Here is a 55,470-nt window from a genome sequence, read left to right on the forward strand (position 1 = left end):
GCCGGCCGGTTCGCGACCGGGGCTGCTTTCTTTTTGGTTACTTTGATCAGCCATTCGGCTGCTGAGAAGCGCTTCTTCGCAGAAGCAAAGAAAAAGTGACTCGCCCAAGCCGCGAAGCGGCTGGCGAAAGCTTTTGCTCCTGGGCCTTCGCAGGAGGCTTGCTCTGGCTTTGGTCGCCCAGCCGGCCCAATCCCCCGGGTGCGCTCCGCTTACCCGGGCTACGAACTACGAATGCGCACCCTCAGTGCGTCGCCCCCGTCATCCTGAACACCCACACCAGCGCCCCACCCAGCAGGAAGATCCCCAGGATGATCGCGCCCATGATCCGCAGCGGGCGGCGCGCGTTGCGGTTGGTCACTTGCGTTCTCCGGCCGGCGGATCCGGATCCTCCGGCCCGGTGGTGGTGCCGCTGCGCGCGCAGGGTTCGCCCTCCGTCTCGCCGGGGATCAGTCCCGCCGAGGCGAGCATACAGTTGAGGCGGCCGTTGGCGTAGGCCTCGTGCTCGGCCGGGAGGTTGCGGGTGAGGCTCTCGGCCTCGGCCGAGAACGCGCGCAGCACGTCTTCGCCCTCCGGGTGCCGGGCGATCAGTTCGGGCAGGCGCTTTTCCAGGCGCGCCAGTTCGGCATCGATGTCGGCTCGGCTGTTCATGCCTCGATGGTCCACCGGTGGCCGTCATGGCGACGTGTGCGACGAGGCCGTATTCATACGCCGGCGCATTGCGACTTTCGTCGGCAGGCGCCGCCACTTGATCCCGATCAATGCCCGCCGCCGGCCGCCCCGGAACAATCGTCTCCACCCCGCAGGCGGAGCACTGACATGTACAAGCATCTGCTGGTTCCCACCGACGGTTCGAAGCTGTCCGACCACGCCATCGACCAGGCGCTCGAGTTCGCCAGGGCCACCGGCGCACGCGTGACCCTGTTCACCGTGGTTGAGCCCTTCCATGTCATCGCCTACGCCCCCGAACAGGTGGCCGAAACCCGCGACGCGTACGACAGGCACGCGCGCGAGGAAGCGGCACGCCGCCTCGCCGCCGCCGGCGCGAAGGCCGAAGCGGCCGGCGTGGCCTACGACACCGCGTCCACCGTGGCCGAGGATCCGCACGAGGCGATCATCAGCGCCGCCAGGCAGGCCGGCTGCGACCTGATCGCGATGGCCTCGCACGGCCGCCGCGGCGTCAAGGCGCTGGTGCTCGGCAGCGTGACCGCCAAGGTGCTGACCCACTCCGACATCCCCGTGCTGGTCTACCGGCACTTCGAGGACTGACTCTCCAGGGGCACGGCGGCGCGTCGTCCGGCACCTCCCCTTCGGTGGGGACGACGCGTCGCCATGCACTTGCAACGGCTGTATCGTCGCCGGCAGGCATGATCCGTTCCCTCTACCTGGCCGGTCCGGACGTGTTCCGCCCCGATGCGCGCGAGCGCGGCGCGGAACTGAAGGCGCTGTGCGCGCGCCACGGCTTCGAAGGCCTGTTCCCGCTGGACCAGGACGTGCCGGGGCACGTCACCGATCCGGTCGAGCAGGCGAAGTGGATCTACCGCGCCAACATCGGCCTGATCGAACGCGCCGACGCGGTCCTGGCCAACCTCGACTTCTTCCGCGGACCCGAGCCTGACAGCGGCACCTGCTTCGAGGTCGGCTACGCGGTGGCGCGCGGCAAGCCGGTGTTCGGCTACATCCCCGACGGCGGCACCTTCGCCGCGCGCATCCGCCGGCGCCATCCGCACGCGATCGGTCCCGACGGCGTGCTCGACGTGCACGGCTGGAGCATCGAGGAGTTCGGCCTGCCGCTGAACCTGATGCTGGCCGTGCCGGCGCCGCTGGTGGTCGGCGACGCCGGCATGGCGCTGGCCCAGCTGGAGCGCTACCGCGAGCGCATGGCGGCTTCGCCGGGCTGAAAAAAAACCGCCCCCGGAGGGGCGGTATCGAAGGTTGCCCGGACGTGGGGCCGGCGCGCTTCAGTGGATCCGGAACATGGGCGCCGGCGCCGGCACGTAGCTGGACTCGCGGACGCGGCGGCGGTGCGCATTCAGGGCGGCCTCGGCCTTGCGGGCCGCTTCCCACGCGGCGCGGTCGAACGGCAGCTCGGCCGGGTCGCAGCCGCGCAGGTTCGCCTCCAGCGTGCGCAGGCGCAGGAAATCGCGGTAGCAGGTCACCTCCTGGCGCAGGGTCGGCCAGGCGGTGTCGACCACGATGGCGTCGTCCAGGCGGCCGAGCTGCGGGATCCAGTCCGGGATCAGGTCGTGGTCGTCGCGGGCGTAGCCGGCGACCAGGCGGGCGCACTCGGTGACCCCGGCGGCGACCGTCCAGGCCTGGTCGGCGACCATGCCGGCGACCGTTTCCATCCAGGAAATCCGTTCAGCGATGCATCCGGGAGCGGGCTCGTCCGTACCGGAGGACAGCTGGCGGGCGGCCGTGGCCAGCTGGTCGAAGACCAGCGGGCGGCTCCGGCCCAGGCGGGCCAACAGCTGGTTGAAGCGTTCCAGGTCGGCGCTGGCCGGGCGGAAGTGGCCGATGGCCTTGCGGCGGTGCGGCAGGGCGAAGGCCGGGGGGGCGTCCAGGACGGAAGGCAGCGGCTGGACCAGGTGGCGGGTAGTCATCACAGCGTTCATCGATCGTCTCCAGAGGGGGTGTGGCGCGGCAGTTGCCGGCGCAGGGCCAGCTTCCCCGGGCCGCAGAAACGGGTCATGAGGGCGCTGCGAGCCTTCCATGCGTATTCGCCGAAGCCGTGAGGCAACCATGAGGAAGTGGTGATGAAGCCCGAAGACCGGCCCCCGGGCGCCGGTACGGCGGCCACGCGCTACCGCTTCGACGGCATCGTGGTCGACGTCGCCGCGCACACGGTGCTGCGCGACGGCCAGGCCGTGGCGCTGGAGCCGAAGGCCTTCGCCGTGCTGGTGGCGCTGCTGCGCCGCCCGGGCGAACTGCTGGGCCGGGACGAGCTGCTGGACCAGGTCTGGGGCCACCGCCACGTCACCCCCGGGGTGCTGACCCGCGCCATCGCCCAGCTGCGCGCCGCCCTCGGTGACGACCCGCAGCAGCCGCGCTACATCCTGACCCGGCACGCGCTGGGCTACTGCTTCATCGGCGTGCTGGAGCCGGAGGCGGCGCCCGCGGCGGCTGAATACGTGGAAGCGGACCTGGAGCCCGAACCGCCATCTCCCGCAGCCCCGGCTATGGTCACCGACGCGGGTGCGCAGGACGGGACGGCGGCGCCCCCAACCCCGCCTTCGCCGCCGGCCCCGGCGCCCGCACAGGCACAGGCCCAGGCCCAGGATCCGGTCGTCATCGTCGCCGCTCCCCCCGTCGCATCCGCAGACGCGCCCCGGCTGCCGGACCGTTCCCGCCCCGGCTGGGTCTGGGGCCTGCTCGTCGCCCTCGTGTTCGGCGCGGTCGCCTGGTTCTGGCGCAGCCAGGACCGGCCGCCGGCCGTGCACGAGGCCTCGATCGCGGTGCTGCCGTTCACCACGCTCAGCGACGACCGCGACGACCGCTATTTCGCCGAAGGCCTGTCGGTGGAACTGCTCAACGCGCTGTCCGGCGTGCACGGCCTGACCGTGGCGGCGTGGCGGCCACCGGAGGCGATCGACCGCAGCCAGGACGTGCGCGGCCTGGGCCAGCTGCTGGGCGTGGCCACCGTGCTTGACGCCAGCGTGCGCCGCGACGGCCAGCGCCTGCGCATCAGCGCCCGCCTGTCCGACACGCGCAGCGGCTACACGCTGTGGTCGCGCAACTACGACGGCGACGCCGACACCATCTTCGATACCCAGACCGACATCGCCAACGCGGTGGTCGACGCCCTGCTGGACGTGCTGCCGGAGGAACGCGAGAGCCTGCGGCGGCGGCTGGCCCCGACCCGCGACGCGGCCGCCTTCGGCGCCTACCTGGTCGGCCTCAAGCAGCTGGTGAACCCGCGCGGCGAGGACGCCCGCGGCCAGGCCGAAGCGCAGTTCCGCAAGGCGCTGGAAGCCGATGCCGGCTTCGCCCTCGCGCAGGCCAAGCTGTGCCGGATGGAGACCTGGAACTTCGAGTCCAACCACAATCCCGATGCCTTCGAATCGGCGCGCCTGGCCTGCCTGCGGGCGATGAACATGGACGGCTCGCTGGGCGAGGTGAAGCTGGCGCTGGGCGACCTGGCGCGCGCGCAGGGCGAGGCGGAGAAGGCGTTGAAGTACTACGACGCGCTGCTCGACGACCCGGCGCTGCGCTGGCAGGCGCTGGTCGGCCGCGCCCAGGTCCACGTCGACCTGGGCCGCGAGGACGAGGCCATGCACGACTTCCGCCAGGCGCTGCTGGCCAGCCCCGGCAACGCCCAGGTGCACGCCGAGCTGGGCTACCAGCAGTACCGCCTCGGCCACTATCCGCAGGCGATCGCCTCCTACCGCACCGCGGTATCGCTGCGCCCGGACGACGCCTGGTACTGGAGCATCTACGGCGGCCTGCTGCTGAGCGCCGGCGACGACAATGCCGCCGAAACGGCGCTGCGCCGTTCGCTGGAGCTGGAGCCGAACGAGCCGGCGCTGAGCAACCTCGGCACGCTGCGCTTCCAGAAGGGCGACTACGCCGGCGCCGCGGAACTGTACCGGCGCGCCAGCGAGCTCAATCCCGGCGATTTCTTCTACGTCGGCTTCATCGGCGACGCGCTGGACGCCGATCCGGCGACCGCGGCGCAGGCCCGCGGGCTGTACGCGCAGGCCGCCGCCCTGGCGCAGCGCTACGTCGACGCCAGGGCCGATGACGCCAAGGCGCTGGCCGTGCTGGGCTGGTACCGCGCGCAGCTGGGCGAACGCGAAGCCGCGCTGCGCCTGGGCCAGCAGGCCCGCGCGCTGGGCCACGAGCCGGGCGAGGTCGCCATCTACAACGCGCTGTCGCTGACCGTGCTCGGCCTGCATGAGGACGCCTTGCGCGCGCTGCAGGACGCGCGCAGGGCCGGCATTCCCGAATCGCGCATCGCCACCCAGCCCGTGTTCCGGCGGACGGGCCTGGTGGCGCCGCGTGACCCCGCCGCGCACCCGCCGGCGGCCCTACCCGCAGCCGCGGGACCACCACCAGGAGAACCATCATGACCATCACCACCACCGGGGAACAGCGCATTTCCATCGCCCTGGGCGAGGGCGTCTACCTCGACGTCGACGTGGACATCAACGGCTTCGCGCTGAGCGGCCCGGTCGTGCCCAAGCCCAAGCCGAAGACGACGGCCAGGCTGATCGTGGACATCAACGACGCCTGCGACGAGTGCGCCACGCCGATGCCGGTCGAGATCAAGGTCGCCGTCGCCCATCGAAGGTGAGCGCGGCCTTCCAGCGCGGCGGCGCGGAGGGCCCATGGCATCCGCCAGCACGAGGGGGCGGCCGGTGCGAGGCAGTGTCGCCCGGCGTGCCCGCGCGCGCGCCTTGTAGAGCGGGGCTTGCCCCGCTGCTCTGCCTCCAGAACCACGAGGCCAACCGCGCAAGCAGCGGGGCAAGCCCCGCTCTACAGGACGCGGAAGGGTGGCGGGATGGAGCGGGGTATCAGCGGCGCGTGGCCAGCACCCCGTCCAGCGCCAGTTCCGCCTTGAAGCCGGCTTTCTCCAGGCGGCGCGCGACCTCGCGCGGCACATCGCGGCCGCTGGTCAGGCGGTTGGGCGCGCCGGTGTAGTGGAACAGGCGGCCGCCACGGCGCAGCACGCGCGCCAGCTGGTCGTAGAACGCCTGCGAGTACAGCTCGCCGGCGATGCCGAAGCGCGGCGGATCGTGCAGCAGCGCGTCATACGCGGCATCGGGCAGGGTGGCGATCGCCTGCGACACATCGCCGTGGCGCAGCTGCAGGCGGCCGCCACTGGCCTCGGGATCCGGCGACCACGGGTTGATGTCGCGCAGCCACAGCACGCTTTCGTTCTTCTCGAACGAATCGATCCGGGCCACGCCGGCGTCGAGGCAGCAGGCGGCGAAATAACCGAGGCCGCCGCAGGTATCGAGCACCACCTTGCCACGCGGCTGCACCAGCGCGACCTTGCGCCGCGCGTCGTCCAGCGGCGATTCCTTCGAGGTCGGCAGCATCTTGATGCCGTCGATCTCGAAGGTCGGCACGTTCCATTCGCTCGGCACCAGCTTGATCAGCGAGCCGGCGTAGCGCGAGACCGGCGCCCAGTCGTCGCCGTCGAACCAGTAGATGGTGCGGTCCCTGGGCGTTTCCGGATACGGCCAGTCGGCGCCGTTCCACTGCCAGCGCTCCGCGCCGAGCCGTGCCTCGCCCTCGCGGCGGCCCAGGTCCAGCGAACCGCGCCACGCCGTATCGCCGCGCTGGCGGGCTTGCAGCAGGGCGGTGGCGGTGTCGCGGGTAAGCAGGGGGCCGGTGTAGCGGGGCACGAGGTCGATGATGCGCGGCGAAGGGCGGGCATCGTACCCGAGCCACGGCGTCGGCGTGGCCCGGTGCATCGCGTGCCCGTCAGATACCGGTGCTCCGGTAGAGCCCGTAACGCTCGACGCGGCCCACGCGGCTGGCGGCTTCCAGCACTTCGGGCAGCGTCAGCAGCGCATCCCAGCGTGCCTCGACCTCGACCGCGCCGGGCAGCGGCGCGACCTTGCGGTACTGCTGGAGCAGTTCCAGCGCCTTGTCGCGGCGGTCGTCGGAGGCCAGCATTTCCAGCAGGCCGTCGCGCGCTTCGTCCATGCGGTCCTCGCGGACCAGTGCCCGCACCCACATCTCCGGGCCGTCGTTGCGGTGTTCCCGGAGGTAGTCCAGGGCCACGCGGGCGCCGTCGCGGTCGCCCTGCAGCCAGGCGGCGCAATGCTGGATGCCGGCCTGGACCATGCGCCCGTAGTCGCTCATGTGGTCGGCCGCGGCGATGGCATCGATGGCTGCGGCGGCGTTGCCCAGCCCGCAGTGGAAGTCGCCCAGGTTCAGTGCGTGGCTGATGTCGGGCGGGTCCACGCCCTGGTAGCCGGCCGCCCGGACGAACTGTGCCAGCGCCTCGTCGATCCGCCCCAGCCGGCGCAGGGCGATGCCGCGCAGGTTGATGATCCACGGCAGTTCGTCCATGTAATCGAACGGCTCCGGGCCGGGCATGGCCCGCGGCGCGAGGACCGCGTCGGCCAGGCGCAGCATCTCAGCGTTCTCGCCCCCGGCCAGCAGCGCGTAGCCCAGCGCCACCCGCAGCCCGAGGTCGCGTGGCCGCGCATCCGCCAGCCCGCGCAGCGTCGCGATCCGCGCAGCGTTGGCGCGGGCGACGTCGAAGCGGGGATCGTCGCGGTCGACCAGCGCATCGAAGCGCGCATCGCTGCGCAGCGCGACCAGTACGTCCGGCGAGCGCATCCGCTGCAGCGTGGCGCGCGTGGCCGCTTCGTCCCCGCGGCGCAGGTGCAGCAGCGCAAGCTCGCGCCACAGTTCATCGGCGCCGCGGCCGTTCCAGTCCCAGCCGGAATCGAACAGGGCCTGCAGCAGCTCGAGCCGGACGGGTGCGTCCTTGTCCAGTCCATAGACCAGCTGCCCGAAGAGCGGCGCGTCCAATTCCCCGAAGTCCGCCTCCGTGCCGTCCAGCAGCGCCGGCCAGCGCCGGGCGAAGGAGGCCAGGTGGCCGGCGGCTTCTTCCAGCATGCCCATGTCGGCCTCCAGCAGGAGCAGCCAGTACCAGTCCTCCGCGTGTCCGGGGGCCGCGTCCACCGCCTGCAGGTAGTACCCGCGCGCGGTCGCCATGTCTTCCAGGGTGATCGCCAGCGCGCCGGCCAGGGAAAGCGCTGCGCGGCGTTCGTCCGGCGCGGCGGAGGCGAACTGCGGCTGGGCCATCGCCTCCGCAAGCAGGCGCGAGGCCTCGGCGTACTCGGCCTGTTCGACGAGGATCCATACGCTGCGCATCTGCAGCGCGAACTGCGAAGGCCCGTGGTGCTGGCTCTCCTGCGTGGCCGGCGCATCGCCAGCGGCGGAAGCCGGCCCCGGCGCGATACCCGCCAGGGCCAGCCCCATGACCCATCCCCATCCTGCCCGCATGCCGCATCCTCCCCGGGTGCAGCGGCCATTAGAGCCCCGCGCCAATGCCCTTGCAACGCGACCGCTTTCCTTGCGTGGCTGCGTTCGCATTCCACGGAACCGATGCGGTGCCGGCCCGCGACTTTCGTCGCACGGCCGCCGGTCCCGGGCCTCCATCGGGCGGCGCATGGCACGGATGACAGCCAAAACAGGCTCCGGGGCAGGTAGGATTACCGGGCCGCCGCCGCTGCAGCGAGGCTGCAGGGCGACGACAAGGGGGGCGCCGCCGCCACTGCAGGCCGCGCCATCGGGCAGGCAGGATCGAGGAAGTCCATGCCAGTGCCACACAACAAGCGGTCGATGCCCGGCGCGCGTGCCAGCGATGGCCCGCGCTCGCTGTTGGCCTCGCGCTCGTGGGCGCTGGTGCTGCTGGTGATCGGCCTGCTGGTCACCGCCGAGCTGGCCCGCCGCGAGTGGCGCCAGGCGCGCACCGCCGCCGATTCGCTGCACCGCTCGCTGGCAGATGCCGCGCCGGCCCGGGCGATCGAGCCGCTGCAGTCGACCGCGCACATCCTGCGCGCGATGCAGACCGTGTTCCTGTCCAACGACCGCCTGGACCAGGACCTGTTCCTGCAGTACCAGGAGAACCTGCGCGCGGACGAGCAGGTGCCCGGCTTCGTCACCATCGCCTACGCCGACCGCCAGGCCGACGCGGCCGCGCGCGGCCGCGCGGTGTACCGCTACGCCTACGTGGCGCCGCTGGCCGGCAACGAGAGGCTGCGCGGCATCGACATCGGCACCCAGCCGCTGAACCTGGCCGCGTTGTACCGCGCCCGCGACACCGACGCGCCGGCGATGTCGGCGCCGTTCCCGCTGCTGCAGTTCGAGGACGCGTCGGAGGCGCAGGCCATGGGCGTCACCCTGCGCCTGCCGGTGTACTCGCGCGGGCCGCGTCCGGACAGCGTGGACGCGCGCCGCGCCCGCGAGCTCGGCGCGCTGGCGGTGAGCGTGCGCCTGGAGCCGCTGCTGCAGCACGCGCTCCGCGGCCGCATCCTCGACTACATGCACCTGCATATCCGCGACGTCGACGCGGCACCGGGGCAGTCGACCGTGTTCGCCACCGGCGAGCCGCCGGCGGATGCGCCGGTGGAGCTGCGCGAAGTGTCCTTCGGCGGCCGCACCTGGGAAATGCGCCTGTGGCCACGCAGCTCGGCCATGTCCAGCGGGCGCACCGTGCTGGTGGCCGTGGCCGGCACCGTGATCAGCGTGCTGCTGGCATTGCTGGCGCTGTCGGTGTCGAACACGCAGCGGCGCGCGCTGGAGCTGGGCAGGCGCATGTCGGCGCGCTTCAGCGAGAGCGAGGCGCGCTTCCGCGTGCTCAACGAACTGCTGCCGGCGCTGGTGCTGCTGGCCGACGGCGAGGGCCGCATCGTCTACGCCAACCAGGCCGCGCGCGAGCACCTGGGGGCGATCGTCGACGCGCCGCTGGTATCCCTGTTCGCCGACCCGCTGCTGGTCGGGCAGGCGATGGCCGAGGCCGGCAGCGGCGGCAGCTGGGCCAGCCAGGAGGCGCTGGTGGTACGCGCCGACGGCGGGATGTTCTGGGCCAGCGCGTCGCTGGCGCGGGTCGAGGTCGACGGCAAGGCGCACCTGCTGATGGTCGCCACCGACACCAGCGAGCAGCGCCGGCTGACCGAGCGCCTGCGCTACCAGGCCGCGCACGACGGCCTCACCGACCTGTGCAACCGCCGCGAGTTCGAGCGGCGCCTGCAGCTGGCCCTGGACTCGCGCGTCGGGCACATGGCGACGATGCCGTTCGTCCTGCTGTACATCGACCTGGACCAGTTCAAGGTCATCAACGACGTCTCCGGGCACATGGCCGGCGACCAGCTGCTGGTGCAGCTGGCCCACGCGATGCGCCGGCAGCTGCGGCCGGGCGACCTGCTGGCGCGGCTGGGCGGCGACGAGTTCGGCCTGATCGCCTTCGACGTCGACGCCAGCGAGGCGCAGGCCCTGGCCGAGGAGCTGCGCCGCTGCGTGGAGGGCGTGACCTTCGTCTGGCAGGGCCGCACCTACACGGTCAGCGCCAGCATCGGCATGGTCATGATCGACCGCGAGGGCTGCACGCTGAAGGACCTGCTGGCCTGGGCCGACGCGGCCTGCTACCTGGCCAAGGAGGCCGGCCGCAACCGCGTGTGCTGGTACCGCGAGGACGAGGACACCAGCCGCCGCCACAGCGAGATGGAATGGGTCAACCGCCTGCGCTGGGCGCTGGAGCAGGACCGCCTGCTGCTGGACTACCAGGAGGTGCTGCCGCTGTCGCCGGACGGCACCGCGCCGGTGCACCTGGAAGTGCTGCTGCGCCTGCGCGAGGAGGACGGCGGCGTGGTCATGCCCGGCGCCTTCCTGCCGGCGGCCGAGCGTTACGGGCTGATGCCGGCGGTGGACCGCTGGGTGATCCGCACCGCGCTGGCCAACTTCAAGCGCCTGCATCCGAGCGGCGGCGACCTGAGCACCTGCGCGATCAACCTGTCCGGCGCCAGCATCGAGGACGAGGGCCTGGCCGATTTCATCCTCGACACCATCGCCGAGCACGGCGTGCCTGCCGAATGCCTGTGCTTCGAGATCACCGAGACGGTGGCGGTGCGCAACCTGCAGAAGGTGGTGCCGGTGATCGAGCGGCTGCGCGCGGTCGGCTGCCGCATCGCCCTGGACGACTTCGGCGCCGGCATGTCCTCGTTCTGCTACCTGAAGAACCTGCCGGTGGACGTGATCAAGATCGACGGCAGCTTCGTCCGCGACCTGGGCAGCGACCCGATGAGCCGCGCGATCGTCAACGCGGTGGCGCAGATCGGCCACCAGCGCGGCCTGGTGGTCGTGGCCGAGTGGGTGGACGGCGAGCACACCCTGTCGGTGCTGCGCGACCTCGGCGTGGATTACGGCCAGGGCTTCTTCCTGCACCGCCCGCAGCGGGTGGTGTTCCAGCGCCCAGAGGACGCGGACCGCCGGGTGGCCTGAGCGCGCGCGCCAGGCGTCGCGTCAGCGGCTGCCGGGTGCGCAAGGAGGCGGTGCCGGCCGGGCACCGCCTCGAGCGGCTCAGTCCTTCGCCGCCGCGCCCTGCGCCTGCAGCAGGTCCTGCGCCGCATGCACCAGGAACAGGTAGCGCGCGGCCAGGTCGATCACGTACTCGTTCTCGCCCCACAGGAACGGCCAGTCTTCCTTGTTCTCCGGGAAGTCGGGCTTGAGCACCAGCACGCCCGGGACCACGCCGCCGGCGATGAAGCTGAAGTCGGCGCGGTTGTTGCCGTAGGCGACCTGCTTGGACTGCGCGCCCACCGCCGAGACGAACGACAGGTTGGTGTCCGGGTGGGTGCCGTAGAGGTAGTTCAGCGCCTGCAGCGTCTGCTCCATGTCGAACAGGTCGGGATAGGTCTTGTGCAGCCAGTAGTTGCTGGTGGCCATGCCGACCACGGCGCTGTTGCCGGCCCAGCCGCCGCGGGTGATCGGCACGCCGTACGGGTTCTCGGCCAGCATCGGCGCCACTTCCTGCTTCAGCCGGACCGCACGCTCGCGGAACTTCGCCCGGAACGCCTCGTCCATCCGTGGCAGCACGCGCACGACCGACGCGGCGTTGAAGCCGAAGCGCGCGTCGATCGCCGGCCACAGCGCGGCGATGGCCTCGGCGTACTTCGCATCGCCGGTGGCCAGCAGCAGCTGCACCGCCGCGCGCAGCTGCTCGTCCTGCGGGTCGCCGCCGGTGGTGTTGCCGACGCGGAACAGGTTGGGCTCGCGGCCCTGCTCGAACTCCCAGACCTTCTTCGCGGTCGCCAGGCTTTCCCCGGCCAGCGCGTCGTTGTAGCCGCGCAGGGCGCGGCTGGCCGCGGCCAGGCCGGCGGCCGAGCCGTAGTTGAGCGCGGTGGTGGCGGTGGTGAAGGCGAGGCGGTCGTCGCGCGGCGAATCCGGATCGTTGGGGTCGTCGACCTTGCCGTCGGTCTTGGTTACCGCGTCGCCCAGGTGGGTGTACTGGCCCAGGTCCGGTTCGACGATGCCGGGGATGGCGTGGCCGAACACGCGGTGCTGGGCGATCAGCATCAGCGTGCCGTGCTCGATCTGCTGCAGCAGGTCCGGCACGCCGTCGGGCTGGTGGATTTCCACGTGGCCGCGCTTCTGGTCGACCGTGGTCTCGTCGCGCAGCGGCTTCGCCAGCTCCCAGGTGTCGACCAGGGCCATCACCGTCGAGTAGTGGGTCTGGGTGCGCAGGTCGAAGTCGCCGGCGTCGAACCAGCCGCCGATCGCCAGGCCGGGGATGTGCTCGCCGGGCTGGAACGGCGAATCCAGCTCCGGACCCTGGCCGTACAGGTCGAAGTGCTCCTTGCCCGGTTCGACCTGGCGCGCATCGTCCATGTGCGAACGGCCATGCCAGACGCGGTAGGCCTCGTTCACCGAGACGTGGTCCATCTGCACCGGGAAGAACACGTCCAGGGTCGGGTGCCAGGCGGTGGCGTAGGCGTCCTCGGCGATGCGGAAGGTGGCGGTGCGCTGGCCATCGGCCTCGATCCGGTACAGGCCCGGTGCGCGCACGCCGGAGAAGTCGAAGGTCCAGTAGTCGTAGCGCAGGTACTGGCCCCAGCGCTCCGGCGTGGCAGCGGCGACCTCGCGGCTGCTGCCGTCCGCATCCACGCGCAGCAGGCGCGCGCGGGTCGGCGCCGGCGCGTTGCGGTCGCGTTCGAGCACGGCGACCTTGCGCTGCGCCGGGTGGTAGCCGACCTGCGAGTGGCCGATCACCGTCGGCCGGGTCCAGCCCGGGACGGTGCTGGCCGACAGCGTCCACTCCAGCACCGGGCCGGACCTGCCTGCCGGCAGCAGCGAGCGCACCACGTACCAGCCGTTCTGCGCCTGGTTGCGGCCGTCGTACAGGCCCAGCTCGGCACCGGGCGATTCGATGCGCACCCGGCGCTGCGGGTCTTCCGGGGCCAGGGTCAGCGCGTGGCCGCGGGCCAGCGGCAGGCGCAGGGTCGAGCCGTCGGCGGCGCGGCCGCTGGGCCCGGCCGGATACAGCGGCAACTGGCCGCTGGCGCCGTCCAGCAGCCAGGCCTTGCCGAAGTAGGCCGAGGGCAGGAACTCCAAGTTGAAGCCGGCCTTGCCTTCCAGCGCGGCCGGCAGCGGCCGGTCGAGCAGCACCTGCACGCGCAGGCCTTCGCCCTGCGGGACCAGGCGCACCGTGTACTCGAAGTCGTGCATGTCGTAGCGCATGCGCGCGCTGACCGTGCCGCTGGCCGCGTCGACGCTGCGCTCGACCAGGGTCGCCACCGGATCCCACTGCTCGGGCGTGGGCGACAGGCGCACGTCGCCATTGGTGGCGGTGCGCACGCCGTGGTGGATGAACTCCACGCCGGCGATCTTCGAATCGCTGAAGTTGCCGTCGTAGGTGTTGTTGAACGCCAGCACGTCCAGGCCGCGGGTACTGAAGTAGCCGGCTTCGTTGAGGCGCGGGCCGGTGGCGGTGGCCATGCCGGCCAGCGGCAGCAGCGCGAACAGGAGGGCGGAAGCGGCGCGACGGGAAGGACGGAGCGGGCGGTTCATCGAGGGTCCCCTGGGGCGGAGTGTTAACGCTAACATCGCCCGCCGCCGCGGCCCCGTTGCGGCGCAGCAGTACGGCCCCGCAGGGATGCCGCACTGGGCTGCCGTTGCTGCTTTTCCTCAGTCGCGATCCGGTGCGCCCAGCGGGAAATACCCCCGGAACGGTCGCGCCTCGTCGACCGCGCGCGCGAAGGACGGCCGCGCCAGCAGCCGCGCGCGGTACGCGTGCAGGCGCTCGTGCTCCGGCGGGATCGGGTGGGTCCAGTCGGCGTAGAACAGGAACGGCGCCGCGCCGCAGTCGGCCAGGCTGAAGTCCTCGCCGGCGGCCCAGGTGCGGCCGTCGCCCAGGTGCCGCTCCAGCCAGGCGTAGCTGGTCTCCAGCATGCGCCGCGCCTCGGCCACGCCGTACGCGTCGTGGTCGCCTTCGCCGCGCAGCGCGTCGAACACCACCTTCTGCTGCGGCGTGGACACGTAGTTGTCGAAGAAGCGGTCGAGCATGCGTACTTCCACCGCCCGCAGCGGATCGGCCGGCAGCAGCGCCACCGGACCGGGATGGCGCAGCTGCAGGTACTCGATGATGGTGCTGGCCTCCAGCACGGTGCGCTCGCCATCGACCAGCACCGGGAAGCGCTTCATCGGCCACAGCGCCTCCAGCTGGCGGCCGTGCTCGCCGTCCTCGAGGTTGCGGAACTCGAACGGCGTGCCGTTCTCGTACAGGGCGACGAGCACCTTCTGGCAGTAGGAGGAGAACGGGTGGGCGTAGAGCGCGAGGGCCATCGGGTTCACTCGGACGGGGACTCTGCACGTCGACGGCCGGTAGGCGCCGGATTCGACATCGGCGCAGCCTGCTCCAGGTCCGGGTAGAGCGCCAGCAGCTGCAGCACCACGCCATTGGTCCAGCCGAAGCCGTCCTGCAGCGGGTACTCGCCGCCGCCACCGCCCTGCAGCGCGCCGTCGGCGTCGTACTTCTCCACCAGCTTGTGTTCGCGCGCGAACAGCGCCTGCACGTTGCCAAGGAAGGCGGCGGCGATGTCGCGCGCCAGCGCATCCTCGCCGTAGCGGCGCAGGCCGTCCACCGCGATCCACTGCAGCGGCGCCCACACGTTGGGCGCATCCCACTGCTGGCCGCTGTCGACGGAGGTGGTGACCAGGCCGCCGGGCTGCAGCAGCTGCGCGCGCACCGAAGCGGCGGTGCGGCGCGCCCGCTCCGGCGCGGCGATGCCGGCGTGCAGCGGGAACAGCGCGGCGGCGGTGAGCTGCGCGCGCGGCTTGCCCGTGCGCAGGTCGAGGTCGGCGTAGAAGCCGTCCGCATGCCAGAGATGGCGTTCGATCGCCTGCGCACGGGCCTGCGCACGCGCTTCGAACTCGCGCGCGCAGTCGGCATCGCCGGCCTGCGTGCAGGCGGCGGCGATCGTCGCTTCCAGGTGATGCAGCAGGCTGTTGAGGTCGACCGGCACCGTGCCGGTGACGCGCAGCGTTTCCAGCCGCATCGGATCGTCCAGCCAGCGGCTGGAATAGTCCCAGCCGCTTTCCGCGCCGGCGCGCAGCTCGCGGTAGACCTCCTGCGCCGGCCGCGAGGCCTTGGCCGCGGTCGCGCGGTCCTGGGCGAAGGATTCCGGGCGCGGGCCAGGATGGTCGTCCCAGTAGCGGTTGAGCAGGCTGCCATCGGCCAGGCGCGCCACGCGGCGGTGCGCGTCGCCGGGCGCCAGACCGTCCTCGCCGTCCATCCAGAACGCATGCTCGCGGCGCAGCTGCGCCAGGTAGCGCGCCGGCACGGTCGGATCGGCGCGCGCCTCCAGCTCGACCATGTGCGAGAAGAACGGCGGCTGCGAGCGGCCCAGGTAGTAGCTGCGGTTGCCGTTGGGGATATGGCCCCAGCGCTCGATGAGGTGGGCGAAGTTGTCCAGCATCTGCCGCGACAGCCGGTCCTGCCCGCTGCGCGCCAGGCCGAGCATGGTGAAGTACGAATCCCAGTAGTAGACCTCGCGGAAGCGTCCGCCCGGGACCACGTAGGCGTGCGGCAGCGGCAGCAGGCTGTCGTGCGGCGCCGGCTCCGGGCTGCGCCGGGTCAGCAGCGGCCACAGCGCCTCGATGTGCGCGCGCAGCGGCAGGTCCTGTCGTACCGGCGTGGGCGCCAGTTCCGACGGCAGCAGGAAGTTGCGCTCGACGAAACGGCGCAGGTCGAAGCCCGGTTGCGTGCGTGCGGCGAGGAAGGCCGCTTCCAGTTGCGCCGGGTCGCTGCGCGGCACTGCGTCGGCGAAGAACTTCTGGTCCTCGAACAGCCAGGCCTCCTGCACGGCGGCGAACAGCCGTGGCCATTCCTGTCCGGGCTCCGGCGGCTCGGCCGGCTGCCGCGCGGCAGCGGCGAGCGGCACGGCGTTCGCCGGTGGCGTGGCGTGGGCGGACGGAACCAGGCAGGCGAGGGCGAGCAGCAGGCCGGTCAGCCAGCGGTGCGGGCGCGGATGCATGGAGGCCTCCGTGACGATGGATCGCGCCGATCCTCGCAAGGGGCGCGCGATGGTTGCGGCAACGCCACCGCCCGCCCGCGGCAACCGGGCGGGCGGCTTTCAGCCGCCCTGCAGCAATGCCCGCGCCCGCACCGTGTAGCCCCGCAGTTGCGGGAAGAACGCGTCGAAGCCTTCGGCGATCGCCGCCTCGTGCGTGCGCAGGTCGTCCAGGCAGGCGACCAGGCGGTCGCCATTGCGCGACAGGCGCGTGGCGATGCGGGTCACCGCCAGGTCGACGCTGGCGCGATCGCGGTACGAGCCCAGCCAGTCGTGCGAAGCGATGCGCGGGGCGATCGCCCGCAGCCGCGGCGGCAGGTCGTCGAGCCGCGCCAGCAGGTAGCGGTAGAAGCGCGAGGTGAACGCGTCCAGCGGCTCGTCGCTGTAGCGCGCCCAGTCGCGCGCCAGGCAGTGGTCGTAGAACACGTCCAGGGCGATGCCGGCGTAGCGGCGCAGGCCTTCGGTGAACAGGCCGCGCGCGGCGACCACGCGCGGATGCGAGTCGGTATAACGGTCGACCTGGCGGTGGACGAGGATCTCGCGCCGCTCCACCGCGCTGTACTCCGCCAGCGCCGCGCGCCCGAACACGAAGTCGCCCATCAGCGCGCCGAGCATGGCTTCAGGATCGGGACCGGCGAGGAGGAGGTGGGCGAGGTAGTTCATCGGGGCGTCAACGGCCGGCGCGCTGCCGGCGGGGTGGAAGTGTGGCACGCCGTCGCGGACGCGCGCGTCGCCACAGGCGGGCCGCAGTGTTTGACGGGGCCGTCACCGCGGCGCTGCCGATACTGCCGGCGTGCCCGAAGGTCCCTCCATCGTCATCCTCAAGGAAGAAGCCGACGGCTTCGTGGGACGCAAGGTCGTGGCCGTGCGCGGCAACAGCCGCGAGCCGATCCAGCGCATCGAAGGCCAGCGCCTGCGCGCGCTGCGCAGCTGGGGCAAGCACTTCCTGGTGGAGTTCGACGGCTTCAGCGTGCGCATCCACTTCATGCTGTTCGGCCGTTACCGCATCGACGAGCGCAAGCCTGCGCCGGAACGGCTGGGCCTGGATTTCACCGGCGGCGGCGAGCTGAACTTCTACGCCTGCTCGGTGCGCTTCATCGAGGAACCGCTGGACGAGGTCTACGACTGGACCGCCGACGTGATGAACGACGCCTGGGACCCGGCCGCCGCGCGCCGCAAGCTGCGCGCCCGGCCCGATACGCTGGCCGCCGACGCGCTGCTGGACCAGGACGTGTTCGCCGGCGTCGGCAACATCATCAAGAACGAGGTGCTGCACCGGATCCGCCTGCACCCGGAGAGCCGGATCGGCGCGCTGTCGCCGCGCAAGCTCGGCGAGCTGGTGACCCAGGCGCGCGAGTACAGCTTCGATTTCTGCGCTGGAAGAAGGCCTACGTGCTGCGCAAGCACTACCAGGTGCATACCCGCACGATCTGCCCGCGCGACGGCCACCGCCTGAGCTACCGCAAGCACCTGGGCCAGGCGAAGCGGCGCGCGTTCTACTGCGAGCACTGCCAGCGGCTGTACGAGTAGCCGCCGTCAGCGTCAGATCGCCAGCTTGCCCAGCACCGCCTCCAGCGCCACGCCGGCGCACAGGGCGATGAACAGGATCGCGATCCAGCCGCGTTCTATGCCTTCGCCGCGGTGCCCGACCAGCTTGCCCGCGCCGACCAGGCTGGCCGGCAGCACGAACAGCAGGGCGGCATGGCCCAGGCTCATGGCAGAGATGTCCATGGCACGTCTCCATGACGGCGGTCGTACCGCCATGGGCTGATCTTCGCCCCGCCAACAGCGCGCTTCGTTGATCCGGATCAAGCGGAAGGGCGCGTCGTGCGGGGGGCTGCATCGGGCTGCCGGCGGTGCAGGGCAGGGCGGCGCGTTCAGGCGCGCGTGGCGTACTCCAGCACCACCAGGCCACCCTCGAACTGCCGGGCACTGCGCAACGCCAGCGGCCGTTCGCCCAGCTCCGGCGGGGCGAAGGAGCGGCCGCGGCCGATCAGCACCGGCACGATGCGCAGGCGCAGCACGTCGACCTCGCCGGCCTGCAGCAGGGCATCGGCCAGGGTCAGGCTGCCCCACACGATCAGGTCGCCGTCGACCTGGCCGCGCAGCGCCCGCACCGCGGCCACGCCGTCGCCGCGCAGCAGCGTGGCGGACTGGTCCGGTCCCCAGGCCGCCTCGGCCAGGGTCGAGGACACCACGTACTTGGGCAGGCGCGCGATCGGCCCGGCGACCGGCTCCCGTGCCGGGTCGGCGCCCGGCCAGTAGTCGGCGAACATCCGGTAGGTGCGTGCGCCCAGCACGATCGCGCCGACCGTCCCGAGCATGTGCAGCTGCTCCTGGTCGGCGGCGTTGACCGCGCTGGCGTCGATGAAAAAGCCGATGCCGCCCTCGGCGTCGGCGGCATAGCCGTCCACGCTGGTGATCTGCTCGACGATCAGCCTGCCCATGCCCGCCTCCGTGTCCGCGCTGCCTGTCCTGGCGACGGCCCAGCGGGCCGGGAATCGACCGGTCCTGGCCGACGTTGCATGAACGGGACGCCGGCATCCCGGCGTTCGGACTGTACCCGGATGTTGCGACGCAGCATAATTCCCGGCATGCCTGCCACGCCCCCGCCCGCCGACCCGGCGGCCGTCGCCGTTCCCACGATCGGCCGCGGCCGTTACGCCCTGATCCTGACCGCGCTGACCCTCGGCGGCTTCGGCATCGGCACCAGCGAGTTCGCCGGCATGGGGCTGATGCCGAACATGGTCGCCGAGCTGGGCGTGAGCGAGCCCCAGGTCGGCCACCTGATCAGCGCCTACGCGCTGGGCGTGGTGGTCGGCGCGCCGCTGCTGGCGATCCTCGGCAACGGCCTGTCGCGCAAGGCCCTGCTGCTGGGGCTGATGGGCTTCTACGCCCTCGGCAACCTGGCCAGCGCGCTGGGCCCGGACTACCACAGCCTGATGCTGTTCCGCTTCATCGCCGGGCTGCCGCATGGCGCCTACTTCGGCGTGTCGGCGCTGACCGCGGTGGCGATCAGCCCGCCGGAAGCGCGCGGCCGCGCGGTCAGCCTGACCATGCTCGGCCTGACCCTGGCGATCCTGCTCGGCACGCCGCTGGCGACATGGGTCGGGCAGCTGGCCAGCTGGCGCTGGGCCTACGCGGCGGTGGCGGTGATCTCGCTGCTGACCGTGGCCCTGATCGCGCTGGCGCTGCCGTCGCGGCTGGCGCCGCCGGCGCCGGGCGGCAGCCCGCGGGTCGAACTGCGTGCCTTCAACCGCCTGCCGGTGTGGCAGGCGCTGCTGATCGGCGCGATCGGCTTCTCCGGCATGTTCTGCGTGTTCAGTTACCTGGCCCCGACCATGGTCGAGGTCACCGGCGTGGCCCCGGCGTGGATCCCGCTGGGCCTGGCCGGCTTCGGCCTGGGCGGGGTGATCGGCAACATGCTCGGCGGCTGGCTGTTCGACCGCCTGCAGTTCCGCGCCGCACTGGTGGTGCTGGGCTGGGCGGCGCTGATGCTGGTGCTGTTCCCGCTGGCCGCGCGGCAGCCGTGGAGCCTGCTGCTGGCCACGGTGTGCGTCGGCATGATGGGCGGGCTGGGCACGATCCTGCAGTCGCACCTGATGGACGTGGCCGGCGAGGCGCAGACCCTGGCCGCCGCCTCGCACCACGCCGCCTTCAACGCGGCCAACGCGCTGGGCCCGTGGCTGGGCGGCCTGGCGATCACCGCCGGCTGGGGCTGGACCTCGACCGGCCCGGTGGGCGCGGCCACCGCGCTGGCCGGCATCGGCCTGTGGCTGTGGGCCTCGCGCACCCTCGCGCGTCGCCAGGCCTGCGCCGCCGCGGCCTGACGCCGCGCGGATACCGCGCCGGCGGGTCGCGCCCGCCACCACGCTGACCATACGCCCCGGGAGGGTCGCTTTGCGGCCGCAGCACTTAGACTGTGCCGCTCCGCGTGCGCCCCCGCGCCCGCGCCTCCATCCGCTTCCGAGAGAGTCACGCGTGGTCATCCATCCGAAAGTCCGAGGCTTCATCTGCACCACCGCCCACCCCGTGGGCTGCGCGAAGAACGTGCAGGACCAGATCCGCTACGTGCAGGCGCAGGGCGCCCGCGGCGAGGGTCCCAAGCGCGTGCTGGTGATCGGCGCCTCGACCGGCTACGGCCTGGCCGCGCGCATCACCGCCGCCTTCGGCTACGGCGCCGCCACCCTGGGCGTGTTCTTCGAGAAGCCGGGCACCGGGAAGAAGACCGGCAACGCCGGCTGGTACAACTCCGCCGCCTTCGACCGCTACGCCAAGGAAGCGGGGCTGTGGAGCCGCTCGATCAACGGCGACGCCTTCTCCGACGAGGTCCGCGCCAAGGCCATCGAGCTGATCGGCGAGATGGGCGGCCCGATCGACCTGGTCGTGTATTCGCTGGCCTCGCCGGTGCGCCGCCTGCCGGATACCGGCGAGTTGAAGCGCTCGGCGCTCAAGCCGATCGGCCAGGCCTACAGGTCTACCGCGGTGGACACCAACCGCGACCAGGTCATCGAGGCCACGGTCGAGCCGGCCACCGAGCAGGAAATCGCCGACACCATCCGGGTGATGGGTGGCGAGGACTGGGAGCTGTGGATGGACGCGCTGTCGAAGGCCGGGGTGCTGGCGCCCGACGCGAAGACGGTGGCCTTCAGCTACATCGGCACCGAGATCACCTGGCCGATCTACTGGCACGGCGCGCTGGGCAAGGCCAAGGAAGACCTGGACCGCGCCGCCCACGCCATCGATGCGAAGCTCAAGCCCACCGGCGGTTCGGCGAACGTCGCCGTGCTCAAGTCGGTGGTGACCCAGGCCAGCGCCGCGATCCCGGTGATGCCGCTGTACATCGCCATCGTCTACCGGATCATGAAGGAGAAGGGCCTGCACGAAGGCCCGATCGAGCAGCTGGAGCGCACCTTCCGCGAGCACCTCTACAGCGCCGAGCCGCCGCCGCTGGACGAGTCCAACCGCCTGCGCCTGGACGACCGCGAACTGCGTGACGATGTGCAGCAGGCCTGCCGCGAGCTGTGGCCGACGGTGACCACCGAAAACCTGTTCGAGGTCACCGACTACGCCAGCTACAAGCACGATTTCCTGAAGCTGTTCGGCTTCGAGCGCACCGACGTGGACTACGACGCCGACGTCGATCCGGTCACCCCGTTCGACGTGGTCGACCTGACCGCCGAGTAAGGCCGGCACTGCCTGGTCGCCCGTGGGGTGGCCAAGCGCTCCGCTGTCGCCGTCGTTGCGCCCCGACAGGCACGGCGCTCTGCTTCCTCGGGCGGGCCCGACTCTACAAGGGCGACGCCCTGCTTCCTGTAGAGCGGGGCAAGCCCCGCTCTACAGGGAGGGCGCTTAGAGTGCGGGGTGGGCGGTGGCGGAGTTGACGCAGTCGCGCAGGTCCTTCAGCCGGAACGGCTTGCCGAGCAGGAGCAGGCCCGGGTCCAGTTCCATGTTGCTGTAGCCGGAGACCACGATCACCGCGGCCTGCGGGAAGCGCACGCGGACTTCGCGCGCCAGTTCCGAGCCGGACATGCCGGGCATCAGGTGGTCGGTGATCAGCAGGTCGGGGACCAGCCCGCCATCGAGCGCGCGCAGCGCCTCCTCGGCCGAGCCGGCTTCGACGACCTCGAATCCCATGTCCACCAGCACGTCGGCGGTGCACATGCGCACGCCGGGTTCGTCGTCCACGACCAGGGCGACGGAAGGGTTCGGTTTTTGGATGGAGCCCATGACGCCTCCGCCTTCGTTCCCGGTCATTGTGCCTGCGTCGGGGTCCGGTCCGCAGCCGGCAGCCACAGCTCCATGGTGGTGCCGGCTCCCGGGGCGCTGTCGATCCGCAGGCGACCCCCCAGCTGGGAGGCCAGGCCATGGGCCATCGACAGGCCCAGGCCGGTACCCTTGCCGATGCCCTTGGTGGTGAAGAACGGCTCGATGGAGCGTTCGCGGGTCGCGGCGTCCATGCCCACGCCGGTGTCCTTCACCACGACGACGACGTAGCGGCCAGGGGACAGGGCCGGATCCTGGCCGGAGCCTACGTCCTCACGGCGTGCCGACAGCGTGAGGATGCCGCCCTCGGGCATCGCGTCGCGCGCGTTCACGCCGAGGTTGAGCAGGGCCATCTCCAGCTGGTTGCCGTCGGCATGGGCGCGTGGCAGGTCCGGCTCGACCTCGATGATGGTGCGGATGCGCGGGTCGAAGCTGCTGCGCAGCAACTGGCCCAGTCCGTCGAGCAGGATCGCCACGTCCACCTCCACCGCCTGCAGCGGCTGGCGGCGGGCGAAGGCGAGCAGGCGCTGGACCAGGGTCGCGGCGCGATCGGCCGACTGCCGCGCCACCGCCAGGGTGCGGCCGCGCCGTTCCGGCGAGGCGGACGGATCCTCGGCCAGTTCCAGCGCGGCCATGATCGGGGTCAGCAGGTTGTTGAAGTCGTGGGCCACGCCGCCGGTGAGCTGGCCCATCGCCTCCAGCTTCTGCGACTGGCGCAGCGCTTCCTCGGTGGCCAGGCGGCCGGTGATGTCCAGCGCCTCGGGGATCACCGCGCTGATCGCGCCGGAGGCGTCGTACAGCGGGCGCAGCGACAGGTCGAACGAGCGCCGCCCCACCGGCAGGTTGACCGTGATCTCCTCGCGCACCGCCTCGCCGGCCAGCGCGCGCATGAAGGCCTCGCGCACCCATTCGGACATGCCCGGGGTGGCGGTGAACCACGGCGTGTTCCAGATCGGCAGGCCGATCACGTCCTGCAGGCGCACGCCGATCGCGTCCAGCGCTGTGCGGTTGGTGTCCTGCAGGGTGCCGTCCAGCGCGCAGCGGCCCTGCAGCTGGTAGCTGCTCTCGAACAGGCTGCGCAGCTGCGCCTGCGAATCGGCCAGCGCGCGCACCGCGGCGTTGATGTCGGTCACGTCGCGCGCGCTGCAGTAGTACTTGCCGCCTTCCGGCGTGGCCACCCACGACAGCGTGCGGTAGTCGCCGTCGCGCGTGCGCATGCGGCATTCGAAGCCCAGCAGCGGGAAGCCTTCGGCAAGGCGGCGGCCGGCCTCGGACACGGCGGCGATGTCGTCGGGATGGACCAGGTCGCGCACCGGGCGCGACTCCAGCTCCAGCGACGACCAGCCCAGCACGCGCTGCCAGGCCGGGTTGCTCTTCACCAGCAGGCCGTCGCCGCCCAGCACCGCCAGCAGGTCGGGGGTGACCTGCCAGGTGAGCGAGCGCTCCTGCGCCTGCTCGGCCACCTGCCGCTCCAGGTCCTGGTTGAGCCGGCGCAGCGCCTGCTCGCTGCGCGTGCGCGCGGTGGAATCCAGGCCGGTGACGAAGATGCCTTCGACCCGGCCTTCCGGGTCGAGCATCGGCTGGAACACGAAGTCCAGGTGCCGCTCGTGCACCGGGCCGTCCGGCGTGGCCTGCTCCATGAACACCGCGCCATTGGCCAGGAATGGCACGCCGCTGGCGTAGACGCGGTCGAGGATCTCCAGGTAGCCCTGCGCCACCGCGTCCGGCAGTGCCTCGGCGACGGTGCGGCCGACCACGTCGCGGCCGCCGACCACGGTGCGGTAGCTGCTGTTGGCGAACTCGAAGCGGTGGTCCGGCCCGCGCAGCAGGGCCATGAAGGTCGGCGACTGCTCGAACATCCGCGCCAGGCGCCCGTACTCGCCGGCGCGGCGGCGCTCGGTGAGCACGCGGCGGGTGGTCTCGTGGCAGACGTTGAGCATCGCCACCACCTGCCCGTCCGGTTCGCGCACGGGGCTGTAGGCGAAGGTCCACCAGGTGTCCTCGGGGAACCCGTTGCGCTCCATGCGCAGGTACATGTCTTCCACCCAGGTGGCGGTGCCGGACATCACCGATTCGCACAGCGGGCGGATGTCCTCCCACAGCTCCGACCACACCCGCGGGATCGGCTCGCCGAGCGCCTCCGGCTCCTTGGCGCCGAGCACCTGCATGTAGCGGTCGTTGTAGAACAGCAGCAGGTCCGCGCCCCAGCCCAGGCACATCGGGAAGCGCGAGCCGAGCATGATCGACAGCGTGGTCTTCAGCTCGTCAGGCCACTGCTCCGGCTCGCCGAGCGGATGCCGCGACCAGTCGTGGTTCGCGATCCGGGCCGCCATCACCCCGCCGCCACGCAGGAACTGGATGCCGGCGGTCGAGGAAGCGTCGCTCATGGGGCAATGGCCGGGGAGATCGGACGATGCTGGCACAGCCCCGCGTGAACGAAGTGAGGACGACGTGGCCGCCCGGGGGAACTCGTCCACGCCGGCGTGGTCAGCATGGCTTCCCCGGACACCAACCTCGACCCTTGCCCGATCCCACCCAGGCTACATGGCGCGACGAACTGCTGCCCCGCGTGGTCGCGGCCGGCGGCAGCCTGCTGCTGCTCGTGCTGGGGTGGAAGCTGGCCAGCGGCCTGGTCCCGATCGGCATGCCGCGGGTCGAGGAGACGCCGCGGCTGCGGGTGGTGTTCACCCCGCGCGACGCGGAGCCGGCGCTGCCCGCACCGCCCCAGGCCGGGCTGCCTGCCGCGCCGGTGCAGGATGCGCGCGCGCCCGCTTCGCCGCCGTCATCGTTGCCACAGTCCCGGCCCGAGGTGCCGCAACCCGCGCCGCCGGCCGCCGCACCGCGCGAGACCGCGCCCACGCTGTTCGGCGAGGACGGCCGGCCGCGCCTGCCGGCGCAGGTTGCCGACCAGTGGGACACAGCGAAGCCCGCGCCCGGCAGCACACCCGTCGAACCCAAACGCAACCCGCTCGAACGCCGCAATCCGGTGGACGCGCGCCGCACCCGATTCGCCGACGACTGGGTCAGCGACGGCGATGCGGCCGAGGTCATCAACCAGCAGATCGCCCGCGCCCAGAGCAAGATCGCCGAGTTCCTGCTCGGCAAGGACATCCAGCACGCCAGGGCGCGGCCGTCGCCGGAAGTGCGTTTCAACCCGGTGCGCCACGAGCGCGTGGCCGACCTCGGCAGCGAGGCCACCGGCGACGCGTACAAGGCCGCGCGGATCCCCTACGAACCGGCGCCCGGCCTGGATGGCGAGGCCAGCCGCCGCATCCGCGAACAGGTCGCGGCGCTGGAAACGGCGTATTCGCGCTGCGACCGCGCCCGCCTGCGCCGGCTGATGCAGCCACTGCTGGCGCACCTGGACGAACTGCAGAAGGCCGAAACCGCGTTCGCGCGTGGGGCCGACCCGGTGCGCGCCGAGCACATGCTGCCGAACGTGGCCAATACCGCCTACGACATGGCGCGCCGCGCGCTGTGGTACGCCGACGCGCGCATGGCCGGCTGTACTGCCGGCGCGGGGTGAGGCACGGTTCGCGGCGCGCCGCCAATGCGGGCGCGTCGCGCGCTGCCGGTCAGGCCGGCTGGATGAAGTAGGGCTCGACCGTGCCCTTGATCTTGAGCGTCATCGGGTTGCCGCGGCGGTCGCGCGAACGGCCGACCTGCACCCGGATCCAGCCTTCGCTGACCGAATACTCCTCGACGTTGTCGCGTTCCTCGCCGTTGAAGCGGATGCCCACGCCGCGCTCGATGATGGCGGCGTCGTAGTAGGGGCTGCGCGGATCCAGGGCCAGTCGGTCGGGGGGCGTATCGCTCATCGGAATGCGTTTGTCTGCGGCCGGCGGCGCCAGCGGAGCGCAAAGGATAGCAATGCGCACGCAGCGCATGGCCTGTCCGCGCCGCGACAGGCGTTGAGCTGGTCGAGGACGCCACCGGGGAAGGGGCGGCGGCTCTTCGCTGGCGCTTCACGGCCACCGCTGCAGCATCGCGCCGGCGGAAAGGGACCTCCGCGGCAGAAGCCGTGTGGCGCGCGGGGAAGCGTCGGGAATGGAACAGCACGAGGTGTCCATCATGAAGAACATGGCCGGTCTTGCCTCCACCGTCGCGGGCTTCGGTCCGCTTGCCTTCCTGTCCATCCAGCACACGCCACCCGGGACGGTCCCGGAAGCCTTCACCAACGAGGAGCGCGCGCGGGCCTTCCGCAACGCGCTGCCGGTGGTGACGGCGAATACCTACCACTGGCAGTTCCGGGATCTGGCGCCGGGGATTGTCGAGGGTTGAGCGCAGCGACGGTTGCGTAGCCCCGGGCGGTCGCGCATTGCGCGCGGCACGGTGACGTGCGTGGGACAGCGGGCGTTCCGGTGGGCTGAGGACGCAGATCCGGGAGACGTAAGCCGGGAAGCCGACCCTCTTCCCGGCCCCGCTTCGCGCCCGCGTCCTGGGGACGAGGGGTTGACGGCATGCGCGCCGGTGGCGCGCAGACATGCCGCCTCACCGGGGGAGAGGGGAACGGGTGGGCGACTGCGCGTATCATGCGCAGCTTCCCGCGCCGCGCTGCCGTCCAGGCCGCGGCCTCCGTCCCCAGGAATCCCCATGGCGTTGAAGGCCACCGTGGTCCGTGCCGAGCTGCAGGTCAGCGACATGGACCGCCATTACTACGCGACCCATCCGCTGACCCTCGCCCGGCATCCTTCCGAGACCGAGGAGCGGCTGATGGTGCGGCTGCTGGCCTTCGCCATGCATGCCGACGAGCGCCTGGAGTTCGGCCGCGGCCTCAGCACCGACGAGGATCCGGACCTGTGGCAGCGCGACTACACCGGCGACATCGAGCGCTGGATCGAGGTCGGCCAGCCGGACGAGGCGCGCCTGCGCAAGGCCTGCGCCCGCGCCCGCGAGGTGGTGGTGCTCAACTACGGCGGCCGCGCCGCCGAGCTGTGGTGGGAGAAGGTCGCACCGGCGCTGGCCCGCCACGACAACCTCGTCGTGTGGGACCTGCCGCAGGACCAGGTGCAGGCCCTCACCGCGCTGTACGGCCGCGGCCTGCGCCTGACCGTGATGATCCAGGACGGCGAGGTGTGCCTGCTCGAGGCCGACGGCAGCGAGGTGGCGATCCGGCCGGTCGCGCGCATGGGCGCGCAGGCGGCCTGAGGCGCAAGCGGTGTCGCAGCGTTACGACGCCATCGTCATCGGCGCCGGCGCCGCCGGGCTGATGTGCGCGCTGACCGCCGGCGGCCGCGGCCTGCGCGTGCTGGTGGTCGAGCACGCCAACAAGGTCGGCAAGAAGATCCTGATGTCCGGCGGCGGGCGCTGCAATTTCACCAACACCGGCACCACCCCGGCCAACTACCTGTCGGCCAACCCGCACTTCTGCAAGTCGGCCCTGGCCCGCTACACGCCCTGGCACTTCATCGACCTGGTCGAGAAGCACCGCATCGCCTACCACGAGAAAGCGCCCGGCCAGCTGTTCTGCGACGTGTCCTCCAAGCTGATCGTGAAGATGCTGGTGGATGAGTGCGCCGCGGCCGGCGTGGAGATCCGCACCCACTGCACGATCGAGCGCGTCGAGCACGGCGACGACGGCGGCTTCCGCGTGCGCACCGCGCAGGGCAGCTTCGCCGCGCCGGCGCTGGTGGTGGCCAGCGGCGGGCTGTCGATCCCCAGCCTCGGCGCCAGCGGCTTCGGCTACGAGCTGGCCCGCCAGTTCGGCCACGCGGTGCTGCCGACCCGCGCCGGGCTGGTGCCGCTGACCCTGTCCGGCAAGCACCAGGAGCGCCTGGCCGACCTGTCCGGCGTGGCCCTGGAAGTGGAGGCGCGCTGCAACGGCCGCAGCTTCCGCGAGGCGATGCTGTTCACCCACCGCGGCGTCAGCGGCCCGGCGATCCTGCAGATCTCCTCATACTGGCAGCCCGGCGACGAGCTGCGCCTGGACCTGCTGCCCGGCCGCGACGCGCACGAGTGGCTGCGCGCGCAGCAGAAGGCGCGCCCGGATGCGGAGCTGAAAACGGTACTGGCCGAGGCCATGCCGAAGCGCTTCGCCCAGCGCCTGTGTGAGGTCTGGCTGCCGAACCGGCCGATGCGCCAGTACGACCCGCCGCAGCTGCGCCAGGCTGCCGCGCTGCTCGCCGACTGGCCGCTGGTGGCCAGCGGTACCGAGGGCTACCGCACCGCCGAGGTCACCCTGGGCGGCGTCGATACCGACGGCGTGTCCTCCAGCACCCTGCAGTCGCGCCTGGTGCCGGGCCTGTATTTCGTCGGCGAAGTGCTCGACGTCACCGGCTGGCTGGGCGGTTACAACTTCCAGTGGGCCTGGGCGTCGGGCCATGCCGCGGGCAACGCGCTCGCCGCCTGAGAAGAATCTGACGCACCCGGACGGGGCATCGCTCGATTGCATCGTGATGCGCGACAGGCATGAGCTCATGCGCTGAACGCTTCATCGCACCACGCAATCTTTCACTGCACTCCGACGCGCGCGTTGCAATCCTCGTGCTCTGTGGTGGGTGCCGGCGGGGCGCCACCCGCGGACGGTGGGCACGAGCAATGGACGACGCAAGAGCGTCTGCACGACAGGCGGTGATGATCGACATCGACCGGGAACGCGAGCACTGGCGCCAGCGCTACCACGGTCTTCCGCGCGCACGCGCGATGCGCAGCTTCGCCCGGTACTGGCCGGTGCTGTGCGCGGTTTACGACGTGTACCTCAACCATCCGCGCGCCGGGCGCGGCGAGGCCATGCGCCTGTACCTGGGGCGCGAGGACGTGGCCTCCAGCCTGCTGACCGAGGACGAGGCGGCGACCGTGTTCGAACGCGCCTGGCAGCGGATCGAGGGGGTGCCGGCGAACGACCCGGCCGGCGTCCCCTAGGCGACCGGCGCCGGCCACCGGCACCCCATCCCGGTCGTCCGGCCGGGCGGGGCGGGTTCGCGCATCGGGGCGCCACGTCGGCCGGGCCGGCGCGCGTCCGGTCCCGTTCCGGCGCGTTCCGTCGCTGCATCCGGGCTTCCGTCGCAGCCGGGCTTCCCATGGCAGCAGCGGCCGCTATGCTCCGCGGCAACGTAAAAGCCCCCGGTGCCGCGTGTCCACCAGCCTGTTCCTGATCCTGCGCATCCTGTTCGCCTGGGCCGTCGCCATCTTCGTGGCCGGGCTGGTCTGGAGCGCCATCTTCAACGGCGTCGGCGGGATCTTCTGGCTGCTGACCCTGGGCCTGGTGGCCATGGCCACCCTCGGCGCGATCACCCACCTGCGCCGGGTCAAGCTGATCGCCGGGCGGATCGACGCGGCCACGATCAGCGCCCACCAGCAGCGCCGCATCGAACTGCCGCTGGACGTGGACGCCGCCTTCGCCCTGGTCGCCGCCGCGGTGCGCGAGCTGCCGCGGGCGGAGGACATCGAGGAGTCGCGCGGCAGCCTGCAGGTGCGGGCGCGGGTGCGCCGCAACGACCCGTTCGGCGGCGCCCAGCCCTCGCGCTGGAACCTGCTGGCGCGCTTCGCCATCACCCACGACCGGGTGCTGGCCACGGTGCAGCCGGGCGACGGGATCAGCAGCGCGACCCTGCTGTGCGAGCCGGATGCGCCGCACTGGGTCGACCTGTTCGCCCTGGACGAAGGCAGCAACTTCGAGAACGCCGAGGCCCTGCAGCGCTCGGTCAGCCGCCGCGTGGCCGAGCAGCGCCGCGACGAGCAGGCCGCCGCCGAGCGCAGCGCCACCGACAACGCGCTGACCGTGGCCCGCCTGAACCTGCTGATGGCCCAGGTCGAGCCGCACTTCCTCTACAACACCCTGGCCAACGCCCAGGTGCTGGCGCGCACCGATCCGGCGCGCTGCGAGCAGATGATCGGCCACCTGATCCAGTACCTGCGCCGCTCCCTGCCGCGCGAGCACGACGCCCTGTCCACCCTGGGCGAGGAGCTGGAGCGCACCCGCGCCTACCTGGAGATCCTGCGGATCCGCATGGGCGCGCGCCTGGAGCTGCACATCGAGGTCGCCGACGAGCTCAAGCAGGTGCAGCTGCCGTCGATGATGCTGCAGACCCTGGTCGAGAACGCGATCAAGCATGGGCTCGAACCCAAGCCCGGCGGCGGCAACATCTGGATCCTGGCGCGCCGCCTCGACGACCACGCCACGGTCACCGTCGCCGACGACGGCCAGGGCTTCGGCGGCGCCACCTCCGGCACCGGCATCGGCCTGAAGAACCTGCGCGAGCGCCTGCGCCTGACCTACGGCGAGCGCGCGTCCTTCTCGATCGTTTCCAATTTCCCCAGCGGCGTGGCCGCGACCCTGTCGCTGCCGCTGCCGGAGACCAGCACCGTTCCGCCGCCGCTGCCGGGCGTGGCGCGCATGGAAGGAGAGGCCCGCCATGGTTGATTGCGTCATCGCCGAGGACGAGGAGCTGCTGCGCACCTCGCTGCTGCTGCAGCTGGGCGAGGTCTGGCCGGCGCTGCGCATCGTCGCCGAGTGCGAGGACGGCGCCTGCGCCCTGGAAGCCATCGCCGAGCACCAGCCGGACGTGGCCTTCCTCGACATCCGCATGCCCGGCCTGACCGGCATCGAGGTCGCCGCGGCGCTGTCCGAGGTCAGTCCGCGCACCCAGGTGGTGTTCGTCACCGCCTACGACCAGTACGCGATCGACGCCTTCGAACAGGGCGCGGTCGACTACCTGCTCAAGCCGGTGGCGCGCGACCGCCTGCAGGCCACCGTGCAGCGGGTGCAGTCGCGGATGGCCGCCGGCCGCCCCGACCAGGCCACGCTGGACGCGCTGCTGCGCCACCTGCAGCAGCGTCCGGCCGAGCCGAGCGCGCCGCCGCCGCTGGCCTGGATCACCGCCAACGCCGGCCGCGAGACGCGCCTGATCATGCTCGACGAGGTGCTCTATTTCCGCGCCGACAGCAAGTACACCGTGGTGGTGACCGAGGCCGGCGAGGCGCTGCTGCGCACGCCGCTGAAGGAGCTGCTGGCCGCGCTGGATCCGCACCAGTTCCGGCAGATCCACCGCTCGACCATCGTCAACCTGCGCGCCGTGGCCTCGGTGGTCCGCGACGACAGCGGCAAGGGCACGTTGCGCCTGAAGGGCCGCAGCGAAACCCTGCCGGTGAGCGTGCCGTACATGGCCCTGTTCCGCGGGATGTGAGCGCAGGAGAACGCGAACGCCACGGCACTGCGACGGTTCGCCGCCGCCGTGCATCCACAGGGAGTTGCCGCATGAAGTCCCAGGTTTCCCCGAGTTCCCTGGCGCCGCGCACGACCGGATGCCGCGGTGCCCATTCCCCCCGAGGTGTGCCATGCATTTCCTGACCATCCTCCTTTCCTGCCTGCTGGCGCTGTTCGGCGTCGACAAGCGCCCGAGCACGACCAGCATCACCCGCGTGGTCGAGAACGGCACCGAACTGCTGTTCAGCAAGACCACCCAGGTGGAAGGCCAGACCGTGTTCGAGTGCTTCTCCAGCGCCAGCGGCGGCTGCCACTACCGCATCTGGGAAGAGAACTGCCCGGCCGACGCGCGCGATGCCAGCGGCGACCAGGCCTGCCGGCGCCACGAACTGGACCGTTTCGAACTGGCCGTCGGCCGCCGCCACCAGGTGCAGGGCCTGCCGCGCGGCTTCCGCCACTGCGTCACCACCGCCACCGATGCCGGCTGCGCCAGCTGAGGCGGGCGCGGGTCAGGCGCCGACGCGCACGCGCTCGGCGTCCATGTCGGCGACCGGGCGCACTTCCATGCTGCCGTAGCGCGCCCACGGGAACTGCTTGGCCAGTTCCACCGCCTCCTCCATCGAATCGGCCTCGACGAGGTTGTAGCCGGCCAGCACTTCCTTGGTCTCGGCGAAGGGGCCATCGAAGACCGCGGTGCGGCCCTCGCGCACGCGCACGGTGCGCGCCTGCTTCGGCTCCTCGAGCTTGTTGAAGCCGACGATGGTGCCGCGTTCGGCCAGGGACATGGCGTGGCGGATGCAGTGCCGCATCTCCGCGTCGTATTCCTCCGCCGGCACCTTCTGCAGCAGTTCCGGGTCGATGTACACGAGCAGCAGGTACTTCATGCACGACTCCTCTCGGGAGGAGCCGGCATGGTAACGCCAGCGGCGCCGCCGGACTCCGGGAAAGTCCGCTCAGGCCGGGCCGGCTTCGGCGCCGCCGCGGCCGAGCGGGTCGGGCAGCGGTTCGCCGGCATCGACGAAGGCCAGCGACACCGAATTCAGGCAGTGCCGCTCGAAGGTCGGCGGCGGGCCGTCGGGGAACACGTGGCCCAGGTGGCTGCCGCAGCGCGCGCACACGATCTCGGTGCGGATCATGCCGTGGCTGGTGTCGCGGATCCGGCCCAGGTGTTCCTCCGCATACGGCTCGAAGAAGCTCGGCCAGCCGGTGCCGGAATCGAACTTGGCGCTGGAGCGGAACAGCGGCAGGCCGCACAGCCGGCAGCAGTAGGTGCCCTCGCGCTTGTTGTCGAGGAACACGCCGCAGAACGGCGCCTCGGTGCCGTGCTGGAGCAGCACCCGGCGCTCCTCGCCCGAGAGCCCGGCGATCAGCGCTTCGCGCTGGGCCTGGGTGGGCGGGGTGAGGTCGAAACGGCTCATTGGCGGACTCCTCGTGCAGGGTGGGGGACGCGCGCTGCGTGGACATGGTGGCACGACGCGCACGGAATCGTGACGGGGCCTGCGCGCGGGGCTAACGCCATCGGCCCTAGGTTCGGGGTTCGCCCACGAGGAAGGAGACATGATGCGCAGGATTCCCCGCGATACCTGGGTACTGGTCGCCGACGGCGCGTCGGCGCGCCTGTTCCGCACCCTCGGCACGGAGAACGGCGCGGTGCGCCTGCACCAGGAAGAAGCGCTGCAGCTGGACCCGGCCGAAGGCGTGATGCCGGCGGTGCTGCCGGCCGACGTCGGCGCGCGCGAGGTCGACGAGGCCTCGTTCGCGCGGCAGCTGGCGCTGCGCCTCAACAAGGACGCGCTGGAAGGACGCTACGCGGGCCTGGTGATCGCCGCCGACCCGACGACGCTGGGCACGCTGCGCCCGCTGCTGCACGCGGAAGCCCGCGGCCGGGTGCTGGCCGAGGTGCCGAAGAACTACACCAACGCCCCGCGCGAGCAGATCGAGCAGGCGCTGGCGCCGGACTTCTGAGGGCGACTGGCCGGCGGCCCGCGCCGCCGGCCCGCCCAGGCGCTTACTTCGCCGCCAGGCCGCCGTCGGCGGGGAGCTCGCGGCGCAGCCAGTCGTCGATCATGCGCTTCTCGTGGCGCAGCGGATCGTTGCGCAGCTGGGTGCCGTTGTGCAGGTAGTTCATGTCCGACAGCTTGCGCTCGCCCTCGGACACGACGTTGCCGTCGGCATCGGTAATGCGCACCTGCAGGGTCATGCGCGGCGGATAGATGTCGCGCATCACCCGCACGTGCTGGTAGTTCAGGCCCAGCTGCGGCTCGTAGCTGCCGGCGCGCTGGATGTCGGTGATGGTGACGTCCATGCGCTGGCCTTCCGGCAGGCGCTTGGCCGCGCGTTCCTGCAGGTATCCGGCCAGCTGCTGCACCCAGCTGCCCTGTTCGGCTTCGAAGCGGTTGCGGCTGAAGCGGATGTCGGAGAACTGGGCCGGATCGGTCCATTCGACGCTGACCGGGCCATCGGCGGGCAGGGCGCGCGGCGCGGACGGGTCGGTGACCACGTTGCGCGCATCCACCGGCGCGACGGCGAAGGCCGCCAGCAGCGGCAGCAACAGGATCGTGCGCTTGATCATGACGGGTCTCCTGCGTGGACTTGCCCGATTCTGCGCCGGCCCCGTCGCGCCCGGAAGTCCCGTCCCGAACGTGGTTGCCGGCGCTTCAGCCACGCCACCGCCGCAACGCAGAACGCCTACTTCCGGCACAAGCCCCGGCGTGGGGCCACGGTAGAATCAGCGACCGTCTAGACCGCGCGTCCGCCCCCATGTCCTCTTCCGTACAGGCCCCGGTCCGCACCGGCGGGCTGGCCGTTGCCGCCGCCCTGGCCATCGTCTACGTGGTCTGGGGTTCCACCTACCTGGGCATCCGCTTCGCGCTCGAAGGCGGCCTGCCGCCGCTGGGCGCCGTGTCCGGCTTCCGCTTCCTGGTCGCCGGCAGCGCGATGTTCGTGTTCCTGCGCTGGCGCGGCGTGGCCGCGCCGACCCGCGCGCAGTGGAAGAACCTGCTGGTGATGGGCGCGCTGCTGCTGCTGTTCGGCAACGGCTTCGTGGTGCTGGCCGAACAGGACGTGTCCTCCGGCCTGGCCGCGGTGGCGGTGGCCTCGGTGCCGCTGTGGATGGGCCTGTTCGGCATCTTCTACGGCGCGAAGCCCAGCCGCATCGAATGGATCGGCATTGCCATCGGCTTCCTCGGCGTGCTCTGGCTCAACGCCGGCAGCAGCCTCAGCGCCAGCCCGACCGGCCTGGTGCTGCTGCTGATCGCGCCGGTGGCCTGGGCCTTCGGGTCGCTGTGGTCGCGCGGGCGCGACCTGCCGTCGCCGTTCATGGCCGCCGCCGGGCAGATGCTGTGCGGCGGCGCGCTGCTGCTGGCCACCGGCCTGCTGCGCGGCGAGACCCTGGACGCAGCGCCGACCACCCAGGGCCTGCTCGCGCTGCTGTACCTGGCCGTGTTCGGCTCGGTGATCGCCTTCAGCACCTACGTCTGGCTGCTGCACCACGTGCGCCCGGCGCTGGTGAGCAGCTACGCCTACGTCAACCCGGCCATCGCCGTGGCCCTGGGTGCGTGGCTGGCCGGCGAGCGCTTCACCGCGCACGACCTCGGTGCGATGGCGGTGATCCTCGCCGGCGTGGTGATCATCACCCTGGCCAAGGTGCTGCGCCGATGAGCCCGCAGCCGCTGCAGGCCGCGGTGGACCGGCGCGGACTGGCGGTCACCGCCGCCACCTTCGTGATCTGGGGCGTGGTGCCGCTGTACTGGCACCTGCTCAAGGCGGTGCCGTCGATGCAGATCATGGCGCACCGCGTGGTCTGGAGCGCGCTGCTGGTGGTGGCGTGGCTGCTGCTCAGCAACGGCTTCGGCTGGCTGCGCAAGCTTGCCGCGCAACCGCGCGCGCTGCCGGCGCTGGCGCTGAGCGCGGTGCTGATCGCGGTCAACTGGGGCCTGTACATCTGGGCGGTCAACGCCGGCCACGTGGTCGAGACCAGCCTGGGCTACTTCATCAACCCGCTGGTCAACGTCGTGCTGGGCGTGCTGGTGCTGCACGAGCGCCTGCGCCGGCTGCAGTGGATCGCGGTCGGCTGCGCCGCGGCCGGCGTGGCCTGGCTGACCATCAGCGCCGGCTCGCCGCCGTGGATCGCGCTGGGCCTGGCCGCCTCGTTCGGCCTGTACGGCCTGGTGCGCAAGCTGGTCTCGGTGGATCCGGTGGCCGGCCTCGGTCTGGAGAGCCTGTACCTGTTCCTGCCCTCGCTGGCCTACGTGCTGTGGGCCGAATGGGGCCATGGCGGCAGTTTCGCCAGCGGCTGGGGCTGGGGCACCGACCTGCTGCTGGTGTTCGGCGGCGTGGTCACCGCCGTGCCGCTGATCGGCTTCGCCTACGGCGTACGCCGCATCCCGCTGAGCCTGGTCGGCCTCCTGCAGTACATCGCCCCGACCCTGCAGCTGCTGCTGGGCGTGTGGTTCTTCAACGAGCCCTTCGGCACCTCCCGCGCCCTCGGCTTCGGCGCGATCTGGCTGGGCCTGGCGATCTACGCCGGCGAAGGCCTCTGGCGCAGCCGCCGTGCTTGACCGTAGCCCGGATAAGGCCGCAGGCCGCATCCGGGTTCAAGCCCCTCTTTCCCCGGGAGAGGGTTTGGGGAGAGGGCAGGCATTCCGACGTGCTCCTGCGTGCGCCCTATGGCGTATATCGAAGCAGGGCACGGGCTCCGGACGGGGCCGCCGCCCCAAGGGGGTATGGCGCATCGCGCGGTTCCGCCGTCCATGGCTCCAACGCGCGAGCGCAGGCCATCCATGGCCTGCTTGCGCCATACCCCCTTGGGACGACGTCCTCGGGTGGCGTCGAGGCTCGGGCTTCTATTGGCCGTGCGAGACAAGAACCCCTCCCCTGTGGGGCAGGGGAGACAGGCGTCAGAGCGCCCGCAGGGCGGTGGTGATGGGCAGGCGGGCGGCGCGGAGGGCGGGGAACAGGCCGCCGACCAGGCCGATGCCCAGGGCCCACTTCAGCCCCGACCACAGCAGTTCCGGCGTCACCTTGAACTCGAACACCACCGCGCTGAAGTTGCTGCCCATGGTCGACGCGCTGTAGCCATTGAACACCAGCCAGGCCACCAGCCCGCCGACGATCCCGCCGACCAGCGCCAGCAGCATCGTCTCCAGCATCACCGCCACCACCACCGGCAGCCCGCGGAAACCGATCGCCCGCATCGTCGCGATCTCGCGCGCACGCCCGGCCACCGCCGCGTACATCGTGTTGAGCGCACCGAACACCGCGCCCACCGCCATGATCGAACCGATCACCGTGCCGAGAATGGTCAGCAGCTGGTTGAGCTGGCCGCTCTGCCTGGCGTAGTAGGCCCGGGTCGTCTCCACGTCCAGCTTCAGGCGCGGATCGGCCGCCATCGCTGCCTTGAACTGCTCGAAGCCGGTCTCGCCCTCGGTACGCACCGACACCAGCTGCCACGCCCCGCGGTTATAGGTGGTGGCCAGGGTCTGCGCGTCGGTCCACAGCTCCGAATCGTGCGCGTCGCCCGAGGCGAACTTGCCGACCACCTTCCACTCCTGGTTGCCCAGCTTCAGCGTGCTGCCCACGTCCAGGTCGCGGAACTGCTTCTGCGCACCCTGGCCGACCACGATCTCGCGCAGGCCGCTGTTGTACTTGCGGCCCTCGACGATCTTCACCGAGTCGTGCACCGCCCAGCCCGCCTCTTCCACGCCGCGGAACTGCGCATTGACGTCGCTGCCGTCCTCGCGGGAGCGCAGGCTGACCACCTGGGACAGTTCCGCCGAGACCAGCGGCCGCCCGTCCTCGCCGCGGGCGATGCCCGGCAGGCTGGCGATCAGCGGCACCTGGTCGCGCATGATCACCGAGTTGGTTTCCGCCTGCGAACCGCCACGCAGCACGATCGCCGTGGTCTCGTTGCCGGTCCCGGCGACCGTGGCCTGGAAGCCGCGGCCCATCGACAGCATCGCCACCAGCACCGCGACCACGCCGGCGATGCCGACGATGATCACCGACGAAGCGCCCCAGCGCTGCGGCAGGCTGGCGATGCCGATGCGCGCCGCCGCCAGCGCCAGCCGCCCCGAGCGGGTCAGCAGCAGCCACAGCGCCAGCAGCACCGCCACGGCGAGCACGCCCTGCCAGGGCAGCATGATCCACACGGCCAGGCCCACGACGAGCAGCACGACGGTGAGCAGGTTCCAGAACCATTGCCTCTTCATGTCCGTATCTCCTCAGCGTCCGGCCAGCGCATCGACGATCTTCAGCCGCTTGGCGCGCAGCGCCGGCAGCACGCCCACCACCAGGCCGATAAGCACGATCAGGCCCGCGCCCACCAGCCAGGTCTGCATCGGGATGGTTGGCGGCAGCAGGCCCTGCGCGCGGCTCGCCAGCGCCGGCAGGATCAGCGAGGCCAGGCACATGCCCACCAGTCCGCCCAGTCCGACCAGCAGCACCGACTCCACCAGCACCAGCCACAGCACGGTGCCGTCCTTGAAGCCCAGGGTCTTGAGGATCGCCAGTTCCGGGATGCGTTCGCGCACCGCCTGGGCCATGGTGTTGCCGGTCAGCAGCAGCAGGGTGAAGAACACCGCGCCCATGATCGAGGTGACGATCAGGCCGATGTCGGCGAACTGCTTGGCGAAGGACTGCTGGAACGCCGACTCGGTCTGGCTCTTGGTCTCGCGGTCGGAGTTCATCGACAGCGCGTCGATGGCCTGGGCCACGCGCGAGGCGTGCGCCGGATTGTCGAGGGTGACCGTGAACCAGCTGACCTGGCCCTTGATGTAGTCGTTGGCCTCGTCGAAGTAGGTCCAGTTCATCACCAGCTGGCGCTCCTCGCCGGCCGCGGCGGCGCGGTCCTTGGAGCGGAAGATGCCGACCAGCTGCAGCGGCCAGTCGTTGCTGCCCTGGCGCGGGAAGATCGTCGCCTGCAGCGGAATGGTGTCGCCGACCTTCCAGCCGAACTCCTTCGCCAATGCCTCGCCGACCACCGCGCCGGTGCGGGTGTCCTGGAAGGCGCGCAGCTGCTCGGGCGGCAGCTCGAGGTTGGTGTACACCTCGAAGTAGTTCGGCGCCACCGAGAAGCTGGGGAAGAAGTTCTTCGGATCCTGGTAGATGCCGCCGAACCACATCGCGTAGGTGACGTCCCGGACCCCGGGCACGGTGCGGATCTGCTGCTCCAGCCGCACCGGCAGGCTCTGGGTGATGGACAGGCGCGAGGTGGTGATCAGGCGGTTGGCGCCGTCGAGGCTGCCGCCGGAGTTGAAGGCCACGCGCACCGAGTCGAGCATCCCGAACAGCAGGAAGGCGGTGACCACCGACAGCAGGGTCAGCAGCGTCCGCGTCTTGCTGCGGAACAGCTGCGCCCATACGAGCGAGAGGTATTTCATCGCGATGCCCTCCGGTCAGTGCGCGGCCGGCGCTTCCGCCAGTTCGCCCTTGTCCAGGTGGATGGTGTGGGTCGCGTACTCGGCGGCCTTCGGGTCGTGGGTGACCATGATGATGGTCTTGCCGTGCTCGCGGTTGAGCATCTGCAGGAGGTCGAGGATCTCCTCGGCCGAGTGGCGGTCCAGGTCGCCGGTCGGTTCGTCGCAGATCAGGAAGGTCGGGTCGGCGACGATCGCGCGGGCGATCGCCACGCGCTGCTGCTGGCCGCCGGACAGCTCGTTCGGGCGGTGGCCGCGGCGATCGGCCAGGCCGACCAGGGTCAGCGCGATCTGCGCGCGGCGCGCGCGGTCGGCCGCGCCGAGTTTCGTCAGCAGCAGCGGCAGCTCGACGTTCTTCTGCGCGGTCAGCATCGGCATCAGGTTGTAGAACTGGAACACGAAGCCGACGTGGTGGCTGCGCCAGTTCGACAGCTGGCCGCCGGAGAGGCGGTCGATGCGCTCGCCCTCGATCTCGATCTCGCCCCCGCTGGGCGTGTCCAGGCCGCCGATCAGGTTCAGCAGGGTGGTCTTGCCCGAGCCGGAGGGGCCCATCAGCGCGACGAAGTCGCCCTTGGGGATCTCCAGGTCGATCCCGTGCAGCACCTGCACCTTCTCGGGGCCGCGCTGGTAGGTCTTGGTGACGTTGCGGAGGGTAACCAAGGACGTCATCGCTCGTTCCTCGTCGGGGCCTTCGCACTCGGCGTCGGCGGGGGATCGGCCGCCGCGCGGGCGCGGCGGATCAGGCAGGAGCGGGACTCAACGGCTGTCGCTGGCCAGGCGCACGCGGTCGCCGTCCTTCAGGGTTTCCGGCGGGTCCAGGACCACGGTCTCGCCGGCGCTGAGGCCGGACAGCACGATGCGTTCGGAACCGGAGGTGGCGCCGGTCTTCAGCGCGCGCTGCTCGACGCGGTCCTCGTTGCCCAGGGCGAAGGCCACCTCGGCGCCGTCGCGCTGCACGACCGCCGCGGCCGGCACGCGCACGCCCTGCGGCTTCTGCTCGCCGCTGGCGTCGGAAGGACGTTCCAGGAAGCTGACCCGCACGCCCATGTCCGGGACGATGCGCGGGTCCTTCTCCTTCAGCGCGACGCGCACCTTCACCGTGGCCTTGCCGCGGTCGGCGGCGGGGATGATCGCGATCACCTCGCCGGGGATGCGCCAGTCCGGGTAGGCGTTGAGCACGGTTTCCACCGGCATCTTCGGCTGCACCCGGCCGATGTAGGACTCGCCGACCTCCACCTCGACCTCCAGCGACTCCATGTCGACGATGGTGCCGATGCCGGTGCGGGTGAAGCCGCCGGTGGCCAGCGGCGAGACGATCTCCCCCGGCTGCGCCGCCTTGGCGGTGACGATGCCGGAGAACGGCGCGCGCACGATGGTGTTGTCCACGCCGTGGCCGGCGATGCGCAACTGGTCGCCGGCGACCTGGGCGTTGCGCTGCGCGGTGGCCAGCTGCGCGCGCAGCGAGTCGCGCTGGGCGATGGCCTGGTCGTACTGCGCGCGCGAGACCAGCTGCTGGCCGACCAGCTGCGACAGCCGCTTCGCATTGGCTTCGGCATCGGCCAGCTGCGCCTTCACACTGTCGATCTGGGCGCGGGCGGCCGACAGCTGCGAAGCGGCGAGGGTGCGCTGCGCGTCGGCGTCGATCGGATCGAGGCGGGCCAGCACCTGGCCTTCCTCCACCCGCATGCCTTCCTCGATCAGCACTTCCTGCACGCGGCCAGTGACCTTGGCCGAGACGGTGGCCATGCGCCGCGCCACCACGTAGCCGCTGGCGTCCAGCACCGAGGCGCCGCCGCTTCCGCTGGCACTACTGGCGATCGGCGCGACCGGCGCGGTGCGGACTTCAGGCGCGCTGTCGCGGCCGAGCAGCAGCCAGGCGACGACGGCGACGATGGCCAGCGCGACCACGCCCAGCCCGATCCAAAGCCCGCGCCGCGACGGCGGCGGGGGCGGGGCCTTGCCGCGTTCCAGCCGGAGTTCCTTGAGCAGTTCGGAAGAAGCGTTCATTGCGTTCCCGTAGCAGTCCCTATCCAGTGTCCGCGGCAAGGGTACACGCCGGCCAGTTGCCGGAAGTCACTTCATGCAGGCGACCCGTCGTGGCCGCCGGTGCGCATACCTGCCGCGACGGTCGGGAATACCGCGCTTCGACACATCGTGGCGTTGCCGGCGCATCGTGCCGTCCGCCCCGGCCCGGCCCCAGTGACAGCTGTCATGCGCTTCGCATGAAGCCCATGACTGCCGCGCGCCGCCTGCGCGCGGGAAAGTGGCCCCATTCCGCGAGGAGGCCACCCATGGACGCCGCCACACATACCGGTACGGAAACCTCCGTGCTCCCGCAGGCCGGCGCCACCGCGCCGCTGGCGCGCCTGCACCAGGCCCACAAGCGCTACGGCAGCACCGTCGCCCTGGACGGGCTCGACCTGGAACTGCACGCCGGCCAGGTGCTGGCCCTGCTGGGCCGCAACGGCGCCGGCAAGACCACCGCGGTCGGCCTGCTGCTGGGCCTGCAGCAACCCGACGCCGGCCGCGTCGAGCTGTTCGGCCTGCCGCCGCAGTCCCTGGACGCGCGGCGCCGGACCGGGGTGATGCTGCAGACCGCCGGCATCCCCGACGCGCTGGAGGTCGGCGAGCTGGTCGCGCTGACCCGCAGCTACTACCCCGATCCGCTCGGCATCGACGAATGCCTGGCCCTGGCCGGGCTGGAAGAACTGCGCGGGCGTCGCTACGGCCAGCTGTCCGGCGGCCAGCAGCGGCGCGTGCAGTTCGCGATGGCGGTATGCGGGCGCCCGCGCGTGCTGTTCCTGGACGAACCGACCACCGGCCTGGACATCGATGCGCGGCAGGCGATCTGGCGCACGGTGCGCGCGCTGGCCGCGCAGGGCTGCGCGGTGCTGCTGACCACCCATTACCTGGAGGAAGCCGAGGCGCTCGCCGACCGGGTGGTGGTGATCGACCGCGGCCGCGTGCTGGCGCAGGGACGCGTCGACGAGATCCGCGCGCGGGTGTCGCGGCGCCTGGTCGGCTGCGTGTCGACGCTGGCGCCGCCGCGCGTGGCCGCGTGGCCGGGCGTGGAAGACGCTCGCGTTGGCGAAGGCGGGCGGCTGGAGATCGTCGCCACCGAGGCCGAGCCGGTGGTGCGCCGGCTGCTGGCCGAGGACCCGGCGCTGTCGGAACTGGAAGTCCGCCGCGCCGGCCTGGCCGAAGCCTTCCTCGCCCTGACTTCCGGAGAATCCCACCGCCAGGAGGCCGCCTGATGGACGCCACCGCTCGCCGTGCCGCGCACCTATCGACCCCGCGCATCTGGATGCAGGAAGCGCGCTGCGAGTTCCTGCGCCTGTGGCGCACCCCGGCGTTCACCGTGCCGAGCCTGCTGTTCCCCTCGCTGTTCTACCTGCTGTTCGGCGTGCTGCTGGCGCGCGGCGGCGACGAGGTGGGGCGCTACCTGTTCGCCGGCTACGCGGTGTTCGGCGTCACCGGCGTGGCGCTGTTCGGCTTCGGCGTGACCGTGGCGCTGGACCGCAGCGAAGGCCTGCTCACCCTCAAGCGCGCCCAGCCGATGCCGCCGGGCGCCTACCTGGCGGCGAAGGTCGGCATGGCCATGCTGTTCTCGCTGGTGATGTTCGCGCTGCTGTCGGCCTTCGCCGTCGGCCTGGGCGGGGTGCGGCTGGCGCCGGCCGGCTGGCTGGGCCTGCTGGCGGTGGTGGTGCTGGCGGTGCTGCCGATGGGCGCGCTGGGCCTGTGGCTGGGCACCCTGGTCAGCGGCCGCGGCGCGCCGGCGCTGATCAACCTCGTGTACCTGCCGATGGCGTTCCTGTCCGGCCTGTTCGTGCCGTTGCCGATGCTGCCGGAAGTACTGCGCACCATCGCGCCGCTGTGGCCGTCGTACCATCTGGCCAGGCTCGCGCAGCTGCAGGTGGGGTTCGCCGAGGGCGTGGCGCCCTGGCTGCACCTGGTGGTCCTGCTGGGCGTGGCCGCTGTGTTCCTGTTCCTGGCCCGTCGCCGCCTGGCGACTTCCTGACCGGTACCCGCCATGCAACCGCAGCCGCTGCCCGATTCCCTGCCGCGCTGGCTCCGGCCGGCGCCCGATTCGCTGCTGGGGCAGAACTGCCGCTGCGGACAACCGCTGTGGACCGAGTTCGTGCACCTGCTGTGGTCGGTGTGGGTGTTCGTGGTGCCGGTGTTCACCCCGCAGGGCTACGACGCCCGCTGGTGGTTGCTGACCGCCATTTCCTACCCGCTGTTCATCGCCCTGTACGCCGGCACGCTGTCGGCGGCGCCACGTAACGCCGCGAAGCTGGCACTGGCGATGATGCTGCTGTGCCTGGTGCTGCTGCCCTGGTACCCCAGCGGCATGAGCTATTTCGTGTTCGGCTGCGTAATGCTGGGCATGTACCCGTGGCGCAGCGGCTGGGGCTACGCCGGCGTGCTGCTGCTGGGCAATGTCGCCCTGGTCGGCCTGGCGCTGGTGGTCGGCTATCCATGGGTGTCGCTGGCGTGGATGCCGGTCACCACCCTGGTGGTGGGCCTGATCGTGCACGTGGAGCGCCAGCGCCACAGCCGCGACGTCGCCCTGCGCCTGTCGCAGGACGAGGTGCGGCGCCTGGCCGCCACCGCCGAGCGCGAGCGCATCGGCCGCGACCTGCACGACCTGCTCGGCCATACGTTGTCGCTGGTCGCGCTCAAGGCCGACCTGGCCGGGCGCCTGATCCAGGCCAACCCGGAAGCGGCGCGGCGCGAGATCGGCGAGCTCGGCCAGGTCGCGCGCGATGCGCTGGCGCAGGTGCGGCGCGCGGTCACCGGGATCCGCGCCGCCGAGCTGGCGGCCGAGCTGGCCGCAGCCAAGGTGCTGCTGGAAGGCGATGGCATGCAGTTGTCGGTGGACAACGACGCCGGCGAGCTGCCGCCGGCGCAGGAAACCGTGCTGGCCCTGTGCCTGCGCGAGGCGGCGACCAACATCCATCGCCATGCCCGCGCCAGCCGCGTGCAGGTCTCGCTGCGCCGCGAAGGCCAGCGCTGGCGGCTGCAGGTGGAGGACGATGGCCGCGGCGGCGCGATCCGCCCCGGCAACGGCCTGGAAGGCATGCGCGAACGCCTGCAGGCCCTGGGTGGCAGTCTGGCCATCGAGGCGGCGCAGCCGCGCGGCACCCGCGTCGTCGCGGAGCTGCCGTGCTGGCAGGCGCTGGCGCCGGAACCGGCCACCAGCGACGCCGGCGAGCAGCCGGGCTAGGCGGCCGCCACCGCAGCGGCGGCAGCGCCGCGGCTTTTGCTAACGTCTGGCCATGCGCCCGACGAAGCCCGCCCGATGATCCGCGTCCTCCTCGCCGAAGACCAGGCGATGGTGCGCGGCGCGCTGGCCGCGCTGCTGGCCATGGAAAGCGACATCGAGGTGGTCGGCGCGGTGCCCGACGGCGAGAGCGCCTGGCGCGAGGTGCAGCGGCTGCGCCCGGACGCGCTGGTCACCGACATCGAGATGCCCGGCCTCACCGGGCTGGAGCTGGCCCAGCGCATCCAGCGCCACGAACTGCCGGTGAAGGTGGTGATCGTCACCACCTTCGCCCGCGCCGGCTTCCTGCGCCGCGCGCTGGAGGCCGGCGTGTGCGGCTACCTGCTCAAGGACGCCCCGGCCGAACAGCTGGCCGAGGCCCTGCGCAAGGTCCGCCACGGCGGCCGGGCGATCGACCCGGAGCTGGCGGTGGAGGCCTGGGGCGAGGCCGACCCGCTCAACGACCGCGAGCGCCAGGTCCTGCGCCTGGCCGGCGAGGGCCGCTCCTCGGCCGAGATCGCCGCGCAGCTGGGCCTGTCGCAGGGCACGGTGCGCAACTACCTGTCCGAGGCGATCGGCAAGCTCGGCGCGGCCAACCGGATCGAGGCGGCGCGCATCGCCCGCCAGCGCGGGCTGCTCTAGGCCGGTCCGCCAGGCGGACCGGGGGCGGCCCGGGGCAGGGCAAACCGGAATCCCCACCCCACTTTCGGCCAGTTCCGGCCGCGGCGGCATCTGCTAACGTTTCCCCATGTCCACGCCGTACCGCCGTCGATGCCCCGCGCCCTGACCACCGTGACCCGGGGCCGGTGCAGCGGCCGGGCACCCGTGGCCCGCCCGGCCCGTGCCTGCGCGGCCACCTCCCACCTCCAGCACCGGGGCCAGCCGTAGTGGCTTTCCGCTTCCGCCTGGCCAGCGGCCTGGGCCTTCCCGCCGCCGCGCTGATCTTCGCCGCCGTCGGCGTCGGGGTGCTGCTCGGCGCCCACCGTTTCATCGACGCGTCCAACGCGGTCAGCCACAGCGGCGAGGTCCTGGCCAGCGCCGGGGCGGTGGAGGCGCGCCTGCGCGACGCCGAGGCCGCGCACCGCGGCTACCTGCTCGGCGACGCGGTCGAATACCTGGCCCAGTACCAGTCCAGCCGCGAGCAGCTCGGCCCACTGCTGGCGAACCTGGCCCACCTGGTCGAGGACAACCCCGGCCAGGCCGCACGCGCGCGGGAGATCGAGACCCTGGCCCGGCGCCGGCTCGAGCAGATGGACCGGGTCCAGGCCGACTACGCCGCCGGTGGCATCGCCGCGGTGAAGGATCACCACGACCCGGCGAACCGCCGCACCTCCTCCGCCGTCGGCGAGCAGGTCCGCCTGCTGGTCGAGGAGGAACGCCGCCTGCTCGAGCAGCGCGGCCAGGCCAGCCGGGCCAGCGCCGACATGCTGCGCGCGCTGGCCGTGCTCGGCATCCCGCTGGGCATCGCCGTGGTCGCCTGGGTGTACTGGCTGCTGCTGCGCGAGATCCGCCGCCGCGGCGACGCCGAGCGCATCGGCACCGAGGCCAACGCGCGCCTGCGCGATTCGGTCGCGCGCCTGGAACGGCACAGCGCCGACCTGTCGGAACTGAACCGCTTCGGCGGCCTGCTGCAGAACTGCATGCGCCCGGAGGAAGCGGTGGCGCTGACCAGCCAGCTGCTGTCGCGCCTGCTGCCGGGCACCGGCGGCACCCTGTACCGGGTCAATCCCGCGCAGGGCTATGCCGAGGAAGTGACCCACTGGGGCGAGCACACCGCCGCCAGCGTGGCGATCCTGCCGCCGGAGAACTGCTGGGCGCTGCGCCGCGGCCAGGTCCATGTGCTGCGCTCGCATGGCGAGACCCTGCGCTGCAGCCACGTGCAGCCGCCGGCGATCGACGCCGAATACAACAGCGCGTGCATCCCTCTGCTGGCGCAGGGCGCGCAGCTGGGCTTCATCTACCTGTCGGCGCCCACGCCCGACTTCCTGTCGGAGATGGAGCTGGTGCAGGCGGCGGCCGAGCAGCTGTCGATGGCCCTGCACAACCTGTCGCTGCAGGACCGCCTGCGCCTGCAGTCGATCCGCGATCCGCTTACCGGGCTGTTCAACCGCCGCTACCTGGAGGAATCGCTGGCGCGCGAACTGGCGCGCAGCGAGCGCCGCGGGCTGCCGCTGAGCCTGATGATGCTGGACCTGGACCATTTCAAGCTGTTCAACGACCTGCACGGTCACCCCGGCGGCGACGCGCTGCTGGCCGCGCTGGGGCCGCTGCTGCGCCAGCGCACGCGCGGCGAGGACATCGCCTGCCGTTACGGCGGCGAGGAGTTCACCCTGATCCTGCCGGAAGCCAACCTGGAGCAGGCCGCGCGCCGCGCCGGCGAGCTGGCCGAGGCGGTGCGCGCGCTGCGGGTGGAGTACCTGGGCACGCTGCTGCCGGCGGTCACCTGCTCGATCGGCGTGGCCACCTACCACCACGGCGAGGACACCGCCGAGACCCTGCTGCAGCGCGCCGACAAGGCCCTCTACCGGGCCAAGCGCGGCGGCCGCGACCGCATCGAGACCGAGGCCACGGCCGCCATCCGCGCGGCCTGACCGGTTCCCGCGCCGCCGGCCTCAGCCGGCGTAGCGCGCCTTCAGCATGGCCCAGGCCGAACGCAGGCCAAGCGCCTCGCCGCCGGCGGGACGGCCCGGGCGGCTGTTGTCGTTCCAGGCGTAGGTGTCCAGGTGCGCCCACGGCGTGCCGGCCGGGACGAAGCGCTCCAGGTACAGCGCGGCGGTGACCGCGCCGGCCATGCGCGAACCGGCGTTGGCGAGGTCGGCGATGTTGCTGGTCAGGTAGCGCAGGTACGGGCGCCACAGCGGCATGCGCCAGACCGGGTCCCGGGTGTCCTGGCCGGCCGCCAGCCAGCCGTTGGCCAGTGCGTCGTCGTTGGCGAACAGCGCCGGCAGGTCCGGGCCCAGGGCGATGCGCGCCGCGCCGGTGAGGGTGGCGAAGTCGACGATCAGGTCGGGCTTGCGCTCGCCGGCGTAGGTGAGCGCGTCGCACAGGATCACCCGGCCCTCGGCGTCGGTGTTGTCGATCTCGACGCTGACGCCGGCGCGGGTGGCGATCACCTCGCCCGGGCGGAAGGCGTCGGGACCGACCGCGTTCTCCACCGCCGGCACCACCAGGGTCAGGCGCACCGGCAGCTTGCGCGCCATCACCAGCCCGGCCAGGGCCAGCGCATGCGCGGCGCCGCCCATGTCCTTCTTCATGTTGCGCATGCCGTCGGCCGGCTTGAGGTCCAGGCCGCCGGTGTCGAAGCACACGCCCTTGCCGACCAGGGCCAGGTGCGGATGCGCGTCGCTGTCGGCGGCGCCGTTGTTCCAGCGCAGCTCGATCAGGCGCGGGGCGCGGTGCGAGGCGCGGCCGACCGCGTGGATCGCCGGGAAGTTCTGCGCCAGCAGTTCGTCGCCGGCCACCACCTCGACCTGCGCGCCGTGCTCGGCGGCCAGTTCGCGGGCGATGGCTTCCAGCTGGTCCGGGCCCATGTCCTGGGTCGGGGTGTTGACCCAGTCGCGCACGCGCGCGGTGGCTTCGAGCACGTCCATCGCCTCGTCGTCCAGCTGCGCCAGGCGCAGCCGCGCCGGCGCGCGCGCGCCACTCTTGTAGCGGTCGAAGCGGTAGCTGCCCAGGCCCCAGCCCAGCTGCAGCGCGGCCAGCTCGGCGGCCGGCAGCCCGGTGGCCGGGACCCAGGCGCCGCAAGGCAGCGCGGTCGGGGCGTGCGCGTAGCTGCACGGATCGAGGCGGTCGCCGACCCCGACGATAGCCCCGCGGATGCCGCCTTCGCCCGGCAGCAGGGCGACGCAGCCCGGCGACGGCTGGAAGTCCTGCGCGTCCAGCCACGCCGCCACGGCCTGCGGCTGCGCCGCGCGCCACGCGCCGTAGCCGTCGCGGTCGAGGAAATGGAGCGGCAGGGCCGCGGCGGAGGTGTCGGCGAAGCAGGTGGAGGTCATGTGGCGTGTTCCCGGACGCGTGCGTCCGTGCAGGGGGAAAGATGCGCCTCCAGCCAGTCGGCCAGGGCGGTGAGGTTGGTGAACTGCAGGTCCGGCACGATTTCCTCGTGCTCCCAGGCCCGGTCCTCGCGGTTGATCCAGCAGCTGCGCAGGCCCGCGCGGGCGGCGCCGGCGACGTCCATCTCGATGTGGTCGCCCACGTGCAGGACCTCGCCATGGCCGCAGCCCAGCCGCGCGCAGGCGGCGTGGAAGATGCTGGGCGCCGGCTTGGCCGCGCCGTGCTCGCGCGAGCCGAGCTGGAAGGCGAACAGGTGCATCACCCCGATCCGCTGCAGGTCGGCGTTGCCATTGCTCAGCGCGGCGATCGGCACGCGCGCGGCGATGCGGGCGAGGGCGTCCAGCGCGTCGGGGTAGAACTCGACCTGGTTGCGGGCGGCGTAGAACGCCTCGTAGGCCGGCTCCAGCAGGTCCAGCGAAGCGCCGGAGGTTTCCAGCGCCTCGCGCAGGGTCAGCCGGCGCAGGGCAGACAGGTCGTGGTGCAGGTGCGGGTTGTCGCGGAACGAGCGCTCGCGCAGCACCTTCATCGCCTCCACCGGGTACATGGCGGCGGTACGGGGGCTGTGTTCGAGCATCCACTCGTACAGCACCTGGTCGATCCGCGCGCCGATCGGCGCGAACGGCCACAGGGTGTCGTCGAGGTCGAGGGTGATGGCGCGGACGGTGAAGCTCACGCCCGCCATTGTAGGCCCCCCGCCGGTGGCATGGACCCGGCCCCCACGGAACGATGCCTTCCGGCCGCCCCTGAGCCCCTCTCCCCCCGGGAGAGGGGTTGGGGGAGAGGGTAGGTATGCCAGCGCCCTCGATGATCCCGCCCTCTCTCCCGGACAGATGTAGCCCGGGTAAGCGCAGCGCACCCGGGCAACAACGCGTGGCAGACGACCAACCCCGGATGCGGCTTCGCCTTATCCGGGCTACGCGACCTTTAGCCCCTCTCCCCCCGGGAGAGGGGTTGGGGAGAGGGCCGGTGTACCAGCGCCGTTGATAGCCCCGCCGCGCTCCCGGAGAGATGTTCGTAGCCCGGGTAAGCGAAGCGCACCCGGGGATTGGGCCGCCTGGGCGACCAAAGCCAGAGCAAGCCTCCTGCGGAGGCCCAAGAGCAAAAGCTTTCGCCCGCCGCTGCGCGGCTACGGCGAGTCACTTTTCTTTGCTTGTGCAAAGAAAAGTAACCAAAAGAAAGCACACCGTTCGCGAGCCGGCGGGCTGTGCCCGCCGGTCCCCTGCGCTTCTCGCGACGGCGGGGGACGGCCCACAACTCGCTTCGCTCAGACAGTGGGCCTCTTCGCCCCCGCCGTCGCTTGCGATGCTCGGCTCGCTCAATCGGCGGGGAAAAGCAAGGGCAGCGGCAACCGCAACCGCAACCGCAAAGACAACAGCGTGGTCGCGCGAATGAGGCGAAGCCACATCCGCGATGTGCGTAGCCCCGCTACTCGAGCAGCTTCGCCCACCCCTGCATGCCCTCCACCTGGGCCAGCACCAGCTTCACGCACACCAGCAGCGGCACCGCCAGCAGCAGGCCGACCAGGCCCCACAGCCAGCCGAACAGCATCAGCGCCAGGATCAGCACCAGCGGCGACAGCGCCATGCTGCGGCCGAGGATGATCGGCGTGATCAGCTGGCCTTCCAGCGTGTGCATGCCCAGGTAGATCGCCGCCGGGGCCAGCGACTGCAGCGTGTCGTCGAAGCGGATGAAGCCCACCAGCAGCATCAGGCAGATGCCGATCAGCGGGCCCACGTACGGGGCGTAGTTGAGCAGCATCACCGCCGTGCCCCACAGCAGCGCTTCCTGCAGCGGGAACTTGAACGCCATCACCAGCACGGCGGCGAACAGCAGGCCCATCACCAGGTTGATCACGCTGATGGTCAGCACGTAGCGCGAGACCTCGCGCTCCATCGACTGCAGGATCTCCACGGTGAACTTCTTCTGCTGCCTGCCCGGCAGCAACGCGATCGCGTTGCGCTGCAGGTTCTCGCCGTAGACCATGAAGAAGAACGTCAGCAGCACCACCGCCAGCACCGCCGCCGCCAGGCGCGGGGTGCGGGTCAGCACCGCGTAGGGATCGTCGACGCGGGTGCGCACCACCTGCACCTTGCGGTTGGATTCGCCGGCCGCCGCGCGCGCCATGTCCTCGGCGATGCGGTTGGCCTCGTGCATCGGCCTGGTGAGGTCCTGCAACTGGCGGCCGAGCCGGCGCGCCTCGCGCGGGGCCTGCTCGGCCCAGGCGGAGGCCGGTTCGACCAGTTGCAGCGCCAGGGTGGCGGTGCCGGCCAGGCCCGCGCACAGCACCAGCAGCGCGGCGAGGAAGCGCGGCACGTACAGCCTGCGCAGCAGCCGGATCAGCGGATTGCCGATCAGGGCGAAGAACATCGCCAGCAGCACCGGCAGGATCACTTCCTGGGCCGCCCACAGGGTGAAGCCGACCGCCAGCACCGCCAGCACCACCACCGCGGTCGGCGCGCGCGGCCGCGGATGCGGCAGGTGCGCGTCGATCGGGACCGGTACCGGCTCCGGGGGGAGCGGGTCGGGCGAAGGTTCGGGGGCGGACGGCAGCGGGGTGGCGGACATCGGCGTCGGGCAGTGCCGGCGCGCAGGCCGGGGCAGGAGGGAGATACGGAGCGCGGATCAGCGTTCGGACAGCTCGGTCGCCGCTTCGGCCGGCGAGGGCGCGCGCACCGGCGCGGCGCCGGCCTGCGGATCGAACGCGTTCTCCGGCGCCACCGCCGGCTCCTGGCCGGTGGCTTCTGCCACGCCCTGGTTGACGCTGGCCGCCTGCTGCGCGGCCTCGTCGGCGGCGGCGCCGGCTTCCTCGGAAGCGGCGGCCGCGCGCAGGGTGGCGAGCATGCTGGAGATCGTGCCGGCCATCTGCAGCCAGCGTGCGGCGCCCACCCGCGACAGCGGTTCGGCGCGGCCGACCAGGAAGCCGGAGACCAGCCCGGCGATGACGATGCGCGGCGGCGTCCAGCCGCGCTTCCAGGCCGTGGCGAAGGTGCTGCGGCTGGCTTCGGCGCGGTCGCTGCACGCGGCCACCCGGCGTTCGGCGCGCTCCACGCGCTGGCGCAGCAGTTCGAACCTCATGGGCGCGGCTCCGTGCCCGTCGCGGGCGGCGTGGCCGAACCAGGCGGCGCGGTTGCAGGCACGTCCTCGTCCTCGTCGTCCAGTTCGTCGAACAGGCCCATCCGGCTCAGCTGCCGGCGGGTGGCGTGCAGGCCCATGTGGTCGAAGAAGCGCGCGGTGCGCCACGCGGCCAGGGCGGTGATGGCCAGGTTGAACAGCGCGGCGATCGCCAGCGAGGACAGCCAGGACAGGCCCATGCCCTGCAGCAGGGCCACGCCGGCGGCGGTGGCCAGCAGCCAGCCGGTGGCGCCGAACACCACCGCCACCGCGGTCCAGGCCAGCGCCCGGCCCATCGCGCTGCGGGCCAGGGCGATGTCCGCCGACAGCAGTGCGCGCAGCGAACGCAGCGAATCGGCGGTGGCGCGCAGCGAGGCCTTGCCGGCCTCGCCCAGTTCGCGCAGGGTCTCGTCCAGCGGCGGCGCGCCGGCGTCCTCGCCGGGTGCCGGCGTCGGCCCCGCGTCGCCGGGGCGCTCCCCCTCGCTCACGGCAGGCTTACCGGTCGCGGCGGGTCAGCGCGGCGACCAGCCAGCCGGCGGCGAAGGCCACGCCGAACGACGCCAGCGGGCGCTCGCGGATCAGTTCGGCGGCGCTGTCGATCAGGTCGCGGCCCTTGTCCATCAGCGCGTCCATCTGCTCGCGCGCCGCTTCGCCACCGGCCTCGGCGGCGGCCAGCCCGGCCAGCCCGCTGTCGGCCAGTTCGGCCTTGACGTTGGCACGGCCCAGGCGCAGCTCGTCGCCGGCGGCGGCGGTCGCCCCGCGCAGGGCTTCGCCCGCGGCTCCGGCGGCGGCCTTCAGGTGCGAACCGGCTTCGGAGAGGTTGTCCTTCAGGTTGTCGGTGGAGGTCGGGGTCATCGGATTCTCCTGGGCGTGCGGTGTGGGGTGCGCCCGGCGGCGCGAGAGGTGCATCGAACCACGGGCCGGGTGTAGGCCCCGTTACGGGATGGCGGTTGCGGCGCCGGGCGCCGCACCGTCATTGCATCACGAGGTCGCCCTGCACGTTACCGCGGACGATGCGCAGCACCAACCGCTGCGGCGGTTCGGCCAGGGTCGAGCGGAAGCTGGCCAGGTCGTCGAAGCTGCCGGCCGAGCTGGCGATGATCAGGTCGCCCTTCCGCAGGCCGCTGCGCGCGGCACGGCTGCCGGACTCCACCGCTTCGACCAGCACGCCGCGCAGCCGCGCCTGGCGCTGGCTTTCCGGCAGTTCGGCCAGGCGCGCGCCGGACAGGCGCGGATCGACCGCGCTGCCGTCCACCGCGCGCGGCTGTTCGCGCAGGGTCGCCTGCAGTTCCACGCGCTTGCCGTCGCGCAGCACCACCAGCGGCACCTTGCTGCCGACCTGCTGCAGGCCTTCGAAGTTGTGCAGCGACAGCGGGTCGCTGATGCGCTGGCCGCCGGCCTCCACCACCACGTCGCCCGGACGCACCCCGGCCGCGGCCGCGCCGGAACCGGCGTGCACGCGCGTCACCAGCGCACCCTGCTGGCCGTCGGCCAGGCCCAGCGTGCGCACCAGGCGCGCGTCCAGCGCCTGCGTGTCCACGCCCAGGGTGCCGCGGCGCACCTCGCCGGTGGTGACCAGCTGGTGGACCACGTCGCGGGCCAGGTTCGACGGGATCGCCAGGCCCAGGCCGATGTTGCCGGCCATGCTGCCGCGCGGATTGAGCGAGGCGGTGTTGATGCCGACCAGCTCGCCGCGCAGGTTGACCAGCGCGCCGCCGGAGTTGCCCGGGTTGATCGAGGCGTCGGTCTGGATGAAGTTCTGGTAGCCCAGCCCGCGGATGCCGCTGCGGCCCACCGCCGAGACAATGCCCGAGGTCACCGTCTGGCTGAGGCCGAACGGGTTGCCGATCGCCACCACGTAGTCGCCCACCTGCAGCTGGCCGCTGTCGCCCAGCGGCAGGCCGGTGAGGTTCTCGGCCGGGATCCGGATCAGGGCCACGTCGGTATCGGCATCGGAGCCGAGGAACTCGGCCTTGAGCGTGCGCCCGTCGGCCAGGGTCACCGAGACGTCGTCCGCGCCCTCGACCACGTGGTGGTTGGTCAGCACGTAGCCGCGCGCCGCGTCGATGATCACGCCCGAGCCGAGCGATTCGTTGATGCGCTCCTGCGGCACCTGCGGGAACAGGCGGCGGAAGAACGGGTCGTCGAAGAACGGGTTGCGCACCGCCACCCGCTGCTTGGTGTGGATGCTGACCACCGCCGGCATCACCCGGCGCAGCATCGGCGCCAGCGACGGCAGCGGCTGGCCGTCGACCGCCGCCGGCAGCGCGGTGGAGGCGATGGCAGGCACGGCCGCGGCCGGCGCCGGTGCGGCCGGCATCGCCTGCGCACGGTTGTCCATCAGTTCGTTCACCGCGGTGGCGGCGAACCCGCCGAACGCGGCGGCGGCGGTGAGGGCAAGCAGGGTCCCGGTCGAACGCTTCATCGGCTTCGGCATCGTGGAGTTGGTGTGCCTGTTCAGTTTGACAGCACATCTTCAATCGATGCTGAAGGTGGGGACTTGTTGCCGGGCAGGCAAGTGCCGCCAGAAAGGGTGGTTCACCCCTCCTCGGGGCCGTAGCGCGGATAAGGCGGAAGGCCGCTTCCGGGGGTCGCGGCCCTCTGGGTCGTGGGCGTGCTCCTCTCCCCTTGGAGAGGGGCCTCCCGCACATGTGCTGCATCGCGCCAGAAAGCGCTGCTGCAAGGCCCTTAACACCCCCTGCCGTAGCCTGCGCGAAGGGCCTGCGCACGCTCCTCGCAGGGCCTGCCGACCCCCGGCCGATAGCAACCACCGAAAGCCCGCGCAAGCGGTTGACACCCCCCAATTTGGGGGGTAGCGTGGCGCCCTGTTGCACCACTAGATATAGCGGTCCAGCAGACCCAAGGCCCAAGCGATGGTGTTCAGGTGCAGCAAACCTGAACAGGCGTCGTCAAGCCCCAATCGCCCGGGGGTGGCGAGCGGATGAGGCAGGAAAACGCAGTCGGCGGCGGCCTCCGGGCCCGCAGGAAATCCACCGTCTGACCCGGCGAGCGGCGCGTGCGAACGCGACCCGCCGGCCTTGCCGTCCCCGCTTCGCCCCCCGGTCCCCCAGGAATCCGGCGTGGCAAGGAGAACCCGACAGACATGAGCACGGTGCGCCTCGAAGTGGTCCAGGACAACACCAAGAACGGCGGGCAGATCCCGCTGCAGCCCGCCTCCCAGGACATCTGGGACAAGAAGTACCGCCTGAAGACCAAGCAGGGCGTTCCGCTGGATGCGGACATCGACGGCACCTACCAGCGCGTCGCCCGCGCCCTGGCCGATGCCGAGCAGACCGAGGAGAAGAAGTCCTACTGGTACGAGCGCTTCCTGTGGGCGCTGCGCCGTGGCGCCATCCCGGCCGGCCGCATCACCTCCAACGCCGGCGCGCAGGAACACAAGCCGGCCACCAGCACGATCAACTGCACCGTGTCGGGCACCATCACCGACTCGATGGACGGCATCCTGGAGAAGGTCCACGAGGCGGGCCTGACCCTGAAGGCCGGCTGCGGCATCGGCTACGAGTTCTCGACCCTGCGTCCGCGCGGCGCGTTCGTCGCCGGCGCCGGCGCCTACACCTCCGGCCCGATGTCCTTCATGGATATCTACGACAAGATGTGCTTCACCGTGTCCTCGGCCGGTGGCCGTCGTGGCGCGCAGATGGGCACCTTCGACGTGTCGCACCCGGATGTGAAGGACTTCATCCGCGCCAAGCGGGAGGACGGCCGCCTGCGCCAGTTCAACCTGTCGCTGCTGATCACCGACGGCTTCATGCAGGCGGTGGAGAACGACGAGGACTGGCCGCTGGTGTTCCCGCTCAGCCGCAAGGAAGAGGGCGACATCGACCTGGCCGACGCCAGCAAGGTGGTGTGGCGCGACTGGCCGACCCAGGAGAACTACATCGTCCGCGACGACGGCCTGGTGGCCTGCAAGGTGTACGGGCACATCCGCGCCCGCCACCTGTGGGACATGATCATGGTCTCCACCTACGACTACGCCGAGCCGGGTTTCATCCTGATCGACAAGGTCAACGAGATGAACAACAACTGGTGGTGCGAGACCATCCGCGCCACCAATCCGTGCGGCGAGCAGCCGCTGCCGCCGTACGGCGCCTGCCTGCTGGGCTCGGTCAACCTGACCACCTTCGTGCGCGACCCGTTCACCGACAGGGCGCGGTTCGACTGGGACGAGTACAAGGAAGTCGTGCGCGTGTTCACCCGCATGCTCGACAACGTGGTCGAGGTCAACGGCCTGCCGCTGCCGCAGCAGCAGGCGGAGATCCTGCGCAAGCGCCGCCACGGCATGGGCTTCCTCGGCCTGGGCAGCACCCTGACCATGCTGAAGATGAAGTACGGCTCGCCGGAAAGCCTGGAATTCACCGAGCAGGTCGCCCGCGACATGGCGGTGGCCGGCTGGGAAGTGGGCCTGTCGCTGGCCAAGGAGAAGGGCCCGGCCCCGATCATGGAAGAGCGCTTCACCGTGACCCCGAAGATGCTGCGCCAGCGCCCGGAAATGGCGAAGGACGGCTGGCGCGTGGGCCAGGAGATCGAGGGCAAGGTGCTGCACGCGCGCTACAGCCGCTACATGCAGCGCATCGCCTCGGTGGCCCCGGAACTGGTCGACGAGCTGGCCGAGATCGGCGCGCGCTTCACCCACCACAGCTCGATCGCCCCCACCGGCACCATCTCGCT

General features: G+C 71.8%; 51 protein-coding genes and 1 pseudogene (1 of these 52 only partly in view). 25 read left to right on the forward strand and 27 right to left on the reverse strand.

Going from position 1 to position 55,470, the window contains the following annotated elements; translation table 11 throughout:
• Positions 1 to 354: 354 nt before the first annotated feature.
• Complete coding sequence (locus tag M503_RS0113180) at positions 355 to 648, reverse strand: hypothetical protein (RefSeq protein ID WP_028919776.1); 294 nt, start codon at positions 646 to 648, stop codon at positions 355 to 357.
• Between the two features lie 168 nt (positions 649 to 816).
• On the opposite strand from M503_RS0113180, the gene M503_RS0113185 reads away from it, so the two are divergent.
• Both M503_RS0113185 and M503_RS0113190 read left to right on the forward strand, forming a co-directional pair.
• Positions 817 to 1,266 (forward strand): universal stress protein, encoded by a 450-nt coding sequence (locus M503_RS0113185; RefSeq protein WP_028919777.1) that lies wholly within the window; start codon positions 817 to 819, stop codon positions 1,264 to 1,266.
• A gap of 98 nt (positions 1,267 to 1,364) precedes the next feature.
• Positions 1,365 to 1,898, forward strand: coding sequence for a nucleoside 2-deoxyribosyltransferase (locus M503_RS0113190; RefSeq protein ID WP_028919778.1), 534 nt, complete (start codon positions 1,365 to 1,367; stop codon positions 1,896 to 1,898).
• Between the two features lie 60 nt (positions 1,899 to 1,958).
• On the opposite strand, the gene M503_RS16905 is transcribed toward M503_RS0113190, so the two are convergent.
• The gene (locus M503_RS16905) at positions 1,959 to 2,612 is read right to left on the reverse strand and encodes a YkvA family protein (protein WP_155952073.1); all 654 of its coding nucleotides are present in this window, start codon (positions 2,610 to 2,612) and stop codon (positions 1,959 to 1,961) included.
• A gap of 141 nt (positions 2,613 to 2,753) precedes the next feature.
• Here M503_RS16905 and M503_RS0113200 point away from each other — a divergent pair, with 141 nt between their 5' ends.
• Positions 2,754 to 5,066 carry a tetratricopeptide repeat protein gene (locus M503_RS0113200; protein ID WP_028919779.1) on the forward strand — a complete coding sequence of 771 codons (2,313 nt, stop codon included), beginning with the start codon at positions 2,754 to 2,756 and terminating at the stop codon, positions 5,064 to 5,066.
• The gene (locus tag M503_RS0113205; RefSeq protein WP_024870284.1) at positions 5,063 to 5,290 is read left to right on the forward strand and encodes a hypothetical protein; all 228 of its coding nucleotides are present in this window, start codon (positions 5,063 to 5,065) and stop codon (positions 5,288 to 5,290) included. The genes M503_RS0113200 and M503_RS0113205 overlap by 4 nt, the downstream gene beginning before the upstream one ends.
• Before the next feature lie 220 nt (positions 5,291 to 5,510).
• On the opposite strand, the gene M503_RS0113210 is transcribed toward M503_RS0113205, so the two are convergent.
• Together M503_RS0113210 and M503_RS0113215 are read right to left on the reverse strand one after the other, a co-directional pair.
• A complete protein-coding gene (locus tag M503_RS0113210; protein ID WP_028928309.1) occupies positions 5,511 to 6,347 on the reverse strand; it encodes a class I SAM-dependent methyltransferase in 837 nt (278 codons plus the stop codon).
• Positions 6,348 to 6,426: 79 nt separating this feature from the next.
• Positions 6,427 to 7,941: a hypothetical protein gene (locus M503_RS0113215; protein WP_028919781.1), complete on the reverse strand. Its 1,515-nt coding sequence runs from the start codon at positions 7,939 to 7,941 to the stop codon at positions 6,427 to 6,429.
• Positions 7,942 to 8,277: 336 nt separating this feature from the next.
• Between M503_RS0113215 and M503_RS0113220 the strand changes: the two genes are divergently transcribed.
• Entirely contained in the window at positions 8,278 to 10,962 is a 2,685-nt protein-coding gene (locus M503_RS0113220; RefSeq protein ID WP_081721051.1) for a bifunctional diguanylate cyclase/phosphodiesterase, read from the forward strand.
• Positions 10,963 to 11,040: 78 nt separating this feature from the next.
• On the opposite strand, the gene M503_RS16520 is transcribed toward M503_RS0113220, so the two are convergent.
• The 4 genes from M503_RS16520 to M503_RS0113240 form a co-directional block, all read right to left on the reverse strand.
• Entirely contained in the window at positions 11,041 to 13,527 is a 2,487-nt protein-coding gene (locus M503_RS16520; protein ID WP_037061455.1) for a glycoside hydrolase family 9 protein, read from the reverse strand.
• A 117-nt stretch (positions 13,528 to 13,644) separates the two neighbouring features.
• Positions 13,645 to 14,301: a glutathione S-transferase family protein gene (locus M503_RS0113230; protein WP_028919783.1), complete on the reverse strand. Its 657-nt coding sequence runs from the start codon at positions 14,299 to 14,301 to the stop codon at positions 13,645 to 13,647.
• A 5-nt stretch (positions 14,302 to 14,306) separates the two neighbouring features.
• The gene (gene treA, locus M503_RS0113235; protein ID WP_028919784.1) at positions 14,307 to 15,992 is read right to left on the reverse strand and encodes an alpha,alpha-trehalase TreA; all 1,686 of its coding nucleotides are present in this window, start codon (positions 15,990 to 15,992) and stop codon (positions 14,307 to 14,309) included.
• Between the two features lie 99 nt (positions 15,993 to 16,091).
• Positions 16,092 to 16,691, reverse strand: a complete 600-nt coding sequence (locus M503_RS0113240) for an ACP phosphodiesterase (RefSeq protein ID WP_028919785.1) — start codon at positions 16,689 to 16,691, stop codon at positions 16,092 to 16,094.
• 130 nt (positions 16,692 to 16,821) lie between these two features.
• Between M503_RS0113240 and M503_RS16525 the strand changes: the two are divergent.
• A pseudogene (locus tag M503_RS16525) lies at positions 16,822 to 17,558 on the forward strand (DNA-formamidopyrimidine glycosylase family protein).
• Between the two features lie 12 nt (positions 17,559 to 17,570).
• Here M503_RS16525 and M503_RS0113250 read toward each other — a convergent pair.
• Together M503_RS0113250 and M503_RS0113255 are read right to left on the reverse strand one after the other, a co-directional pair.
• Complete coding sequence (locus M503_RS0113250) at positions 17,571 to 17,759, reverse strand: hypothetical protein (RefSeq protein ID WP_028919786.1); 189 nt, start codon at positions 17,757 to 17,759, stop codon at positions 17,571 to 17,573.
• A 146-nt stretch (positions 17,760 to 17,905) separates the two neighbouring features.
• On the reverse strand, positions 17,906 to 18,475 hold the full coding sequence (locus tag M503_RS0113255; RefSeq protein ID WP_028919787.1) for a dihydrofolate reductase family protein: 570 nt from the start codon (positions 18,473 to 18,475) through the stop codon (positions 17,906 to 17,908).
• Between the two features lie 147 nt (positions 18,476 to 18,622).
• Here M503_RS0113255 and M503_RS0113260 point away from each other — a divergent pair, with 147 nt between their 5' ends.
• Together M503_RS0113260 and fabV are read left to right on the forward strand one after the other, a co-directional pair.
• Positions 18,623 to 19,858, forward strand: a complete 1,236-nt coding sequence (locus tag M503_RS0113260) for an MFS transporter (RefSeq protein WP_051414624.1) — start codon at positions 18,623 to 18,625, stop codon at positions 19,856 to 19,858.
• 151 nt (positions 19,859 to 20,009) lie between these two features.
• Positions 20,010 to 21,215, forward strand: coding sequence for an enoyl-ACP reductase FabV (gene fabV, locus M503_RS0113265; protein WP_028919789.1), 1,206 nt, complete (start codon positions 20,010 to 20,012; stop codon positions 21,213 to 21,215).
• Between the two features lie 165 nt (positions 21,216 to 21,380).
• Here the strand turns inward: fabV and M503_RS16910 are convergent, their stop codons facing one another.
• A complete protein-coding gene (locus M503_RS16910; RefSeq protein ID WP_028919790.1) occupies positions 21,381 to 21,758 on the reverse strand; it encodes a response regulator in 378 nt (125 codons plus the stop codon).
• Between the two features lie 23 nt (positions 21,759 to 21,781).
• The gene (locus M503_RS16915; protein ID WP_028919791.1) at positions 21,782 to 24,181 is read right to left on the reverse strand and encodes a PAS domain-containing protein; all 2,400 of its coding nucleotides are present in this window, start codon (positions 24,179 to 24,181) and stop codon (positions 21,782 to 21,784) included.
• Between the two features lie 134 nt (positions 24,182 to 24,315).
• Between M503_RS16915 and M503_RS0113280 the strand changes: the two genes are divergently transcribed.
• A complete protein-coding gene (locus M503_RS0113280; RefSeq protein WP_037061457.1) occupies positions 24,316 to 25,320 on the forward strand; it encodes a hypothetical protein in 1,005 nt (334 codons plus the stop codon).
• A 49-nt stretch (positions 25,321 to 25,369) separates the two neighbouring features.
• On the opposite strand, the gene M503_RS0113285 is transcribed toward M503_RS0113280, so the two are convergent.
• Positions 25,370 to 25,612 (reverse strand): DUF3297 family protein, encoded by a 243-nt coding sequence (locus M503_RS0113285; protein WP_024870168.1) that lies wholly within the window; start codon positions 25,610 to 25,612, stop codon positions 25,370 to 25,372.
• Positions 25,613 to 25,841: 229 nt separating this feature from the next.
• Between M503_RS0113285 and M503_RS0113290 the strand changes: the two genes are divergently transcribed.
• From M503_RS0113290 to M503_RS0113320, 7 genes are all read left to right on the forward strand, one after another.
• A complete protein-coding gene (locus M503_RS0113290; RefSeq protein WP_028919793.1) occupies positions 25,842 to 26,075 on the forward strand; it encodes a hypothetical protein in 234 nt (77 codons plus the stop codon).
• Positions 26,076 to 26,387: 312 nt separating this feature from the next.
• Positions 26,388 to 26,942, forward strand: coding sequence for a YaeQ family protein (locus tag M503_RS0113295; RefSeq protein WP_028919794.1), 555 nt, complete (start codon positions 26,388 to 26,390; stop codon positions 26,940 to 26,942).
• A gap of 10 nt (positions 26,943 to 26,952) precedes the next feature.
• Complete coding sequence (locus tag M503_RS0113300; protein ID WP_028919795.1) at positions 26,953 to 28,143, forward strand: NAD(P)/FAD-dependent oxidoreductase; 1,191 nt, start codon at positions 26,953 to 26,955, stop codon at positions 28,141 to 28,143.
• 188 nt (positions 28,144 to 28,331) lie between these two features.
• Entirely contained in the window at positions 28,332 to 28,655 is a 324-nt protein-coding gene (locus M503_RS16535) for a hypothetical protein (protein ID WP_024870164.1), read from the forward strand.
• A gap of 211 nt (positions 28,656 to 28,866) precedes the next feature.
• Entirely contained in the window at positions 28,867 to 30,156 is a 1,290-nt protein-coding gene (locus tag M503_RS0113310; RefSeq protein WP_028919796.1) for a sensor histidine kinase, read from the forward strand.
• Entirely contained in the window at positions 30,149 to 30,919 is a 771-nt protein-coding gene (locus M503_RS0113315; RefSeq protein WP_028919797.1) for a LytR/AlgR family response regulator transcription factor, read from the forward strand. The genes M503_RS0113310 and M503_RS0113315 overlap by 8 nt, the downstream gene beginning before the upstream one ends.
• 151 nt (positions 30,920 to 31,070) lie before the next feature.
• Positions 31,071 to 31,436 (forward strand): hypothetical protein, encoded by a 366-nt coding sequence (locus M503_RS0113320; protein WP_028919798.1) that lies wholly within the window; start codon positions 31,071 to 31,073, stop codon positions 31,434 to 31,436.
• A 12-nt stretch (positions 31,437 to 31,448) separates the two neighbouring features.
• On the opposite strand, the gene M503_RS0113325 is transcribed toward M503_RS0113320, so the two are convergent.
• Positions 31,449 to 31,823, reverse strand: a complete 375-nt coding sequence (locus tag M503_RS0113325; RefSeq protein ID WP_028919799.1) for a YciI family protein — start codon at positions 31,821 to 31,823, stop codon at positions 31,449 to 31,451.
• Between the two features lie 69 nt (positions 31,824 to 31,892).
• Positions 31,893 to 32,357 (reverse strand): peptide-methionine (R)-S-oxide reductase MsrB, encoded by a 465-nt coding sequence (msrB, locus tag M503_RS0113330; protein WP_028919800.1) that lies wholly within the window; start codon positions 32,355 to 32,357, stop codon positions 31,893 to 31,895.
• Between the two features lie 142 nt (positions 32,358 to 32,499).
• Here msrB and M503_RS0113335 point away from each other — a divergent pair, with 142 nt between their 5' ends.
• The gene (locus M503_RS0113335; RefSeq protein WP_051414628.1) at positions 32,500 to 32,904 is read left to right on the forward strand and encodes a host attachment protein; all 405 of its coding nucleotides are present in this window, start codon (positions 32,500 to 32,502) and stop codon (positions 32,902 to 32,904) included.
• Between the two features lie 43 nt (positions 32,905 to 32,947).
• Here the strand turns inward: M503_RS0113335 and M503_RS0113340 are convergent, their stop codons facing one another.
• On the reverse strand, positions 32,948 to 33,511 hold the full coding sequence (locus M503_RS0113340; protein ID WP_028919802.1) for a DUF3016 domain-containing protein: 564 nt from the start codon (positions 33,509 to 33,511) through the stop codon (positions 32,948 to 32,950).
• Between the two features lie 155 nt (positions 33,512 to 33,666).
• Between M503_RS0113340 and yedA the strand changes: the two genes are divergently transcribed.
• Both yedA and rarD read left to right on the forward strand, forming a co-directional pair.
• Positions 33,667 to 34,599 carry a drug/metabolite exporter YedA gene (gene yedA / locus M503_RS0113345; RefSeq protein WP_197017233.1) on the forward strand — a complete coding sequence of 311 codons (933 nt, stop codon included), beginning with the start codon at positions 33,667 to 33,669 and terminating at the stop codon, positions 34,597 to 34,599.
• Positions 34,596 to 35,498, forward strand: coding sequence for an EamA family transporter RarD (gene rarD / locus M503_RS0113350; RefSeq protein ID WP_024870155.1), 903 nt, complete (start codon positions 34,596 to 34,598; stop codon positions 35,496 to 35,498). The genes yedA and rarD overlap by 4 nt, the downstream gene beginning before the upstream one ends.
• A gap of 339 nt (positions 35,499 to 35,837) precedes the next feature.
• Here rarD and M503_RS0113355 read toward each other — a convergent pair whose 3' ends face one another.
• From M503_RS0113355 to M503_RS0113370, 4 genes are all read right to left on the reverse strand, one after another.
• Entirely contained in the window at positions 35,838 to 37,148 is a 1,311-nt protein-coding gene (locus M503_RS0113355) for an ABC transporter permease (RefSeq protein WP_028919804.1), read from the reverse strand.
• Positions 37,149 to 37,160: 12 nt separating this feature from the next.
• Positions 37,161 to 38,318, reverse strand: a complete 1,158-nt coding sequence (locus tag M503_RS0113360) for an ABC transporter permease (RefSeq protein ID WP_028919805.1) — start codon at positions 38,316 to 38,318, stop codon at positions 37,161 to 37,163.
• Between the two features lie 15 nt (positions 38,319 to 38,333).
• Positions 38,334 to 39,023: an ABC transporter ATP-binding protein gene (locus tag M503_RS0113365; RefSeq protein ID WP_028919806.1), complete on the reverse strand. Its 690-nt coding sequence runs from the start codon at positions 39,021 to 39,023 to the stop codon at positions 38,334 to 38,336.
• 87 nt (positions 39,024 to 39,110) lie between these two features.
• Positions 39,111 to 40,361 (reverse strand): efflux RND transporter periplasmic adaptor subunit, encoded by a 1,251-nt coding sequence (locus M503_RS0113370; RefSeq protein WP_028919807.1) that lies wholly within the window; start codon positions 40,359 to 40,361, stop codon positions 39,111 to 39,113.
• Between the two features lie 284 nt (positions 40,362 to 40,645).
• On the opposite strand from M503_RS0113370, the gene M503_RS0113375 reads away from it, so the two are divergent.
• The 5 genes from M503_RS0113375 (at position 40,646) to M503_RS0113395 (ending at position 46,208) form a co-directional block, all read left to right on the forward strand.
• Entirely contained in the window at positions 40,646 to 41,608 is a 963-nt protein-coding gene (locus M503_RS0113375) for an ABC transporter ATP-binding protein (RefSeq protein WP_081721053.1), read from the forward strand.
• Positions 41,608 to 42,372, forward strand: a complete 765-nt coding sequence (locus tag M503_RS0113380; protein WP_028919809.1) for an ABC transporter permease — start codon at positions 41,608 to 41,610, stop codon at positions 42,370 to 42,372. Before M503_RS0113375 ends, M503_RS0113380 begins: the two co-directional genes overlap by 1 nt.
• Before the next feature lie 12 nt (positions 42,373 to 42,384).
• Entirely contained in the window at positions 42,385 to 43,581 is a 1,197-nt protein-coding gene (locus M503_RS16540; RefSeq protein ID WP_037061460.1) for a sensor histidine kinase, read from the forward strand.
• 75 nt (positions 43,582 to 43,656) lie between these two features.
• Positions 43,657 to 44,259, forward strand: coding sequence for a response regulator transcription factor (locus M503_RS0113390; protein WP_028919810.1), 603 nt, complete (start codon positions 43,657 to 43,659; stop codon positions 44,257 to 44,259).
• A gap of 245 nt (positions 44,260 to 44,504) precedes the next feature.
• Entirely contained in the window at positions 44,505 to 46,208 is a 1,704-nt protein-coding gene (locus M503_RS0113395) for a sensor domain-containing diguanylate cyclase (RefSeq protein WP_028919811.1), read from the forward strand.
• Between the two features lie 21 nt (positions 46,209 to 46,229).
• Here the strand turns inward: M503_RS0113395 and M503_RS0113400 are convergent, their stop codons facing one another.
• The 7 genes from M503_RS0113400 to M503_RS0113430 form a co-directional block, all read right to left on the reverse strand.
• Positions 46,230 to 47,612, reverse strand: coding sequence for a leucyl aminopeptidase family protein (locus M503_RS0113400; protein ID WP_028919812.1), 1,383 nt, complete (start codon positions 47,610 to 47,612; stop codon positions 46,230 to 46,232).
• A complete protein-coding gene (locus tag M503_RS16545) occupies positions 47,609 to 48,343 on the reverse strand; it encodes an HAD family hydrolase (protein WP_051414630.1) in 735 nt (244 codons plus the stop codon). The genes M503_RS0113400 and M503_RS16545 overlap by 4 nt, the downstream gene beginning before the upstream one ends.
• Before the next feature lie 752 nt (positions 48,344 to 49,095).
• Positions 49,096 to 50,235 carry an AI-2E family transporter gene (locus M503_RS0113410; protein WP_051414626.1) on the reverse strand — a complete coding sequence of 380 codons (1,140 nt, stop codon included), beginning with the start codon at positions 50,233 to 50,235 and terminating at the stop codon, positions 49,096 to 49,098.
• 57 nt (positions 50,236 to 50,292) lie between these two features.
• Positions 50,293 to 50,745, reverse strand: coding sequence for a hypothetical protein (locus M503_RS0113415; RefSeq protein ID WP_028919814.1), 453 nt, complete (start codon positions 50,743 to 50,745; stop codon positions 50,293 to 50,295).
• Positions 50,742 to 51,269 carry a phage holin family protein gene (locus M503_RS0113420; protein ID WP_028919815.1) on the reverse strand — a complete coding sequence of 176 codons (528 nt, stop codon included), beginning with the start codon at positions 51,267 to 51,269 and terminating at the stop codon, positions 50,742 to 50,744. Before M503_RS0113420 ends, M503_RS0113415 begins: the two co-directional genes overlap by 4 nt.
• Before the next feature lie 7 nt (positions 51,270 to 51,276).
• Positions 51,277 to 51,636 carry a hypothetical protein gene (locus M503_RS0113425; RefSeq protein ID WP_024870081.1) on the reverse strand — a complete coding sequence of 120 codons (360 nt, stop codon included), beginning with the start codon at positions 51,634 to 51,636 and terminating at the stop codon, positions 51,277 to 51,279.
• A 118-nt stretch (positions 51,637 to 51,754) separates the two neighbouring features.
• A complete protein-coding gene (locus tag M503_RS0113430; RefSeq protein WP_028919816.1) occupies positions 51,755 to 53,206 on the reverse strand; it encodes a Do family serine endopeptidase in 1,452 nt (483 codons plus the stop codon).
• A gap of 678 nt (positions 53,207 to 53,884) precedes the next feature.
• Between M503_RS0113430 and M503_RS0113435 the strand changes: the two genes are divergently transcribed.
• On the forward strand, positions 53,885 to 55,470 hold the 5' portion of the coding sequence (locus M503_RS0113435; RefSeq protein WP_037061463.1) for an adenosylcobalamin-dependent ribonucleoside-diphosphate reductase. 571 nt of this gene lie beyond the right edge of the window; only the first 1,586 of its 2,157 coding nucleotides appear in the window; its start codon is at positions 53,885 to 53,887; the stop codon falls past the right edge of the window.

The organism is Pseudoxanthomonas suwonensis J47, assembly GCF_000513955.1.
In the GTDB taxonomy this organism is placed as follows: domain Bacteria; phylum Pseudomonadota; class Gammaproteobacteria; order Xanthomonadales; family Xanthomonadaceae; genus Pseudoxanthomonas; species Pseudoxanthomonas suwonensis_C.

Bases quoted from the DNA above. Each gene is read 5' to 3' on its own strand.
- M503_RS0113190 (WP_028919778.1), top strand. From the start codon at position 1,365: ATGATCCGTTCCCTCTACCTGGCCGGTCCGGACGTGTTCCGCCCCGAT.
- M503_RS0113410 (WP_051414626.1), bottom strand. From the start codon at position 50,235: ATGTCCGCCACCCCGCTGCCGTCCGCCCCCGAACCTTCGCCCGACCCG.
- M503_RS16535 (WP_024870164.1), top strand. From the start codon at position 28,332: ATGGACGACGCAAGAGCGTCTGCACGACAGGCGGTGATGATCGACATC.
- M503_RS0113355 (WP_028919804.1), bottom strand. From the start codon at position 37,148: ATGAAGAGGCAATGGTTCTGGAACCTGCTCACCGTCGTGCTGCTCGTC.
- M503_RS0113180 (WP_028919776.1), bottom strand. From the start codon at position 648: ATGAACAGCCGAGCCGACATCGATGCCGAACTGGCGCGCCTGGAAAAG.
- M503_RS0113205 (WP_024870284.1), top strand. From the start codon at position 5,063: ATGACCATCACCACCACCGGGGAACAGCGCATTTCCATCGCCCTGGGC.
- M503_RS0113250 (WP_028919786.1), bottom strand. From the start codon at position 17,759: ATGGACATCTCTGCCATGAGCCTGGGCCATGCCGCCCTGCTGTTCGTG.
- M503_RS0113430 (WP_028919816.1), bottom strand. From the start codon at position 53,206: ATGAAGCGTTCGACCGGGACCCTGCTTGCCCTCACCGCCGCCGCCGCG.
- M503_RS0113185 (WP_028919777.1), top strand. From the start codon at position 817: ATGTACAAGCATCTGCTGGTTCCCACCGACGGTTCGAAGCTGTCCGAC.
- M503_RS16540 (WP_037061460.1), top strand. From the start codon at position 42,385: ATGCAACCGCAGCCGCTGCCCGATTCCCTGCCGCGCTGGCTCCGGCCG.
- M503_RS0113320 (WP_028919798.1), top strand. From the start codon at position 31,071: ATGCATTTCCTGACCATCCTCCTTTCCTGCCTGCTGGCGCTGTTCGGC.
- M503_RS16905 (WP_155952073.1), bottom strand. From the start codon at position 2,612: ATGAACGCTGTGATGACTACCCGCCACCTGGTCCAGCCGCTGCCTTCC.
- M503_RS0113360 (WP_028919805.1), bottom strand. From the start codon at position 38,318: ATGAAATACCTCTCGCTCGTATGGGCGCAGCTGTTCCGCAGCAAGACG.
- M503_RS16915 (WP_028919791.1), bottom strand. From the start codon at position 24,181: ATGAGCGACGCTTCCTCGACCGCCGGCATCCAGTTCCTGCGTGGCGGC.
- treA (WP_028919784.1), bottom strand. From the start codon at position 15,992: ATGCATCCGCGCCCGCACCGCTGGCTGACCGGCCTGCTGCTCGCCCTC.
- M503_RS0113390 (WP_028919810.1), top strand. From the start codon at position 43,657: ATGATCCGCGTCCTCCTCGCCGAAGACCAGGCGATGGTGCGCGGCGCG.
- M503_RS0113285 (WP_024870168.1), bottom strand. From the start codon at position 25,612: ATGAGCGATACGCCCCCCGACCGACTGGCCCTGGATCCGCGCAGCCCC.
- M503_RS0113325 (WP_028919799.1), bottom strand. From the start codon at position 31,823: ATGAAGTACCTGCTGCTCGTGTACATCGACCCGGAACTGCTGCAGAAG.
- msrB (WP_028919800.1), bottom strand. From the start codon at position 32,357: ATGAGCCGTTTCGACCTCACCCCGCCCACCCAGGCCCAGCGCGAAGCG.
- M503_RS0113380 (WP_028919809.1), top strand. From the start codon at position 41,608: ATGGACGCCACCGCTCGCCGTGCCGCGCACCTATCGACCCCGCGCATC.
- M503_RS0113290 (WP_028919793.1), top strand. From the start codon at position 25,842: ATGGAACAGCACGAGGTGTCCATCATGAAGAACATGGCCGGTCTTGCC.
- M503_RS0113260 (WP_051414624.1), top strand. From the start codon at position 18,623: ATGCCTGCCACGCCCCCGCCCGCCGACCCGGCGGCCGTCGCCGTTCCC.
- M503_RS16520 (WP_037061455.1), bottom strand. From the start codon at position 13,527: ATGAACCGCCCGCTCCGTCCTTCCCGTCGCGCCGCTTCCGCCCTCCTG.
- M503_RS0113230 (WP_028919783.1), bottom strand. From the start codon at position 14,301: ATGGCCCTCGCGCTCTACGCCCACCCGTTCTCCTCCTACTGCCAGAAG.
- M503_RS16910 (WP_028919790.1), bottom strand. From the start codon at position 21,758: ATGGGCTCCATCCAAAAACCGAACCCTTCCGTCGCCCTGGTCGTGGAC.
- M503_RS0113400 (WP_028919812.1), bottom strand. From the start codon at position 47,612: ATGACCTCCACCTGCTTCGCCGACACCTCCGCCGCGGCCCTGCCGCTC.
- M503_RS0113255 (WP_028919787.1), bottom strand. From the start codon at position 18,475: ATGGGCAGGCTGATCGTCGAGCAGATCACCAGCGTGGACGGCTATGCC.
- M503_RS0113295 (WP_028919794.1), top strand. From the start codon at position 26,388: ATGGCGTTGAAGGCCACCGTGGTCCGTGCCGAGCTGCAGGTCAGCGAC.
- M503_RS0113220 (WP_081721051.1), top strand. From the start codon at position 8,278: ATGCCAGTGCCACACAACAAGCGGTCGATGCCCGGCGCGCGTGCCAGC.
- M503_RS0113200 (WP_028919779.1), top strand. From the start codon at position 2,754: ATGAAGCCCGAAGACCGGCCCCCGGGCGCCGGTACGGCGGCCACGCGC.
- M503_RS0113370 (WP_028919807.1), bottom strand. From the start codon at position 40,361: ATGAACGCTTCTTCCGAACTGCTCAAGGAACTCCGGCTGGAACGCGGC.
- M503_RS0113365 (WP_028919806.1), bottom strand. From the start codon at position 39,023: ATGACGTCCTTGGTTACCCTCCGCAACGTCACCAAGACCTACCAGCGC.
- M503_RS0113415 (WP_028919814.1), bottom strand. From the start codon at position 50,745: ATGAGGTTCGAACTGCTGCGCCAGCGCGTGGAGCGCGCCGAACGCCGG.
- M503_RS0113425 (WP_024870081.1), bottom strand. From the start codon at position 51,636: ATGACCCCGACCTCCACCGACAACCTGAAGGACAACCTCTCCGAAGCC.
- rarD (WP_024870155.1), top strand. From the start codon at position 34,596: ATGAGCCCGCAGCCGCTGCAGGCCGCGGTGGACCGGCGCGGACTGGCG.
- M503_RS0113340 (WP_028919802.1), bottom strand. From the start codon at position 33,511: ATGATCAAGCGCACGATCCTGTTGCTGCCGCTGCTGGCGGCCTTCGCC.
- M503_RS0113215 (WP_028919781.1), bottom strand. From the start codon at position 7,941: ATGGGGCTGGCCCTGGCGGGTATCGCGCCGGGGCCGGCTTCCGCCGCT.
- M503_RS0113375 (WP_081721053.1), top strand. From the start codon at position 40,646: ATGGACGCCGCCACACATACCGGTACGGAAACCTCCGTGCTCCCGCAG.
- M503_RS0113240 (WP_028919785.1), bottom strand. From the start codon at position 16,691: ATGAACTACCTCGCCCACCTCCTCCTCGCCGGTCCCGATCCTGAAGCC.
- M503_RS0113315 (WP_028919797.1), top strand. From the start codon at position 30,149: ATGGTTGATTGCGTCATCGCCGAGGACGAGGAGCTGCTGCGCACCTCG.
- M503_RS0113335 (WP_051414628.1), top strand. From the start codon at position 32,500: ATGCGCAGGATTCCCCGCGATACCTGGGTACTGGTCGCCGACGGCGCG.